The sequence below is a fragment of the Cryobacterium psychrophilum genome, assembly GCF_004365915.1.
GTDB lineage: Bacteria > Actinomycetota > Actinomycetes > Actinomycetales > Microbacteriaceae > Cryobacterium > Cryobacterium psychrophilum.
On record NZ_SODI01000001.1, the window covers coordinates 512,908 to 570,335 of the forward strand.

The following is a 57,428-nucleotide window of genomic DNA, read 5'->3' on the forward strand; positions in this document are numbered from 1 at the left end:
AACCCATGACTTCTTGATGGCGGCCAGGCGTTTCTTGTCACTCTTCGACAGCGGAATGATCTGGGTAATAAGGTCGAAAGCCTGACCGATCACGGCGGGCAGATCGTCGATAGCAACTGTGGAGGCTCGGTCGAGAATCTCGGCGGCGACCGTGGGGTCGACGCCATCCTGTTTGAGTAGCGCAAGGATCTCGCGGGCATCCTTTTGGCCTTTCTCCGAGAAGTGTCGGTCGAGCAGTGCCGCCATCTTTGTTGCAATGTGCGCTTCCAGTCGCAGGAGTGTCCATTTTTCGAAGGACAGCTCGTCGGGGTATTCCGCGAGCACCTCGACCTTCAGTCGTAGTTTGCCTCCGAGTTGAGATTCGTACGGGAGGTAGATGTCGAGGTGGACATTGTCGATCGTCGCACGGAGCTTCTTGCCCTGGTGGTTGTTACTAGTTGAGATGTCGGTCATCAGCTGCTCAAGCTTGTGTCGGCTCTCTTGCGAGGTGATGAGGTCGATGTCGAGACTGATTTCCCCTCCGACACGAACGAATGTTGCCCAGCCCCCGATGAGAATCGAGGGTTCGAGATCATGGCCCAGCCGATCGACCAGCGCACGGATGACTCCGTCCTTGTCCTCGTAGAGATTAGGCACTGGTTCGCTGCTCCCAATCCGCGGCCGGGAACAAGGTCGTTTTCAGCGCGCGAGTGAACTCGGCGGCTTGCCATCCTGGGCTTGCCCAGAGGTCGGCGTAGGTCTGAGCGAGACTGGCGTAACCGGACCGCCATTTCCGTGCCGCGTCCTGATCCTCGGTGAGGATGATGACCTCATCGCCCGCCGGAAAGTCCACCTGCGACACAGTGCGTGTGGTGTAGATGATTCGTCGGCCGAGATCGGCAACAGTATTGCGGCCACCGAGGTAGTGCACGGCGGCGGTACTGCCACTGAGGGCGTAGTCGGCTTCGCCGTCATCGAGAAACGTCTGGGCGGCGGGCAGCGTTGTAGAGACCACAGTGTCGGCGCGCAGGTTACGGTGGGCAGCGAAGGCATCGAGGAGCTTCTCCGGCGCGACGACAGTGTAGCCGCGACGGGAATTCGCGCGGACGGCACCGATATCGAGGAGTCGTCCCAGCGCCTGATGAGTAGTGGACGGTGCGACCGACGCCGCTTTGGCGATATCGCCAATGCTGTTCCAGTCACGCTGTCCCCCCAGTGCGGCGTCGGCCAAAGTGCGCCAGACTATCTCCACGTTCTTCATACTGCCATCTTCGCATATTTCATAAAAACATGGAAAACTGCTTCCGTATTTATATGAAAATAAGCAGGGGCGCCCCTGCCCACATTTCACCCGTCCCTGTGAGCGCTTGACTTTCAGATTGGGCTTCATCTCAACAAAGGTTCCTTTGACGAAGAGTGCTGCCAGCACCCCATAACCTTGAATTGTCATTTTCAGTGTCAATCGCCAAGAACACATCTGAATGCGACGGGTCGAATTCGCGACAAGGTGATGTTGAGCGACCTGCCTTAACTTCCTCTCCGATCAGTTCGCCCGTTTCCACGGGATCGTCGTTCCCGGGACCTTTCGCGACAGCCTCTACATCCTTGACGGACTCCTCGAGCAGCAAACCGCGGTCTGCAACCCACCGAGCTCATGACCGACACCGCCGGCTACTCCGGCAACACTGCCGAGAAGGCCAGGAAGATCAACTCGGCGCCCTCGGACTCGTCGTCAACGCCATAGTCCTCTGGAACACCCGTTACATCGACGCCGCAGTGAACCAACTCCGTGCCGAGGACCACCCCGTCAACGACACCGACGTCGCCCGACTCTCACCCCTGATCCGCGACCACATCAATCTCCTTGGCCGCTACCGCTGCAGCACCAGCGACCTCTCGAAAGAAGGCCTCCGACCCTTCCGAAACCCGAACAGCCCAAATAGTCAGGCCCCGAGCCAGGACCCTTAGCGCACGTTTCCGCTCCATTACTGCTCAGACCCCTGCTAAGCACGTTAAGCGTGTCTCGGACACTGTGCCGTGTGCTGCAGCGCTACGCCGCTTTCAATAGCGCCGCGAGTTCCTCCAAAGCATCTTCTCCCGTCGTGTCTCGAACCAGCAGCGGCAGTTCGATCAGCGGCACTGTATCGAGGTGCTCGCGGAGCATTTGCAGACAGGCGTCTTCGCCTTTCCTGCGTTCGGCGAGGAAAGAGCCGGCATCGGCAGGAGATCGGCGGTTGACAACAATGGACGCGACGTCGATCCCCAAACCGCGCAATTGTCTGACAATGTCAAGGGATTCGGCGACGGGCATCTTTTCAGCGAGAGTCACGATCACGAAGCCCGTGGTGGTGCCATCGGTGATCCTCTGCCGCATGCGGGCGAATCGGTCACGACGGGCGATCAACGTGCGCCTCAGTTCTGAGTCGGCAGCCGCCTCTTGGTCTTCACCGCCGACAATTCCACGGGCGGCCGCGGCGAATCGGTCCGATCTGGAGCGGCTGGCGAGCAGTGATTCCGTCCACCCCGTCAACATCTTCGGCAGGGTGAGCAGGTGCAGCGTGTGGCCTGATGGCGCAGTGTCGAAGAGGACGAGGTCATATGCGTCGAGACCATGGTCGATGAGTTCGGCGATCCGTTCGAGGACGGCTGACTCGTGGCTGCCCGGTGCTGTCTTCGCGAGCTCGAGATGCTGCTTCGCCGAGCGGTGCAGCCGCTCGGGAAGGAGCTTCATCATCGTGGCGCTGACAGCCGTGAAATGACGCTCGATGGTGGTGTGCGGGTCGATCTCAACGGCATCCACATATCCAATGGATGCGGTGAAAACTCGCGCGGCAGAATCGGACAACGTCATGTCCCAGATATGGCCGAGGTTGTGTGCCGGATCCGTGGAAACGAGCAGCACTCGTCCGCCGTTCCGGGCGCGAGCAAGAGCCAAGGCCGATGCCACGGACGTTTTACCTACTCCGCCCTTGCCTCCGACGAAGAGCACTCTCCGCTCGCCAGCGAGTGTCAGCAGCATCCGATATGGTCCAATGGTGAGCGGGGGATTCCGATGCGGCGATGCCAGGCGTGGAAGTTGTCCCAGACGGCGGGCAGGAGTTCGGCTGTGTAATATGCGGCCGGGTCGGGCACGCCGAGAGCTTCGCCCAAGACCGCGATCATGAACAGGTCATCTTCGTCCTGCTTCTCCCGTTTGAACATCTGACGGTACGGCCCCACGTAGAACTCGTGCAGGCCCGCCTGAAAAGCTGACCAGCGCCGGAAGAACTCCTTCCGGCGCGGGTCAGTCGGTAACGGTCCCATTCGGTTAGACATCTTCGCTCACCGCGGTCAGTTCCGCGTCCGCGTCTGCGTTCGCGCCCGCGTCTTCGTCTGCGTCTGCGTCTGCGTCTTCCGGCGGTAAGTTCCTGGCGTTGCGCATGGCGATGATTGCTTCGACGGCGACCCACACGCTGGTCACGATGATGATGACGTCAAGCGTGAAGAGCACCCAATCCGGGTCGCTCGGGTCAGTGAAACTGGAAAGCTGTTCGAGCGCCGCCCAGAATGCCATGACGAAAACGATCACGAGCGGAATCATCGCTGTGATGGGGTTGCGCCCCTTGCGGATCAGTATGACCGCGATGATTGATAGGCTCAGCGATGCCATCAGCTGGTTGGTGGTTCCGAACAGCGGCCAGATGCGTAGACCGCCCTCGCCTCCGAGTCCCTGTGAGAACGTCAGGCCGAGGCCGAGTGCCAAGACGATGAGGGTCGCGGGGATCTTGCCGATCTTGAGCTTGAAGGCCTCGGCGGCTTCCTGGACCACAAAGCGCAGCAGCCGCATTCCGGTATCCATCGTGGTGGCGGCAAACAGCACAGCCATCGTCGCCAGTACCGTCGCGCTCAGCGATGCCGGCAGGCCGATGCCGTTCTGCATCAGGTTCGCCCCGCCTTGGACGAAGGCATTGACCCCACCGGCGCCGAACGAGCTGTAGATTTCGTTCCACTCGGCAGCCGACTTGAATCCACCGATGACGGCGAGGATCGTTCCCAGGGAGAGCAGTCCCTCACCGACAGCGCCGAAGTACCCGACGAAACGAGCATCCGTTTCCTTGTCAAGTTGCTTCGAGGTGGTGCCGGAGGCCACCATGCCATGGAATCCCGAGATGGCACCACACGCAATGGTCACGAACAGCAGGGGAATCATGCTTGGCGTGCCCTCGGGAACGTTCATGTTGATGGCGGGGGCGACGATATCCGGTGGTGTTGCGGAGAACAGCGTGGCCAGCAGGACGGACCCAAACAGCATGATCAAGCCGACGAAAAGCTGCACCCCATTGATGTAATCACGTGGCTGGAGCAGGACCCACACCGGCAGCAGCGAAGCGATCGCTCCATAGGCGAACAGGGCGACAATCCAGAATGTGGCCGGAGACATGCCCAGTGTTGATTCGGGGAGCACCACCGGAATCTGGTCGCCGACCACGATGAGCGCGTAGAGCACTACGACGCCGACGACGGTGACGGGCAGCAGGTGCCAGCGAAGCCGGTACACGGCCACACCCACCAGAAGGGCGACGACAATCGCGCCCCACACGGGGATGACCGCTCCCGGTGTGCTGATCAGGAGGTTCTTGATGACGACGGCGAATGCCGCGATCACCATGAGCAGGACAAGGAAAATCACGACCAGGAAAAGGTTGGCCCCGCGCTTACCGATGTACCGAGCGGACAGGGCACCGATGGAACGTCCCTTGTTGCGCGTCGAGGCCCACAACGTTCCCAAATCGTGCATCCCGGCGAAGAATACGGTACCGAGAGTGACCCAGAGCAGGGCTGGAAGCCAGCCCCAGATCACGGCAATGGCAGGACCAACGATGGGGGCAGCACCGGCAACGGAGGTGAAATGGTGGCCCCACAGAATGAACTTGTTCGTGGGCATGTAGTCCACGCCATCCTTGAGCTCGTGCGCCGGGGTCACGAAAGCCTCGTTGAGCTTGTAGACCCTGCGCGCGAGGTACTTCGAGTAGACAAAATAGCCCGCGGCCATGACGCCCAGGCCAATGATCATGAGAATCAAGGAACCCATAAAGTTTCCCCCCTCCTTGTTAAGCCGCGCGAGTGAAACGGCACGACATTGTGCTGGTGAACAGAGTGACGCCAGTATTAACATCCAATACTACGCATCAGGTCTTGTAAGGAATGACTTCATTGCCCTGCGCTTCGGGGATGGTGCCACTGGTTGAGCGTTTAGCAAAACCGTGCCGATAACCGAACGGATGCCGCCCTCGCAAGCGCGCAAGCGGAATCCGGTGATCAGTAACCAGGTTCGAGAACTTGTCGCCGTTAAGTTCTGCCAGCACTGATACGCCGTTCAGTGCAAATTCATCGTCCAAGAACCTCTGAATCGTTGTGAGGCGTTGCAGTCCATCGATGACTTCGTAAACTCCGTCGTCCTCGGCGAAATAGCAGACGGGGATCGGCACGTTGAGCAGCAGCGACTCGACGAGGCGGGAGGCTTTGCCGCTGTCCCAGACGTACTTTCGCTGGTATGCGATATTGAGACTGATCCTGCCGGTCCGAATGTCCTCACGGATTGAACGGACGCCGAGGTCGTAAGGCTGTGTAACCAACTTGCGCTCGTCAGGGGCGATTGAAAGTGGCTCCGCCTGTTCGGTATCATCGCTGTCGTCGGGACCGTCGAGGGGATTACGGAGATCAGTACTGTCCTCGTCTTGCAGGGCAGACGTATCGTTGTGCGTTGTCATGGTTTCCTTCTTGGAGACGATTCCGACTGTACCGCCCGTGATGGGTAAGCGGTCCCGTGGGTAAATAGGCATAAACCGCCTCGTCGCTGGCGGGGCCGAGGTCGAGCTGGAGCGTCAACGTTCTGCCCAGGTCAGCGTCGAGTTCCACGGGAGGGAAGTAGCGCGGTGACGTGGTGCACGTGCTCGACGACGCTCGCCGACGTGAGATCCTGCTCGCTCGCTGCTTCTCGGTAGCGGGTCGGTTATCGCCCAGCTCGTCCCGAGCGGTCACGCCACCACTGACTCCGCTGCGATGCCCGTTTAGCCCGCGCGGGATTCTATTTGATCGAAGCAACACCCACTTCTTAGGTGGTTTGAAATGCTTCATCGTTCTTCGTCAGCAGCAGGTGTCCGGTTTCTCGCCTCGAGGCCTGGGAAGCGGAGGTCGATCATGTCCAGGAACGGCATCATCTGAGGGTTGATGCCGACGAAGAAGCCGTGTTCTGGGTGTCCTTTGATGCGGGGCGCGGCGTCAACGTCGGATCGAAATCGGCTGGAGTCTCCAAATCGACGGCGTATCGGTGGATCGTCAAGCGCTTTGATCTCCTTCGATTTGCCGGCCACACCGTGCGGCATTGCCAAACCACGTTGCGCCTCACCGAAGCGCGGGCGAGGACCTTCGAAGAACGCCGATTGACGCAGCTGCGCCACGACGCGACTGCAGCCAGATTGGTTCTTTGTCGGCAGGCGACCCCTGCCGGCCTAGCTCAACGCAGACGCTCGAGGCTTCGTCTTTCCAGTCAGCTTCGCGCCATCGGGTCGCAGTTCTCCGGATGGGAAACGTGACGGTAGAGGGTTTGTCGGGTTACCCCGAGTTCTTTGCAGAGGTCGCCAACGTGGGTTTCTTTCTGGTCCATGGCGGCCATGGCCAGGCGAACTTTGGCCGCCGTCATCTTGTACGGGCGACCGCCGTTTCTCCCTCGGGCGCGCGCCGCGGCGAGGCCGGCGATAGTGCGCTCGGATATAAGCGCCCGCTCGAACTCGGCCAGGGCAGCGAAAATCCCGAAGACAAGCTTCCCGGATGCAGTCGTGGTGTCGAGCGCGGTGCCCTCGCCGGTGAGTACCTTGAGACCGATGCCGCGGTCGGTGAGGTCATGGACCGTGTTGACCAGGTGGCGTAGATCACGACCGAGTCGGTCGAGTTTCCACACAAGAAGGGTGTCCCCCTTCCGGAGCGCTTTCAGTCAGGCCGCCAGCTGCGGGCGGTCGTCCTTCTTGCCGGAGGCGTGGTCCTCGTAGAGGTTGTCTGGGTCGACGCCGGCGACCAGGAGCGCGTCCCTCTGTAGATCGGTGCTCTGCGACCCGTCGGCCTTCGACACCCGCATGTATCCGAGAAGCATCCTCGACCCCTGTCATTTCTACGTTCGATTACGTGACAACCAAATCATAACCTCGCCGTCATGCAGACAAGTCACTTCTCCTGTGGCTTTCGGATTTATGTTGCGGGGTTCTTACTGACTTATATGTCGGTTGAGGTCACCCCGATGACGAGGGTGGCTACGCACCGCGTGAACGCAATTGCGCGCACCCGTTCGTCCGATGTGTGAAATTCCGTAAGCGAGGGGAAGACGTGCCAGCCACATGCGCGCGGCAAAACGATGATTGATGAACTCGCTGCCGTTGTCCGAATCGATGGCGACCTGGCAGGGGGAATAGTTCGTGCGAATATGCCACCGTGGAGCGGAGCCGTTGCCAGCGCCATGGAAAGGGCTGGGGTCGCGTGCGTCGTTGATGCCGCGGAGAGCGTGGCGAACCCTATGGTGCAATCTGCGGCCAGAGTGCATCCTGCTGGGCACATGTCGTCGCAGTTCGGGTCAATCGGTCCGTCATGATGATCAGGGGACGCCATCGTCCCGGAAGACTGCGGAAGCTCCAGCAAGTGTTCCGCCGTCGCGGTGACCGTCAACTCCGAACGGTGAGCAGCGCCCGCCGGAGGAAGTATTGCGGCGTAAGCACTCGCTATCCCGCTCAGCGCGACGAGGAACACGAGCGCGGGAACTAGCAGGCGAGTACCTACGGACGGGCGACGGGCGACGGGCGAACCTAGTTGCTCTCATGCAGACCCCTCTCGCTCGAGTCGGAGTTCCACGACTGTCGTGTCCTGAGTGTAAATGGCGATCACTCGCAATCCACTGAGAACTATACCCTATGGGGGTATGCCGTGGGAGTGTCGGTGCCACTACAGCATTCAAAACGGAAGAATTGGGATGCACTCTACGACGAAATTCTCGACGTGAAGGCGTTCGCTGGACGTCCTCGACATCCCGCGCCGAGACGATGTTGATACGCCAGGTTGATACGCCAGCTCGGCGTTCTCAACGTGGACTCGGATGTTCTTATTCCGACGGTAAGCCCGGACTAGTCCTGCTGGAGGGCCGTCGTACGAATTAGTGCCGAAGACGGAATCGACACTGTGAACCCAGTGAAACCCGGGGTCGGGGACACCTTGCTCCGGCGAGTCCCCTGGACATGTTTGGTTCGCCCGGACGCAAGTACGGCACGCCCGCGTGGGTGAAATCGCGTCCTGAGGGCTTACGGCCCTGTTTGTCGATTACGAGCGGCGATAGCCTTTCAAGAAAATGGAGGTGTGACCATGTACGGATGGGGCGGCGACAGCTGGGGAATGACCGGCTGGATCATAATGGCAGTGTTGATGGTCTTGTTCTGGGGCGGCGTGATCACCGTCATCATCGTGGTTCTGCTGCGGCGCCCGCACTCCGATCAAGGAACGAACGCGGTGCGCCCCTCGCACCATCAGGCGGAGGTCATTCTGCACGAGCGTTTCGCCCGCGGAGAGATCGATGAAACCGAATACCTCACCCGTCGCACCGCTCTTCGCCGACCGGAATGACGACCGCTCGAAAGTGGTCGACCGGGGTGTGGGTGATCGTCGGGATTCTGGCCACGGTGTTGCTCACCGGGTTGTCCCTGGTGACGGTCGGCCTCCTGGGCGGCGGGTTCACAGCTGGCGGGCCCGGATCGCGGTCCGGGGACTGCGCGGTGCCGAACCTCTCGGGAACGGTCGTGAACGTCACCACGACGGACATGGGCGGGCCCATGATGGGCGGAGGCCACGGTCCATGGCCCGGTGCCTCCATGCGATTGCGCGCCGACCGGGCCACTGTTGAACACGGGACGGTGTCGTTCCTCGTGACGAACAGGGGCAACATCACTCACGAGATGGTTGTTCTGCCCCTTCCCGACTCTCACATTGTGGGCACACGAGCAATCGCTGGCGACCAACAGATCGACGAAGCGGGCAACCTGGGCGAGGCATCCAACACCTGCGGTGACGGCGGGGGCGAGGGAATCCTGCCCGGAACCTCAGGCTGGATGACCGTCACCCTGAAGCCGGGCCAGTACGAGTTGGTCTGCAACCTCCCCGGTCACTACGCCGCCGGAATGTACACACAACTCACCGTCACCTGACCATCAACAGGCCCCCGTGATAGGCGAAGGATGGCTTCTGGCATCCCCCTTACGTGTCATCCGGAGCCGGATTGCGTGCGCACGACGATATCGCCCCGCATGACCGAAGGGCGTCCGACTTCAGTTGCCCGTGTGGGTGCAACAGCAGTTGGGATGCTCATGCCCCATAAAACACCTGACGATTGCACTCCCGACGGGGAGAACAGCGGCTAACCCACCGTCACCAGATCCCGGGGTTCGCCCGCCGTGACGATGCTGACGGGCACTGGCACGCTCAGCCCGCGGAAGCCTCGGAGTCTCAGGCTGTTGCTCACCATGAAGACTGACGATAGTCCCATCGCCGCGCCGGCGATGAGCGGGTTGAGCAGTCCGAACATGGCCAGCGGGATTGCGGCGACGTTGTAGGCAAAGGCCCAGAACAGGTTGACCTTGATGGTGGCCAGGGTGCGCCGAGATAGACGGATCGCGTCGGCTGCGGCGATGAGGTCGCTGCGCACGAGCGTGAGGTCGCTGCGCACGAGCGTGAGGTCGCTGGCCTCAATGGCGCCGTCCGTTCCCGTTCCCATCGCGATGCCGAGGTCGGCCGTGGTGAGTGCGACCGCGTCGTTGACGCCGTCGCCGGCCAACGCGACGGGCGCGGCGAGGGTGAGGGCCAGCCATTGCCAGTTCGTGAACTTCGGCGCCGGAATCATCGACATCAGTGCGGCGGGCGTCGCGAGCACCGTGGAGATGAGCAGCCTGCGGCGCAGGCTGTCAACCTCCGCATCCGCCGGGGCGTCGGGCGAGGCATCCGGCTCAATCGGGGTCGGGAACTCCGCCCCGTATCCGGTCGCCTCGATCGTCGCAATCGCGTCGTCGACCGTGGTGCCCTCAGGCACGAAGACGGCGGCCTTGTCGGTCGCGTAATTTACCGAGGCTTCGACGCCCGGCATGCGGTTGAGTTTTTTCTCGATCCGAGCGGCACAGGACGCGCACGTCATCCCGCTGACGACAAGCTCGACCTGTTGTCCACTCATCGGGACTGGGCAACCAAGTCGTAGCCGGCCTCGTCGATCGCGGCGGCAACCGCGTCGCGGTCCAATTCGCCGATGCTCAAGACTGTCACCTGGGAGACGCCACCGGAGACGAGCTCGACCTCAACGTTGGTCGCGCCCTTAAGCTGACTCAGCTCCTCCGTCACGCTCTTCACGCAGTGACTGCAGGTCATTCCCGACACCGACCAGGTGCTCGTGATCATGGCCCCGTCCGCACTGCCGGATGACGTTGCGGCTGCGTTCTCATGCCTGGAGGTTCCGCACGCACAGGAGGCAGCGCCCGCTGTCTCGTGGGTGTGGGTTCCGCACGCGCAGGAGGCGACGGTCAGGCCGAGGTCATTCCGGTTTGTTGTGCACATAAGCTGCAGTCCTTTCGATCAGCGGTACCCCCTAGGGGTACCTGAACCCGCTATACTTCCCATACCTCCCTGGGGTATAATGTTCCCATGAATGAATCCACCGAAACGGAGACTGCGCCCCATCAGCACGGGTACATCTCCAACAAAGATGGTTACCGAAAGCGCCTGCGCCGTATCGAGGGACAGGCCAGAGGCCTGCAGGGCATGGTGACGGACGAGAAGTACTGCATCGACATCCTGACCCAGATCTCGGCGATGACCAACGCCCTCCAGTCCGTCGCACTGGGCCTTCTCGACGATCACCTCAACCACTGCGTCGTCGACGCTGCCGCAGCCGGCGGCGAAGAGGCAGACCTCAAGATGCGGGAGGCCTCGGCCGCCATCGCCAGGTTGGTGCGTTCGTAACTGTACTGAGTATCGAGTGGCCTCGACTTTTAGAGGGCGAGGCGAGGGCTATGTCATCGATCAGGATGATCTGGTGGCACTTCACTCTCGAGAACTGATTCGGGGTGCCCGCGATCGGTTGAGGGAAGCGGCCTTCTTCCTGCTGCTGCTGGCACTTCTTTCCTTCGTTGATCGCTCCCCTCATCGGTGGTGGCGTCACCATCCGGTCGCCATGACCATCGGCGCAATCGTCGCCTTGGCCCTCATCGCGCTGACCATCCTGATGTTGGTCATGCCGGCTCAGCAGCACGTGTGACCGAGGCGCCGCTCGGTCGCGGTCGCGGCACTTCGCCGCTGCGCCGCGCGCATATCTCGTTGTGGATCTTGTCGGGATTACGATTCTGGCCGCCGCGATCCCAATTTCCCGGCCGATACTCTGTTTGGTGGGCACGGCTCAGCGCTTGGCTGAGAGGCGCCGGTTCCGGTTGTTGTCAGTCCACAACGAACGCGCCGTGTACTCTAGGGGGGTATGCGCTGCGGCGTATTTTCAGGAGTTACAGGGAGCACGAGCGAAGGGCGCGATAACCATGAGCGCAGTTCGTGGTCCCGCTCGCATCTCGCGCCTACTGACGCTGCGACGGATTTTCGTCGTTCTCATGGCCATCGGCGCCGTTCTTGTCGGGCTGTTGTCCTTTCACTCGATGATGGTTTCCCAAAACGGATCGCCTGCTAGGTCTGCTGCTGTGTCCAACGCCCAGACGCACGTCGATAGCGTGACGGTGGTCGGCGCCGTTGCAGTGGCTTCCTCCGCTTTGGTCGCCGCAGCTGTTCCGGTACCTCAATGCGATCAAAGCTCTGTGACGGGGTGCGTGGGGGTGGCGCTAGCGTGCTTGGTCTTCGCAGTGGTGGCCGCGATGACCCTTCTTCTGTGGTCTCCGTTGCTTTTGCACCGCTTTCTGGATCGTGGCCGACGCCTGATCCGACAGGTAGTGGAAGTCAGAAATCACGTGTACCTGCCGTCGCTGACCGTTCTTTCCATTAGTCGCACCTAGACCGAAAGATCCCCCGCGGCACGCCCGCCTGGCGCCAGCTTCGTGGCGCCCTGTCATCAAGATGCGTACCGACGAGATCTCGGTCATGACAGACCTGCTCGCTTCCCTCTGGCCTGAAGGTCTGTGAATCGGCGCGCTCCCTCCACCCTCGTGCAGGAATAAGCACTTCCCAGCGGGCAACGACGTGTTGCCAGCACCAGCCACACCATTCGGCAATTTCATATTGAAGGAACACTCGTGAACAATTCCCTTACTCGCCGCACCTTTCTGGGCGCGACCCTGGCCACAGCCACCACGGCGGCTCTCGCCGCCTGCGCCACCCCATCGCCCTCACGGGGCGTCACCCGGATCTTGGCAACGGATCCGATGGTGGGTCGGTTTGAGGACCGTCGCACGGCTTCGGGCAGAATCACTACTCAACAGCTCACCGCAGGAGCCTTCGACACCACCGTGTCCGGAATGGCGCTGGCGACCTGGGGCTACAACAACGCGCTCAACGGGCCCGTCATCCGCGCACGCACCGGTGACCTGCTCGATGTGGCGGTGACGAACAACCTTAACGAGGCGACGAGCATTCACTGGCACGGCCTGGCTCTACGAAACAACGCCGACGGCGTACCCGGTGTCACCCAGAAGGCCATCGCCGCTGGAGCCGATTCCAGCTACAAATTCCGGCTTACCCACCCTGGAACCTACTGGTACCACTCCCATGTTGACATGCAACGCGAACGAGCGCTCTCGGGTGCGCTGGTGATTGAGGACCCGAACGAGGCACTGAGCTACGACCAGGAATGGGTCATCGTCCTTGATGATTGGCTGGACGGTATCAGTGGCAGGCCCGAAGGGGTGCTGGCCAGGCTCGCTGGCGGCATGGACATGTCCGGCATGAACATGAGCGAGTCGCCCATGCTCATGGGTTCCTCCAGCGCATATCTGGGCGGGGATGCCGGCGACGTAAGAATGCCCGCCCACCTCTTCAACGGCAAGACAGCGACTGAACCGGAAATTTTCCCGAGCAAGCCGGGGAACCGGATCCGTTTGCGGATTATCAATGCTTCCGGGGACACCGCTTACCGTGTCGGGGTGCCCGGACGGAAAATCGCCCTCACCCATGCCGACGGCTTCCCGGTGAAACATGTCGATGTCGACGCCGTCGTCCTCGGGATGGGCGAACGAATCGATGCCATCCTCACGGTCACTGACGCGTTCACACCGCTGATGGCACTTCCGGAAGGAAAAGACGGATCGGCGTGGGGACTGATCAATGCAGGCGGCGCTGGCGCAGCTCCGCAGGCGTCCAGTCTTCCCTCCAGCCTGGACGGGGTCGTCACGGATGGTGGACGACTCAAGGCCGACGAAAGCGTGATTCTGAACGCCCAGTCCCCCGACCGGATTCACACAATGCGCCTCACCGGGTCTATGGACAACTACAGCTGGGGAATCAACGGCAATATGTTCAATCCGGACCGACCATTTGCGGACGCCTTTGATATCGCTGTGAATGAACGGGTTCAGGTGAAGATCATCAATGACACGTCGATGTGGCACCCGATGCACCTGCACGGACACTCCTTTCAAATCAGCGGTAACGGCGCGCGCAAGGACACCGTCATCGTGAGGCCGAAAGAAACCGTGACCTTCGAATTCGACGCGGACAACCCCGGGCAATGGCTCACCCACTGCCACAACGCCTACCACGCAGCGAAGGGAATGATGGGCGTATTCTCGTACGTCCGATAGCGGCTGACGCCGATGGGTAACGATGCCCTTGCGCGTCGCCGTGGGGTGCCAACCCTGCGCTTTACGCCATCGCGGAGAAGCGAGGCCGAGAAACAGTCGGCCTGCGCCTGTTGGCTCTAGATAGTCAGCGACATCTCATTACCCACTCACACAGAGTGTGTACTCTAGGGGGGTATACGTTGCGGCGGATACTGACGCGTGACGCGGAACCGGAGGTGGCACAATCATGACTGGACTAGGTGCCATCGCCGACGATTCTCCGCTGCACGTGCTGCGGTCGATTCTCGTCGCCTCACTCGCCGTCGGCGCCATCCTGGTCGGCCTGCTCGTTGGTCACTCCGTCGCGGGTTCACAGGAGGTCCTGCCTGCAGCGTCTTCGGGGTCGATTGCTCGCTCGTACGCCGGCAATGGTTCTCTGAGCATCACTGACGCGTCCTCGGCTGAACAGTCGGGCGTGTCTGCAAGCGCCCTTGCGACACTGGGCTGTGATCTGGCCTGCACAGCCGGATGCGTCATTTTGGCAACGGCTTGTCTGGTCCTTTTCGTTCTCGCGACACTCGTGTTCCTCGCCCGGTATCCGGATGTCTTCTACCGGCTTGTGGACAGAGGCCGACGCATGATCCAGCAGATCCCTGAATCCAAGAACCACATCTACCTGCCGTCGCTTTCCGATCTTTCCATCTGTCGCACCTAGGCCGAACCACTACGCGGCATGACCGTGCTGGCGTCACTCAGATGACGCCTCGGTTCACGAGGGCCAGGCGACGACTGGGGGAAGTGTGCCCCGAAAACGTACCGCTCTGGTGATCACCGCCACCGGTCCCGAGGCCGTCACGCAACACGCGGCATGCATGGCGTGAATCGCGCACCCCAACACTCCCGTCAGGCACGCGTAAAGAACATGTCCCACCGTGCGCACACTCTCCCAGCGCAACAATCATCTCGACCGTCGATAGGGAAATGACAGACGCCCCACTGGCAAGCCATCGTTCGCCCTCCCGCAAAGGAGGTCGACGGCTTGCCAGTGCAGGGTTCGGCCTCCTCCCCTTGGCACTGATTCTGAGGGACTGTGCGACGAACTCGCACGCGGTTACCGGCCGCGTTCTCTTGCCAGATCCCGGGCCCAAGCATCCTCGACACGCACATCCGCGCCGCCCGTGATGAGGAGGCGCCCGGATGACCGAGTGTCTGGCTACATCTCCATCGTCAGCACAGATCAATCAAGAAAGTAGAACCCGCTCGTGACAATCTTCGCCAGTATCCCCAGCCCAGGCATCAGTTATTTCGACCTCGGCCCGCTCCGCATACATTTCTACGCGCTGTTTATCCTCGCCGGCATTGTCGTCGCTGTCTGGCTCACGTCTCGGCGCCTCACCCGGCGCGGCGGCCAACCCGAACTTGTGCTTGATATCGCGCTGTGGACCGTGCCGCTGGGTATTGTGGGCGGCCGCCTGTACCACGTAGTCACCCATCCGACCAATTACTTCTATCCCGGCGCGGACCTCTGGAAGACCCTCTACGTGTGGGAGGGCGGACTAGCCATCTTCGGCGCGGTTCTCTTCGGCGCGGTAGGCGCCTACATCGCCTGCCATCGAGCCGGGTTGCGCTTCTTATCCTTCGCCGACGCTTTGGCACCGGGAATGCTGATCGCTCAGGCACTAGGGAGGCTCGGCAACTATTTCAACCAAGAGCTCTTCGGCGCACCGACCACCCTCCCGTGGGGCCTGCAAATCGAGGCAACTAATCCTGCCTTCCCAATGGGACTTCCGACCGAGACTCTTTTCCAGCCACTGTTCCTGTACGAGATGCTGTGGAACCTCTTCGGCGTCCTCGTCATCCTGCTGGCCGAGCGTCAGTTCAATCTGCGTTGGGGGAAGACCATCGGCCTGTACCTGATCTGGTACGGCATCGGCCGAACCTGGCTGGAAGCTCTTCGGTTGGATCCGACCGAGTTCCTTCTCGCCGGTCTGAAAATCAACATGGTCACCGCCATGACCGTCGCCCTGATCGGGCTCCTTCTGATCATCGTGCAATGGCGTCGCCACCCGGAACCAGAAACGTCCCCCTATTTGCCTGGTCACAGCTTGTCGCCGGCAACGGCGGTCGCCACCAAGTCATCCGCCGCCACCCGACGATCGTCGACCTCGCACGGCGACCGCCAATGAGGAAACGCCCTCAAGCCCGCGCGCGGCGCAGTCAGGTCCGGGAAGGCGTCGTGTCGCGACCGGTAGACCACATCGACCCACCTCCCGCCCCTCAATAGACCAGGCCGTTCTCGCACTCCCGTGCGGACCGCGAGGGTGGGCACGTTGGCCGTATTCCCACTCCCGCCTGTAAACCACCCACCTCTCAATCGATTGGAAACGCAAGATGAAGAAATCACAAGAGACGCCCGAGGCAAACGCCAAGCCAGCACTGTCACCGCAGGATGAGGCCCACCGGAAGTACCGTCGCGGCCGCATTTACGTCAGAACCGGCCAGGTGCTCATGATCGTCGGCGCGCTCGTCGCAATCGTTCACTGGCTCGCCCATATCGAAGCCTTCGGGCCCACGCAACCGGAGCTCTGGCTCGACGCCGCTGCCGGCTACCCCATGGGCGCCATGCTTCTGATCAGTGGTGCCATCATCGCGGGGCAAAAACCGAAATGAGCGTGGACAACTTCTGATTCAACGCCGTCTGTGCCGTCGTTCCCACCATTAGGGTGGGGCTGATCTTCTGGTTAATCATGCACGCTTTTCGCCACGAACGAAGGGCCCCCGCGAAGATCGAGACGGAAATGCGAGCAAAGATCGACCTCCGTAGACTGTCGCGCTCCGACGGGTGAAGCCTTTGCAAACATCGGTCTCACCGGTCAACTGCTGACCGCCGTCCCGATCACCCGCGCTGCTGGGACTGACCAACTGGCTCGGCCTGGGTAGCCCGTACCTGCTCGTCGGCCTGGGGCTGAACTGGAAGGCGGGTGTAATCTCCTTCTTCAACGTCACATTTGTGCGATCAACATCTTTGGGGGCACCAGGCCCATCGTGATCGGCCCCCTCATGGTTGTCGGCCTCTGTTCGACATGGATCTATTCACGGCAAGCACTCCTCGGCACCCTCCCCCTTTGACACCGGCATCACCTCAACCCACGAGAATGGCCACCCCTGTCAGGCTCGCAGAAACGACCACAACTCAGAGCAGTGTGTCGACGCAGGATCTGGTACGTTCAGCGGCTCTGGACCAAGGTAGCTGGAGCCTTCGTGCCGTGAACCCCCAGCGCGGCGGCGACGCTGGCTTCGGGACTGAGATCGAGCCGGCGGAGCAACTGCGCGTTCAGCGCCACCACAACCGTCGAAGCTGACATCAGAAGTGCGCCAACTGCCACCGGGAGCACGAAACCGATGGGGGCCAAGACCCCCGCCGCCAGCGGAACGGAAATGAGGTTGTACCCGGCAGCCCACCACAGGTTCTGCTTCATCTTTCGGTAGCTGGCCCGCGAGAGTTCAATGACCGAAAGCACCGAGCGTGGGTCGTCGCTAGCCAGGATGACGCCGGCCGAGGCAATGGCAACATCGGTACCGGCGCCGATGGCGATCCCGACGTTCGCTTGCGCCAAAGCCGGAGCGTCATTGATACCGTCACCGACCATGGCGACCTTGCGACCCTCGCCCTGCAGCTCGGCGACCTTGGCTGACTTGTCTTCCGGGTGCACGCCGGCGAAAACCCGGTCGATTCCCAACTCCGCCGCGACAGAGTGAGCGACGGCTTCGGCATCGCCGGTGATCATGACCACTTGAATTCCTCGGGCGTGCAAGGCATCCACCGCTTGACGGGATTCCTCACGAACCTCATCCTCCAAACGAAGGGCTCCGATCACCTCGCCGTCGGCGAGTACGTGCAGGATGATGGCGCCTTCATCGGCCCATCCCTTCGTCACACTGAGCGGCTGGGCATCGTGGCTCCGGAGCAGGCTCGGCCCGCCGACGCTTACCCGCTGACCGCCAACCTGAGCTTCGACGCCGATCGCCGCAGATGCCTGAAAGCCGGTTGCGCGGGGCACGTCGTAGCCGCGGGATTTTGCGCCCGCCACGATGGCTTTGGCCAGCGGATGCTCACTGTCTGACTCAACAGCAGCGGCCAGGGCAAGAACGCCAGCTTCCGTCTGGCCAGCCACGACCGATATTCCCGACACTGCCGGTTCGCCCTTGGTCAACGTCCCTGTCTTATCGAAGAGCACTGTATCCACCAGACGCATGCTTTCCAAGGCCAAACGATCCTTGATCAACACGCCGCCCTTGGCCGCCCGCTCTGTTGAGATGGATACGACAAGAGGAATGGCCAGGCCCAAGGCGTGGGGGCACGCGATCACCAGGACGGTGATCGTGCGAATGACCGCGTCGTCGCGGTTCGCGAGAAGGCTCCAGGCAATCGCGGTGAGCACAGCAGCTCCCAGTGCAAACCAGAAAAGCCAGCCGGCGGCGGTATTGGCAACCCCCTGAGCCTTGGATGTCGAGTTTTGCGCCTCGCTGACCAGGCGCTGGATGCCGGCCAATGCGGTCTCGTCGCCGACGGCAGTCACCCGAACGCGCAATGCGGTGTCGGTGGCAACGGTTCCAGCGACGACTCGGGAGCCCGGACCGCGGCTTACCGGTTTCGATTCCCCGGTGATCATCGATTCGTCGACATCGGCGGTCCCCTCCGTGACTTCGCCGTCGGCGGGGACCCGACCACCCGGTCGCACAACCACGAGGTCGCCGACAGTGAGCTCGGACGGTGACACTACGACGACCTCGTCACCGTCGAGCCGTTCCGCCTCATCGGGCAGAAGCGCGGCCAGAGATTCGAGCGCGGTCGAGGTCTGAGCCAGCGATCTCATCTCGATCCAGTGGCCCAGCAGCATGATCACGATCAACAGCGCCAGCTCCCACCAGAAGTCCAGCTCCTGGTCGAGAAACCCCAGGCTCGCGCCCCAGGAGGCAACGAACGCCACAGTAATTGCCAGCGCGATGAGAAGCATCATTCCGGGCTTGCGGCCTTTTAGCTCTCCAACTGCGCCGCTTAGGAAGGGGCGCCCGCCCCAGACGTACATGACCGTACCGAGAACAGGCGAAATCCACGCAACCCAGGAAACGGCTGGAAGCGGGTAGCCGAGAATGTTCGCGAACATGCCGCTGAATCCGACAACCGGTGCTCCGATTAGAAACATCACCCAGAACAACCGCCGGAAGATGGCGACGTGATCGCCGTGGCCCGCATGGCCGCCGTGATCGCCCTCGCCGTGGCCCGATGCCGCCGGGTTCATCCTCGAATGGTCGCTCATCGACTTGTCACTCTGGTCATCGTTGTCGGCAGTAGGCGATGGCCGAAAATTCTGGTGCTCGTGATGGTCACTCATAACGAGCAGATTATACCCCCATAGGGTATGAGTCAAGTATCCGCGTTGACTGAGAAGAAACCTCCGCGGAGCTATATACGTTGCCTCAGTTGAAAACCTCCGCTTCGGCGTGGGTTGTTAACTTTGCGATGGATGTGGGATGCGCCCGTTTCTATGGAGCTGACGATGACGCAGCGGCAGGCTGTGACGAAGAAGAAGGCACTCGCGTATCGGGGCGCTGTCCGTGCGGGCAAGTCCCGGATCCTTGATGAGCTGGTGGAGTTGACGGGGTGGCATCGCGACTATGCCAGGGCGGCGTTGCGGGGTGCTTTGACGTTGAAGGTTGTGAAGCTGCGCCGTGATGGAGAGCTGGACGTCACGGACGCTGAGGCGGCGTTGCTGATGCGGATGAGCGCGGCGACGATCGATCGTCGACTGGCACCGGAACGCGTCAAGATGATGTCGCGGGGCCGGTCCCATACCAAGTCCGGGACGTTATTGAAGTCACAGATTCCGATCCGCACGTGGGCGGAGTGGGACGACGCGGTCCCCGGGTTTGTGGAGATCGACCTCGTCGGGAATGAGGGTGGGAACGCGTCGGGAGAATTCTGTTTCACCCTGACGGTGACTGCCATCGCGACGGGGTGGACCGTGAATCGCTCCGTGCAGAACAAGGCAGAGAAATGGGTATTCGAGGCACTGCAGCACGTGATGGGAGTGTTCCCGTTTCCCATCATCGGCATTGATTCGGACAACGGAAGCGAGTTCATCAACCACCACTTGTTTGACTACTGCACGGCGAATGAAATCACTTTCACGAGGTCGCGGGCCAACCACAGCAATGATGGCGCTCACGTCGAGCAAAAGAACTGGACTCACGTGCGCGAATTGGTCGGTTACCTCCGCTACGACACCGCCACTGAACTGGCCAAGCTCAACGAGATTTGGGACCTCGACCGGGTGTTCACGAACTACCTCCTGCCCCAGCAGAAGCACGTGTTCAAGCAGCGCAACGGCGCGAAGGTGACCAAGAAGTACGACACCGCGGCCACCCCGCACCAGAGGGCGACCGCTCGCGACGACATGCGCAAACGACCGATCATCCGGATGAATGCGGAGTTCAAACGCATCAAGCCTGCGGCCTTGTCCCGTCACATCCTCGCGCTGACCGGCGAGCTCGAAACCCTTGCCCTGGCCAAGAAACCCGCCGCAGTGAAACCCACTGTGAACCGGGCCTTCAACCAGTGACCTCCGCGGAGGTTCTCAGTTGAGGCAATGAATCACCTTCCCGGAGGTATTGACATGAGGCAATGGGGTATCGGGGTCTAACTTCACGGGAAGGTGAAGAGATCTAATGATCGAACAGGAGGCAAAATGAGCTGAAGCGGCACGACTGGCAGCAATTGAGGTGCGGGTCGTTCACACGCCGTTCGTCCTGGCGCGGACAGCCAAGATCTGCGCGATAACGATTGATGCCGCGACCGCTGCCGCAACGATGACGGTGAAAAGATCATTCTGAACCTTGAGGACGGTGAAGGGGACCAGGATCGCCAGATCGAGCACGATGGTAAGTGCTGGAACCCACACTTTTGCTTGGATTTTTGAACGCAGGTGGCGAATGACGGCCCACTGTACGGAGATGTCCATAGCCAGGTAGAGAAATGCCCCCATCGAGGCAATCTGGCTGAGATCGAGAAAAGCGGTGGCGAGAATGGCGAGACCTGCGGTGATGATCATCGGCTGGTGCGATATTCTCTTGGGCAGCGATGGCGCCTGCCGGATGCCCTGGAGCATGGCGTAGAGGCGAGACACCGAATAGAGACTGGCGAGCAGACCCGACAAGGTCGCGACGACAGCGATCGCAACGGTGATACCGACTCCCCATGACCCGAAGAGGGGTTCGGCCGCTTGTACGAGCGCGTAGTCGCGGGCCTTGACGACGCCTTCGGCGCCGATGCTCGACTCCACAGACACCGTGATCAGCAAATACAGCATCGCGCAAATGAGCAGCGAGATGACGATCGAACGTGCGAGGTTCTTCTTCGGGTCGCGGATGTCATCGCCCTGATTGGTGATCGTGGTGAAGCCCTTATAGGCGAGGACGCAGAGCGTTGTACCTGCCAGAAGTCCCGCGATACCGAGGGAGTCACCAGAAGACTTCGAGAAGAATCCGTCGCCGGATAGCCCGGCGCCGATCAGACCGGCAATCGCGAGTAGGGCGATGCCGAGGATCTTCAGCACCGCAGTAGTGGTCGCTGAGCGTTCGACGAGCTTATTGCTGACGAGGTTCACGACCGCAGCGGCGACGATCGCAGCGACACCCAGCACGGGCACGAGAATCGCGGAGCCCTGAAGGCCGAAGGGGCGCAACAGGTACGTGCCAAACGTACGAGCCAGGAGACTCTCCGCGACCACCATAGACACATACATAAAAAGCGAGAATGACCCGGCGACCACACCGGGACCGTAGGCATCCTTCAGCAGCATCGCGATACCGCCCGAAGACGGGTTCACACTCGAGTATCGAACATACGAATAAGAGCTGACTCCAGAGACAATCGCGCCGAGGAGGAAGGCGAGCGGAAACCAATCTCCGGCAAATTCGGCAACTTGACCGACGAGCGCGAAAATCCCCGCGCCGATCATCACCCCGGTTCCGAGGGAGATCGATCCGGTCATCATCTTCTGGGGCGCGATCGCCGTGATCGGATGGGCGTTGCTCTACTGGCCCTCGATGCCCGCAGGCTTTACCTATAGCTCTGGACCGGTCCCGGGAGGTGGGGGCTTTTCGGATGGCCTCTATCTGTCGATGGTCACTATCTCCACTCTCGGTTTTGGCGACATTGTCCCGGCCTCCGCTTGGTTGCGTGTCATCACGCCGCTCGAGGCATTGTTCGGTTTCGCACTCCTCACCGCCGCAGTGTCCTGGATACTACAGATCTATCCGGCGTTGACCCGCCGCAGGGTTCTGGCGATCCGGTTGTCGGTGCTGCGTCGCGCTGATGTCGCCAGGACAGTGCACGACCCCCGCTCCGCCATGCTACCGAGGCTGTTGGATGAGCTGTCTATCGCCATCACCCAAGCCGGGGTCGACCTCCGCGAATATTCGGAGACGTATTACTTTCGAGATGCCGACCCCGATTCTTCGCTCGCCGCAACGCTTCCGTACGCGGTGGAACTGGGACGGATTGGTACCATCGCGCCGGCGGTCGACGTGCGACTAGCGGCAACAATCTTGAATTGTGCGCTCGAGGAGTTTGCGAAAGTTCTGCGGGAACGGTTCCGGCACACCGGTCACAGCACGCCGGAGGTTCTCGCCGCCTATGCGTCCGACCACGGGCATCCACCCGCATAGCCCTTAGCCAGCAGTCCTCCGCCCGCCCGGACACGATCGTGATCCGATCTCCTCGCCGAGGACGGCAGCAAAACGGTGGGTGCGCTGCCATCGCGTCGACATCGACAATCTGTTGCACGATCATTATTCACTTTCGTCGACGTAGGCGTCATGTGCCCACGCTCCCGGTCCGCGTATTTTCGGGAACCGTGGTGAAGTCCTGGCGGACCCCGAGGGCGTCGTTGGTGCGACGGATGGATTCTGCGGCATTGGTGACGGTTCCGGCCAACGCCCGGATGGCGTCGATGTTTTCGGGTATGACGACCGCTTGATTATCGACCGTGTAGGTGTAGAACAATTCGTTGCCTTGGACGGTGAGAATGTCTTCCCAGAGCGCGACTTCATACATGTCCCCGCGTGGCCGGCCCAAGTCGCGCATAAGCTCGATGGTGCTATTGAGCGCCACGATGCCGTCTGCTCTGCGGACCAGGGCGATTCGCGACTCAGCCCGCAGCGCATCGAGTACTTCCTCCCGGTCTGCGGTCCGGGACAGCTCCACAGTCCAGTAGTGCATGTGGTTTTGAGTGTGCGATCCCTTAGCGGCCATGGTGACAACGTCCAAGCTCGAATCCACGCTCTGTGCGTCCGGCCCCTGATGACTGGGAATGCGGCCTTCAGGAACGATGGTGTTCATGATGCCGGAGTGATCCGATTCCCATGGGTCTGTGGCACGACGAATAAGAACCCCGCGCGCCTTAGCGAGTAGCCCCGCGTCCTTGAGCGCTGTCAGGGTTCGAACGGTGGCGGTGGTATTGCAGGAGACCACCCGGGTGGTCTCCCGACCGAGGGCGGTGGCGTAGTTGGCGTGGGCGACGAAGGAGTGGCCGGTGAGTTCGTGTTTTTCACCGCCCTGAAAGATAGCTTTGACCCCGTGTTCGCGGTAACGCTCCAAATTGCCGGCACCAATCTTGGCTGGCGTGCAGTCCACGACGACATCTACTTTGTCCAGCAGTTGATGCAGCCCACCGGCCACCGGCAGCCCGGCAGCATCCATCTGCGCTGAGCCCTCCGTCGTGGAGGCATAGACGGAAATGCCCAGCGTTACGGCGGTTTTGATGCGGTAGTCCGAAATTACGTCGCTGACACCGACCAGTTCCATGTCCTGCTGGACCCTGACCGCGTCCGCGACGCGTTTGCCGATGACCCCGTAACCGTTAACGGCGACACGTATTTTTTTCGGCATGTTCGTTCCTTTCGGTGGTGGTTTACAAGAGATGCGCGTCTGGTGACGTACAGGCGGTGGTGGACAAGATCCAAGCGCACGTATTGGGTGTTCGCGTAGTGTCGCTCACGGCGTCGTCCCCACGATTGATGTGCCGCCGCTGACGGGAGAACTGTGCAGTGTGCGGGCAGGTGCAGACTGCAGGGGCACATCCCAGAACTGTCCGGGTTGCAGAGTTTTCCTCGTGCCCTCAACACACACGCTGATGGGGCCAGCCGAGCAGGGGTGCAGACGCAAACTGACCCGGTCGTGGGTCAAAGAGATGCTCACCGGTTGGCCCCGATAGCTGAGTTGAAAGGTTGCGCCGGTCAGCGCGGCGGGTAGGACCGGGTGTATCCAGAGAGTGTCCTGCCGGGTTTCCACGCCGGCGTAGCAGCGGATCACCATGTCGGCGGTCCCGGCCATGGCCCCGAGGTGGATCCCTTCACGGGTGGTCCCCCCCTGGGTGTCGGCTAAGTCCGCCTCCAGCGCCTGTTCGAACAGCGCCCAGGACTGTCGCCGGTCGGTCCGGGCCAACACCCAGCTGTGTGTGAGCCGGCTCAGGGTCGAGCCGTGGCTGGTGCGGGCCAGGTAGTATCCCACCGTCGTCGGAATGAGGTCCGGTGACAGTGTGTACCCGAGGCGGGCGAAGATGTCGCGTAGTTCCTCGGCGGAAAACAGGTAGAACAGCATCAGGACGTCTGCCTGTTTGGAGAGCTTGTACCGGTTGGTGGTGTCGCCTTCGGCCTGCAGGATCAGGTCCAACCGGCCAATGTTCCCGTACCGGGTCCGGTAAGCGTCCCAGTCGAATTCCTCCAGCTGTTCGTAGCCTTCGAACTGGCTGATAACGCCGTCGGCGTGGAACGATATCCGCAGCCGCTGGCTAATGCGCTCCCAGCGGGCAGCTTCCTCCGGTTCCAGGCCAAGCCGGCGCCGGAGCGGATCGCAGTCGTGGCCCACCAGTAGCTGCACCGTCTCCGCGGCACGGGACAGGACCCACGCGGCCAGGACGTTGGTGTACGCGTTGTTGCGCACCCCCTTCCCCACGGCGTCAGGGTAGCCGTCGTGGTATTCGTCCGGGCCCATCACCCCGCTGATGTCGTAGCGGTCATCGGTCGGATCGTGGACGGCCATGGAGGTGAACAGTCGTGCCACTTCCACAAGGATCTCGGCCCCGTAGTCGACGAGGAAGCCGGTGTCGGCGGTGGCCTGGTAGTACTGCCAGACGCTGTAGGCCACGGCCAGGCCGACATGGCGTTGCCGACGGGAGTTGTCTGGCATCCACATTTGATTGCGCGGGTTGAACAGTTCGTCGGGGGTTTCCTCGCGACCGTCGCTGCCTGACTGCCAGGGGAACATCGCTCCGGCCAGGCCTTCGGCGCGGGCTGCGGCCCGGGCTGCGTCGAGGCGGCGGTACCGGTAGAGCAGCGACGCCCGTGTCAATTCAGGCCGGCGCAGGGTCAGAACCGGGTAGACGAACAGCTCATCCCAGAAAACATGTCCGCGGTACCCTTCTCCGTGCAGGCCCCGGGCCGGCAGTCCCGCATCCAAGTCCGGGCTGGCGAACGCGACGGTCTGCAGCACGTGGAAAATATGCAGGTTCAGGGCCAGCGATTGCCTGCTCCCCGCCTGCAGCCGGATGCCGAACCTGGCCCAGAGTTCCCCCCATGCCCGCTCGTGGGCGGCCAGCAGGACCGCGAACCCCGGGGCCCGGTCGATCCTGTGTCCAGCATCCAGACCAGCGGTCGAGACGGCGCGATCCTTGGAGGTCGCCACCGCGGCGGTCTTCTCGATTCTCACCGGTATCCCGCATGCCAGGCGCAGGGTGATCTCGTGTCCAGCGCGGGCCTTCTCCCTAATCAGCCGGAGGCCGGTGACGTCGCCGCCGGTATGCGTGCGGATAGCGGTGGCAATCCTGATCCCGGACTGGCTGGTATCCGCCTCGTAGATCACCGTGTCACCGTCCGGTACCGTGATGTCGGACGGAACGAGGTGCTCGTGGGCCAGAGCAGAATCTGCTGCCACGTTGCTGTTGGACACAGCGCCATTAACCGCCGATTCGACGATCACCTCACCGGACCAGTCCTCAGCCTCGATGGTCACTTCCACGGCGGCCAGGTGCGGTTCGGCCAGGGACTGGAACTGCCGAGAGGTAACCCGGGTGCTCCGGCCGGCGCTGTCACGGTAGGAGTTGGTGCGGGTCAGCACCCCGCGGCGCAGGTCCAGGTCCTGGTGGTGGCTGAGCATCTCGGCTGTACCGGCCCGCAGAACGGGCCCGTCCGCCGCCCGCACGGTCAGGAAGGCCCAGTCGGGGGCGTTGACCAGGTCCTCGGTTTCGACGGTGCGTCCGTCGAGGTCGGTGCTGAGCCGGTTGTAGATTCCTGCCAGGTAGGTCCCCGGGTAGTGCACGCCGTCCGCGGTGCTGCCGGGCACACTTCCGCGGGTGGCCCAGTACCCGTTGCCCAGGGTGCACAGCGCCTCCCGGGTTCCTTCCTGAACCGGGTCGAATTGGTCATAGACCAGGTTCCAGGCCTCCGGTGTGCCGGCCTTCGCGCCTCCGCACCAGGACGCACCTGCGTCCCCGGTAGGCCCCAGGAGCTTTGGCCGCAGGCCGGCCAGGTCCCGGACCACCACGTCCGCGCCGGCTGCGGCGAGCCGGGCCCCGGTGTCGGTTCGGTCCACGCCCACGACCAGGCCGAACCTGCCGCTGGCGGCGGCCCTGACGCCTGCGGCAGCGTCCTCGATCACGGCGGCGTCGGCTGGTGCCACCTGGAGTCGGCGGGCCGCCTCCCAGAACATGGCTGGATCCGGTTTGCCCGGCAGTGCGAGCCGGACCGCGTCCGTCCCGTCGACCCGGACCGGGAACAAGTCTGCGATCCCGGCAGCGTCAAGGATTGCGGCACTGTTGCGGCTGGAGGTCACGAGTGCAACGGGCACCTGCACCGCGGCCAGAGCCTGCAGCAATTCCACCGCATCCGCAAACACCTTCACCCCGCCACCGGCCAGCTCCGTGGCGAGGATACCCTGCTTGCGGGTGGCCAGCCCATGGACTGTGAGTTGCTCCGGCCCGTCCCCCGCGCTGCCCTCAGGCAGGGTAATTCCGCGCGAGGCCAGGAACGTTCTCACCCCGTCCTCCCGAGGCCGCCCGTCAACGAAGGCGCGGTAGTCCCGCTCCGCGTCAAAGGGCGACAGCGCGTCGTTGATCCGGGGCAGGGTCTGATCGAAGAGCGCCTTCCACGCCGCAGCATGCACCCCGGCGGTGTCGGTGACCACTCCGTCCATGTCGAAGATGACCGCAGCAAAACCGGAGGCCGTGCCGCCGTCAGCGTGCCCGGGTGCTGGCCACAAGTGATCCAGACGCATCAAATATCCTCAGCCGCCGCCGTCACGGCATTGTAGCAGGCGGCCCAGCTCAAGTTCTGGCGCATTTTCCCCATTCCGATGCCGATGCCGATGCGCAAGGCGATGGGCACATTCAGGAGGTTCGAGCGCATCAGGACCACGTCGGCGGACTGTGTTTGCCAAGGGTACTCGCATTCCGGCACCCAGCCAGTGATTTCGGCCACCTCACCCGAGGTCTTCGTTCAGTCCTATCACTGCTGGGCGATGAGGACCAGTAGTTCAAGCCGCGGCGACCTGCCGGTAGAGCAGGTCGCTGCACCAGCCCGGTGAGGCGAGGGGGAGGTCGTGACCGCCGCGGTGGGTGCGCGCGGTGACGCTCGCAAATTCCGTGGCTAGCTCGCGGGCACGTCCGGGGACCGGCACCGGGTCTATCTTTCCATCTACGAGTAGCACCGATACCCCCCGGCCGGATAGGGCGGCGATCGCTCCAATCCAAGTGTCGGCCGCGACGATAGCCTCGAAGCTCTGAATGTAGGAGAACCAGGTGTGCTTGACGCCGTCCCTGGCGATGGCCACCGGCATCGCCGGGTTAAGCGCGACGGCGAGCACGGCGGCGGCGGAGCGGTGCCGGCACATCCACGCGCACATCGCGTGGGCGCGTGGGCCGGTCGACAGCAACGCCTCGAACCAGCCCATATGGCGCACCCGCTCGTCCGCTTCAGCCCGGTTTCGGTATAGGGGGGCGTCGAACGCGACGACCGTGCGGATGTCGCCCTCGCTTGCCGCTGCCCATTGGATCGCGAGCGACGCGCCCATCGAGTGACCGGCCACATGCAGTGGGCGCCCGTCCAAGCCGAGCGCGCCGAGGGCGCCGGTGATGGCGGCGAGGTGCTCCTCGAGGCCGAATGAGTCGCTGCTGACGCCGGCATCCATCGAGGCGCCAAAGCCTAGGGGGTCGATCACGACCACCGTCGCGACCTCGCCCAACCGGTCATAGGCCGCTCCGAAGAAGGCCTGGCTCGCCCCGATGCCCGGCAGCAGGGCGAGCACCGGGTGGCCATGGCCAAACACGCGAACGCCGAGACGCCCGGCGTGCCCCGGCGCCCCGGCGCCACGCCGCCACCGGCGCACTCGACCCGAATGGAAGTGCCGGGCGGGCCAGAAGGATGCCGCGACCAGTGCGACCCCAATTGTGGCCGCACTGATTCGTCGATTGCCCATGCCGCCCACTCTAAGCGCCGACCCGCCGGTATGGGTCGGGTCGGAACCGGCCGTCTAATACGAACTATACCCTAAGGGGGTATGAAGTAGTTTTAGACGTGACAGGCTGCTGGGTTAGCTCGCGCCGTACCTTTCCCTGCCGAGCTGCGAGGCCCCGCGCTCATACAGGCCCAGGCGGACCGCGGCCCGACTATTTCAGAAAACACCACCCAGCCCCGTCGTCGGTGGATTGACGCTCAGTGAACCGGACGTGCTGGACGTGTGGCGCGGTGGTACGTCGCGACCACGGCCAGGCCGAGCGAAACGAGCCATCCCAACCCGACTAGGAGCGGAACGACTTCATCGAAACTTCGGGTAAACGTCTGGTCGATGAGCACTTGCGATCCGCCGTAACCGGGCAGCAGACGAGACCACGCGGTCGGTTCGGGTTGCAACATCGGATTCTGAACAATGCCGATATCGAGGAAAGCAAGCATGAAGACGACAAACACCCCGCCGACGGAACCGAAAATCGGCCCGAGAAGTGCCCCGATGAATCCGTACGTCAGGGCGATGAGCACGTTGGCGCTGGCAAATCCCGCCCACTGGACGGGACTAAAGATCAGCGCGCTGGTGGCCAGAGCCACCCCCGTCACGACGAGCACGAAAACGGTAAGGATTCCCAGTCTGGAGGACAAGAGAGCGCTGGTCCGCATTCCAGCGAGAGCCGCCCTCCGGTCGCCATTCCGGCTCTGAAGCACTCCGAATAGGCCGATGAGCGCCGCTAGCGACGCGATCGCGACGGGCACCATGGTCGCACCGTACGGATCGATGAGTGAGAGCCTGCGGGTGATGTTCTCGCCGTTCTCATGCAGCACGATTGAGATGGGTTGGTCCGGAGTCACCACGTAGACGCCGAGGATGAACACCACCGGCACAACGACGAGGAGCGCCCAGAGGGCGGCATTGCGTCGGTTGTCCCGCCAGGCGGCCCGCAGAGCGGCTGCGGTTTGGGAACGGCGTGATCCCGCTCTGGGCGAACGCCCGAGTCCGGCGGCGGTGCGGGTCCGGGCGATGATGAGGGCACAGGCTGCGCCAACCGCGGAGGCAGTCCAGATCAGTGCCCAGCCCAGTTCACCGACGGGTCCGCTGTGGCCCGACGGCAGGTCGATCATCCACAGCGTGACGTAGTGGGTCGGCAGAAGGCGGGTCGCAACGTTGTCGCCGGCGCTCATCGCCGGGCCGAAGAACACGTCGACGATCCAAACAAACAAGACGATGACGCTGCCGTTGAGCGGATTTCGTACGAGCACCCCGACCACGGCGCCTATGGCGATGTAAATGGCAGCAAACATGAGGGTCCCGGCGAAGGCGCGCCAGAAGTCGGCCACCCCGGTGCGGGCGACGAGGGCGAGCAAGGCCGTTGCGGCGGCCAACACGGCAAGGCATCCGCCAGTGACCAGACGGGCGAGGGCCAGCCGTGCCGCGGGCAGGCCAGCGATGACCACTCGTCGATCGGTGCCGCGTGTCGTTGCCGTTTGGAAGTACATGGCGACACCGGCCATGAATCCGGCGGCCCAGCCCGCGGTCGCTAACTCGATCGCTGGCCCCTCCGGGCCGCCGAGTAATTTCGCAAACGACGCCAGCTCCCCGCTCACGGCGAGGACGAATACCGTGGGCACAACGATGAGCAGAAGCAGGTTGACGGGATTGCGTGCGTAGTCGTTCAGAAAGCGTTGGACAAACACCAAGGTGGTCATCGCACGACAACCTTGCCGTCCTGGATGTCGAGGATCCGGTCAAAACGGTTCTCATCGACGACAAAATGGCTGATGATCATTACCGTCCGTCCGGCTGCGCGACGCTCGGCGACGAGAACCCAAAATCGTTGGTAGGTATCCCAATCGAAGCCAGATGAGGGCTCGTCGAGGAGGAGCACATCGGGGTCTGCGAGCAGAGCGAGACCGAGGTTGAGCTTTGCCAGTGTTCCACCGGACAACTGATCGGCACGAGTGCGCGCGTATCGCTTGAAGCCGAACTCGTTGTAGATCGACTCTCGTGACGCTGCCATTTCTTGTTCGGTCATGCCGTAGGCCCGACCGAACAGGTCGAAATGTTCGTCACAGCTCAAGCGGTCGTAGACGAGTGGCGTCTGCGGGCAGTAGCCCAGCCGTCCGCTACGGGAAATCATTCCTTGGTCGGCGCGTATCTCACCGACCAAGATTTTCATCAGGGTCGACTTGCCGGAGCCATTCTCACCGGTAAGGCCGACCACTTCGCCGGGATGCAGGGCGAGATCGACACCGGAGAGGATCTGGCGGGTCCGACCGAACGGCCAGAGGCCGCGTCGATACGACTTCGCAATGCCGGAAGCTTGGAGCTACCGGATCCTGAGCCCGCCTGCCGTTCTGCGCGCTCCCGCCGTGCTGTACATGTTCGCCGTGGCTGCGGGCCATTTTCACGCTCTTCTTCCTGCATAGTATTCGATCCCCCGGACACGACCAAAAAGAACGATAGGCACCTGGATGGCCGACATTGCAGCCCAGTCCGGGTACGAACCAGACAGCTCTGTGCGATTGGACATGACTCATTATCCCAATATGCGCGCTTCGGCTGCGGATGCTGTGGATCACTGCCGCCCTGGGTGCCTGTTCCATCACTATCCGGTGCGCGGCGTGACGCTGCACTGTTTTCGTTCGCGGCTTTGCGGGCCGTGCTCGGGGGTGCCGCGCCGGCTGTCGTCGCGTTCTAGCAGAGTCAACCGCTGCCACGCTCGACTACCGATCCCCCAACGAAGTCCACTATGGTGATCAGCATCCAGCTTTGGCAGCGTAAAATATTCACTAATTCCGCGGTCTGAATCCCCGTGGTAGCCCACATCGCGCTCAAGCCGATGTGGCCTGGCCGGATAAATGTGATCGGTGAATGTACGCCAGGCGGTGGATGTGACGACACCGTGTCGGGGATAAAGGTAGATGATCCGGCTGGCTGGCGCAGTGGGGGGCCACATTAGTTCTGCTTGTCTTGCGCGACATCTTCCACACCGTGGGCCATCCCGAGGGACAGGGACGCATTAGCAATCTCGTGCTGCGCACTGCATGGCGACTCTCCCTGCGGCGGGAGGCGGCGGTGCCGACCCCGATGCGTCCTCGCCGCAACGCTTCCGTACGCGGTGGACCTACGGGCGGATTGGCAGCAAAGCGCCAACGGTCGACATGCGACTATCGGCAAAAATCCTGAACTGTGCGCTCGAGCAGTTTGCGAAATGTCTGCGGCACCAGTCTTGGCTGGCGTGCAGTCGACGACGATACCAACAGTGTCAAGCAGTTCTTGCCGCCGGCGCGGCTGAATGTCGGAAAAATAGCCGGTAGATCCACGACCCAAGACACCAATGGGTGGTGGTGAGCATGAAGCCTCCGAGAGCGACCGCCCCTCCCAAGACGATTGCCACCGTTGGTAACCCAAAATAAAAGGACACGGCTGAGCCCGTCAGCAGCACGGTGGAGAGAAGGTACGAAAACCGGCGTGGTGTCGGTGTGGGCGGAAGCGCCGGTCGATGAAATAAGTGCCGGATGCCCAAATTATAAATTAGGTCAAGAATCATTCCGCGAGGAAAGAGCGCCCCACTGAGCGGGACGATAGCCCCAATCCCCAGAAAAGCGGGCGACTGCAAAGTTAGTCCAACAACGATGAGTACGGTGCCCACTCCCGGCGCGAACCGTAATGGCCCCGCGTAGCAGGACTTGGCGTCCTCATCAAGATTTCCAAATCCTTGCTTGTCTAGGTTGGTCCTCGTAAATTCATTGAGCATTTTGGTTTCCTCATTATTCATTTCTGGTTTTCTTACTGTGCGTGGGAAAGTCGGTGGATTTGGCATGGGTCGGTGCTGTGCCTCATGGCCGGCACGGTGCGGCGGAATCTATTCGTCCCATGCCAGATCACGTCACCTTGCCTGGTCCGTCGATGCCTCCGGAGCAGGGCGCGCCCGGTTCCGGCGCGGAAGACGCGTTTCGGTATTTGGCCATGAAGGCCGCCAGGCGCGAATCATCCGGAGCGCTGAGATTCAGTTGTGCGCCCCAGGCGGACACGACGATCGGCGAAGAAAGGCCCGGGAACGGCGACAAAACCGCATAGGTGGCGGGGATACCTTTCTGCAGGGTAGAAAGCTGGTCCCCAGTCACGACGGCGTCGTCGTAGGTTACCCACGCTGCGCCGTGTTCGAGTGAGTGCACGGCATTCTCATTGGAGACTGCCTCGGAGTAGACGCCGCAATTGAGGAGTGCGGCTGAGTGGTCACCGCCCACGGGAGGCAGCGGCGTGTATTTCACCGTGCCGGCGACGTGCGTCGAAGTCTGATTTGCAAAGAGTTGCACCCCATTCACGTCAGCGCCAGGCTTTAGATTCGTTGAGGTTCCGTTGGTGGTTACGACGAGAATTACCATGAGGACTATTGCTGCAGCGCCAGACCAGGCGATCGTGATTGCGATCGCCCGGTTTCGGCGGGCCTTGGATTGTTCGCGTTTTAGTGTTGCAACCTTGACTGCGCGGCGGGCCGTACGGCGCTCCGTCAGTGATGGTTCAGTGGGTCTGGAATCTTGGGTCATGATCTTTGTCTCTCGGGTTAGGGGCTACTCGCTCCAACCGGCAGTGCTGCACAGCGAAACTGGAGTACCCCAAACCGGTCAGGTTAGTGTGGCGTCGCTGTGGGCGTAGCCCGTCGAGTCGGTTCAGCAATTGGAGAGCGCCGGCGCTGGTTCTGGCTGCGGTGAGACAGAATCGGCGCGAAATCAGATTCGGATGGACAGCGCCGTAAGCAACGGCGGGCTGGCTAGCGGCAGAATGCAGCCCCTCTCTCGCCCGAGTCGGACTTCTTCGACTGGCGTGTCGTGAGTGTAGTAATTGGTGAACACCCACCCTTCATTATACCCAATGGGGGTATGCCTCGGGTTCGGCGCTCCGGACGCGAGTGCGCTCTGCACGGTTGGTCCGTCAACGCTGAGGACTAAGCCTGAATCCACCGGTCGGCCTCTGATCGGATCCTGATTTCGGTTCGGCGATCTTTTGGAGTTTCGGGCGTGGGTGTGGTCCGGGTCTCGCGGCCCGGGTGTTCCACTGGTGCTCCTGTTGATGCCGTTATCGGCTGGTTGGTCAGGTGGGGACGGGGTGTCTCGGCCGGAAGTTCTGGTTGAACAGGACCGTCCAGGGTTTCTCCCAGGGCCAGTGTTCGGGCAGGTGCAGGGTGATGCGCCGCGCGGAGGTCGAGATTCTGGCGGGGACGCTGACAAGTTTCCGGCGGATCGTTGCGGTGGTCGATCGGGCGAGACCGTTGCCCGCGATCGTCGCGGCGGCGCGGGTCAAGTTAAACGCCATGACAGCCATGACCAGCCAGGCAGCATTGGCCGTGAACACGCCCTCGGAGTTTTCACTGCCAATGCGGCGTGGCTCGTGTTAACGTGCGTCGCCTTTAACCTCACCCGCGCCGTCGGGACCTTGGCCAGCCCCACCTTTGGCAAAGCGACCACGCCCACCATCCGCCGCAAACTGATCAACATCCCCGCGAGGATCTCCACCTCCGCGCGTCGCATCAAGCTGCACTTGCCCACAGATTGGCCATGGGAAACCGGCTGGAACGCCCTGTTCACCGCCGCCTGCCGACCACCGGGAACAGCCACCACATAGCCACCCAGCCCCAACGGGCGCAACCAGGAACTCCAGTGGAACACCGCACGCAGAGAGGCGCACACGTCAAACGCGCCCGCCAGCCAAAATCCCCCTCAAAACGAAATTGAGACTACGTCACCTGCAGACCGGTGGATTGAGGATTAGGGCTGGGCTACCAACTCGTAGCCGGCTTCGTCGATCGCAGCGGCGACCACGTCACGGTCCAGCTCGCGCACGCTTGAAACTGTCACCCGAGAGAGCCCGCCGGAGACCAAGGCGACCTCCACATTGGTCGCGCCTTCGATCTGGTTCAGCTCCTCTGTCACGCTCTTCACGCAGTGCTCGCAAGTCATTCCAGACACCGCCCAGGTGCTCGTGATCCTGCCCGCGTCGGCACTGTCGGATGACGTTGCGGCTGCTTTCTCGTGCGTGGGGGTTCCGCACCCGCACGAGGATTCACTCACTGTCTCCTCTGCGTGGGTTCCGCACGCGCAGGAGGCGTCGGTCAGGCCGAGTTCGTTCTGGTTCATTGTGCACATAAGCTGCAGTCCTTTCGATTACGAGTACCCCCGAGGGGTATGAAAACCCACTGTACCCCAATACCTCCACGGGGTATACCGTTCTCCTGAATGAATCCATCGAAACGGAGACCGCGCCCCATCATCACGGGTATATTTCCGACAAGGGTGACTACCTAAAGCGCCTGCGCCGCATCGAGGTGCAGGCCCTCGGCGAGCAAAGCATGGGGACGGACGAGAAATACTCCATTGACATCCTCACCCGAACCTCGGCTGGCCATCCGCACATCGCCCCGCACACGTAGTCGGCACGCCTCGGGACTTTAGCCTCTGTTGGCGTTTCACGTTCCGAAGTAGTCTCGGTAGAAGTTCAGACGGCACCCGCCCGAGCGAACGAAACGGAATCCCCATGAGAACATCGCATCGACTGTTGGGCTCCCCTCGGCGCTCAGCCCACGTTCACAACCGCACGTTGGCCGCTCGGACTGGCCGCCTTCTGGTCACCAGCCTGCTCTTGTCACTTTTTGCCGTGTTCGCTGTGGGGCAGCCCGCAAAGGCACATGGAGGCCAATCGGCAGACGAGGGCTATGTCATGGTTCAACAGGCATTGACCTATCTGGTCAATGAGCCCGGCCAGAGCGGCACGACCGAAGCCCTGATGAAGATAGACGCAGTCCTCACGGCGGAAGATCAGGACGGCGTCGATGTGGCCACGGTGACAGAGGCGAAAGCGGCGCTGCAGGCGGGAGATGCCGCAGCTGCTCGCGTTCTGCTGCAGGATTCCATCACGGAAGCAGTGAACGCACTTCAGCGCGCCGTCGCCCAACAAACCGGCACAAAAATCGTGCTGGAACCATTTCCGTCACGAGGTCCACTCACAGTCACCGAATGGATGATTCTCGCGCTGTCAGCACTGGTCCTAGCCGTCGGCTTTGTGCTCGCGGTCAGGTTCCGACCCAGCGAAGGCCTGAGGGAGCTGGGACGCGACATCTCCGGTGCCAAGGGAATGCGCCACGAAGGGGGAGAAAAATAATGTCCACCAAAATCGACAACGGCCAACCGTCATCTGCCGCCGCCGAAACCCGCTCGTGGGGTCGAAAGATGTGGGATGTTATCGACGAACGCATGGGCATTTCGGCTCTCGCCTATCCGGTCCCGGAACACGCCAACCGTCTCGCCTGGACCCTTGGCGGGATCACCGCGGTGAGTTTCGTCCTGCTCATTGGGACAGGAATCGTTCTGTCCCAGTTCTATGCGCCGAGACCCGAAATCGCCAACCAGTCGGTGCGAGCGATCGAGTCAACTGACTGGGGCAGGCTGTTTCGCGGTGTCCATTTCTGGGCCGCACAAGCCATGTATGTCGCAGCTGTGCTGCACTTGGTGCGAGTGTTTCTCTCTGGTTCCTATAAGAAGCCGCGCGAGGGGAACTGGCTCGTCGGAGTCGCGATGTTCGGACTTCTGACCTTTGCCATCTTTACCGGCACCATACTCAAATGGGATCAAGAGTCTTATGAGGCGTTGGGTCACAACCTCGAAATCGGCAACCTCCTGGGCGGGTTGGGATTTTGGTTTTCCCCCACGTTCTCCGACCAGGTTTCGATTCTTCTGCGCCTCTACGGCGCCCATGTGGTCATCCTTCCCGGTCTCATCCTCGTACTCGTCATCCTGCACTTCCTGCTGGTCAAGCGGCACCACATGTCACCCCACCCCGCACTGCCGGTCGGCAAGTCGCATGAGCAAGCGGCAGCAGCAGAGCCCACTCAGCCCTTCACGCGACACATCCGCCGCTTGGTGGCATTCGGAATCGCGTTGACCGGAATTCTCGGAATCCTCGCAGTTCTTCTCCCAGCACCCATCGGTTCCACCGCGGTAGCGGGGATCGAAGTGACCAAGCCGCTCTGGATGTTCTGGTGGCCCTTCACTCTCGAGAACTGGTTCGGGCTGCCCGCGATCGGTTGGGGGGAAGCGGTCTTCTTCCTGCTGCTGGTAATTCTTCCCTTCGTTGATCGCTCCCCTCATCGGTGGTGGCGTCACCGTCCGGTCGCCATGACCATCGGCGCAATCGTCGCCTTGGCCCTCATCGCGCTGACCATCCTGATGTTGGTCATGCCGGCTCAGCAGCACCTGTGACCGAGCAGCCGCGCAAGCACGGAAGCGGTACCTCGCCACTGCGACGCGCGCATGCCTCGTTGTGGATCCTTATCGGGATTGCGATACTGGCCGCTGGCGGCCTCACCTCAACCGTGATGGCGCCCCCCAGCCCGATAGTAGGCTTCGGCTTCGGTGTCAGCGCGTTGCTGCTGGCTGCCTCCCTCGTTCTCGCCGGACGCGTGACCATCGCCCTGGAACGAGCCCGCCGGAACAGTCGTCCGGTCATCCCCGACAACGATTCCCTCCCCATCCTCCGCAAACTGCTTCGTATAGCTCCCGGCGCCTCACAAAAGAAGAAATAGGCTGAGAGCCGGGGCTCAGCTCGGAGCACAGCAGCTCAGTACGCCATGTAGTCGATCGATGGACGAGCGGGGTGCGAACTGAGTTTCAGCACTCCCCCAAGCACTCCCCCAAACACTCCCCCGAGCATCCTGTGGCCGCAACTGATCGTGGCCACTTCATTCCTGTATGACCGGTCCGCAAGGCAATTCCGCGACGGTGCCTGAAGGCCCGCCTGGGACACTGGCAACGTTGGTCGTTGCGTTCGGTGCCTTCGGAACCCCGGTCCCAGCAGAACGGCGAGGCCCCGTCGTCAGAGCGCTCGACGGAGCTTGGCTATATCAACAGAATTTAAAAGCCTGACAGTCAGTGGAGCGCGAGCTGTGTAACGACGACGAGCGCGCTTCCGAGGATCGCGAAGGAAAGAGCAGTCATCGCCACTTTAGCGCGGGTGCTGGGCTGGGCTGCTGGCGGTCCCGCGGGCGTGGCCCCTATCGTTGGGCGCCCGCGTTCTTGGGAGGCGGGCGCCGTGCGAACCGTGAGCATCCCATGCTTCATGTTGTTGGCGACGAGCCACTAGTTGATGGGGTACGCGAACGCGAAGCCCACGATCAGTGCCATCGACATGATGAACCAGAACTCCGATCGCGCCGGGTCGTCGCCCCCCGCGACCTGCCGCATCGAGAATCGAGTCGTGAGCAGCATCCCGGTCATCAGCAGGTTCATCGACAACAAATCGGGCAGAAACGTCATCCGCAGCGACTTGGAGTATGACGCGCCTGCCATGTAGCGCATGGCAAACGCTTAGAAGTACACCCAGCCGAACCCGTACTCGAGGAAAAAGTCGGGCCAGAAGTTCAGGGCCAGCCCCGCACCGATGGCCGCGCCTACGATGATCCCGATCCCGTCGCCCGCGGCGCAGTGCATCGTTGACCCCATCACCTGGCGCCATCGAACCGAGACATACTCCTCGTGGATTCCGGGTAGCGGTTCGCGGCAGCCAAGCACGTAGAGGAACGCCCCGATCGGGCCGGTAAAGGCCGCGAGGATGACGAAGGCCCACTTGATGACCGTAGCCGCGGGCGTCCGCCAGACGTCGATTGCGACGAACAGAAAAGACGGCACCGTGAGAATCCACCACAAGAGCATGATGCCGCTAAACATTATCGCAGTCTACGGCGACGCTGGCACGGCGGCATACGAGCGGGAGCAGACCCGTGGAACGCCGCGGCCCATGCAGTCCGCAGACGGTGTGCGGAGCGCGGGGGAACTGGAAGACATCGACCACCTCGGAGGCCGAGCACCACCCCGCTGCAATGATCTGGCACTACCGTGACTCCACGACTGGATGACCCTCGATCTCGCGACGGTCAGGCCGACATCCTGACGTACGTTCTCCGTCGGCTCCTGGGCGCCTGAATATGCGCGCCTATTCGATAAGTTTGCCGACGACAGTTTCCTCGCCGCTGGGGATCAACCGAGCAATATCGGCCGGGGTGTCCGGTACCTTCTCCTGGCTCAGCCCGCCGGTCAGGGACCACACCATGTTCACCTTCAAAGCCGGATCGAGGTGCGGGTAATCGGAGCGTTTTTGTCACGGCTCGGTTTGGCGGTTTTAGCTGATTCCGATGACGAGAGTGGAGCGTGCTGCCTCTATGACGTCGTCCGTGATGGTACTGAGTTCGTTGATTTTCATGACCCGAGGGGCGCCGATGAGAATCAGGGGTGCGGCTCAGGACCTCGGTCGCAGGCTGTCGAGCGTGAGGCGGACGAGTCGATTCACGGCTGCCCTCGACGGCGACTCCGCGGCCGCTGTGAGAGCGTGGAGACAGTAGCTTGCGAGTTCCTCTGGTGCCATGTCGTCTCGGATAGCCCCGGACGCGACGGCGCGACGCACTACGTCCTGAATGAATATATCTTGTCGTTGCCCGACACCGTCGCGGTGCATGATCGCGGCCATGGCCGAATTGTGGTGCTGGTAGGTCATCAGGGCGTGAACGTGGAGCACTGCCTCCAGCTGATGGCCCGCATCGCCTCCTGCCTGCGTGACTGCGGCGAGGTGTTCGAGGTCGGTTGCCGGCGCACCACGCTGGGTGAAGGTGTTTGGAATCATCGCCGTCGCCCTGGTTCTGTTGTTTGTCATCAGTCACCTGGCCGGTGGCGGCATGGGCGGCCACACGCCGTGATGAACATGACCCCCGCCTCCGCACGGTCGCGCTCACCGCGCATGTCTTTTCCTCAGCCGGCTGGTTCGGCGCGGTCGCCGCCTTCCTGGCTCTCGCCGTCGCCGGTCTGATCAGCCCGGATGCTCAGGTCGGGCGAGCGACGCTCGCCCACGGGCTCTCGTGCTCTCTGGGGTCCGATCATGCACGTCAGTGCTGATCGTGCCCGAATGGATCGGCGCGGAGCCTGAGCGCGACCCACAGTCCGCATCGGCGGCAGATGAAGACGGTATCGCTGAGTGCGTGCAGTCGCCGGCGTGGATAGGCGCGACCGCAGCAGGAGAAGGAGACTGCTACGGCGTTATCCATGAGCCGTGAGCGCTTCCTCGATTTGTTGCTGGGTCGGAGACCCGGCCATGCCGTTCGGTGTGAAATAAATTCGCCAGGCGAGATCGTTGGTTCGTCCCTCGGAAGGGAATAAATCAACACCGTCAACGAGGATCGTCGGGGATCCGGCGAAGGGGAGACTCTCAGCCTCCTCGGTGGAATCGATCAGTCGGGCATCAATTGTGGGGCTCGCGGTCACCACAATATCGACCGCGAGTTGCAGGCGGTGAAGGGATTCTTCCCAATTAGGGCAATCTGCGATGTGGAGTAGTTCTATCTTCACGATGGATCTCCTTCCCATTCTGAGGACCACTCCGTTCGAATAGGGTCAGCTGGAACCGTGCCTGAGCGCGACCCTATCGCTACCGCGCTGACGTGTTGTCTAACAGCTTTTTTCCACCCTATTTTGTGGCTCTCCTGACATAACCGTGGGTTAAACACGGCCGGGGAGAACGGGCCGATTCCCGCCGAGACTGAGCATGGCGAGGGCGATGAGGGCGTCCGGGGATTCGAAACCAAACGCGATGCGGGTGATGAGTCGGATCTTGGTGTTCATGGATTCGATGCGGCCGTTGGAGAGTCCGTGCTCGATGGAGGCGAGGATCGCAGGCCGGTGTTTGACGATGCTGCGTTGGAGTTTCACGAAGGCGGGGATGCGGCAGCGGCGGGCCCAACTGACCCATTTATCGAGAGCTTCGGTTGCTTCGTCGAGGGGGAGCTGGAAGATCACCCGGAGGCCTTCTTCGAGGTAGTAGGCCCGGCCGAGGGTGGGGTCGGTCAAGCGAGCTTGACCTGCTGCTTCTCCGTGAGGTTTTCCGGGTTCTTCCAAAGTTCGTAACGCGAGTTCTTGAGACCTGCCGCTTGAGCACTATCGGGACGCGGCGGCGCATCGGAAGCGGGGCGTCCACGGCCTCGGCTGCTTTCGTTGCGGCGGGCGGCTTTGCGGGCATCGTTCCAGGCGGTTCGGCGGACTTCGTCGAGCGCGTCCATGGCCCATTTCACTACATGAAACGGGTCCGCGCACCGCACTGCGTTGGGGCACTTCTGGGCGACGACAGTAGCGATCCAGGCCGCTCCGTCCGCGGAAACGTGGGTGATGAGGGCGGATCGTTCCGGCCCGAGCTCGTCGAAGAACCTAGCCAGGGTGGCTTTGTCTTGGCCCGGTTTGGCCCAGACGAGGCGGCCGCTGTCGTGGTCGACGACGACGGTCAAGTATTTGTGGCCGCGCTTGTAGGAGATCTCGTCGATGCCGATCCGGGTCAGGTCGGCGAACTGATCGTGGAGCTTGTCCGTGTCCGCCCAGACTCGGGTGATGATCGCTCCGACCGTGCGCCACCCGATGCGCATCAACACGGTGATGGCGGTCTTGGACGCTTGGGTGGCCAGCCAGGCGACCTGGGCGACCAGGACCCCGGATTCGACGTCGAGTTCCACGTCTTCCACGACCGTTTTCTCGACACCAAGCAGAGTTCGCCATAAGGTTGGTTTTCGCACGCCGTTTTCCTGTCTTAAAGTTTCTGTTCCTTCAACAGTCAGAAACCTAAGCGGAAAGCGGCGTGTGGCCGTTAAGGCGCTCCCAAAGACCCACGGTTATGCCACAAGAGCCTGATAACTTGTCCTTAACAGTGCGCGGTAACGAGGAGGACGGATGTCGGCATACGTCAGCGTCGCAGTGATCCTCGGAATGGCACTGGCTGGAATCGGCCTGCTCTACCTCGTCGCTCGGGCAACGTCGGTGTGCCCGGAGCCGCTTACGACCACACCCTATCTGTCTGGGTGGATGCCGAAGGAGCACGCGCTCTCCCGCTTCCACGCTCGCTGGTATCCGCTCACCATCATCTTCCTCGCCTTCGACGTGGAGATGTTGTTCATGTACCCCTGGGCCGTCGTCGTAGCGAGCGAGGGTCCCACCGCGATCATCGAGATGTTCGTCTTCCTCGGGCTGCTCATGGTGGGCGTCGTCTGGGCTTGGCGAGAAGGCTCACTGAGATGGGTGTGACTTCTCTGCTCGCCCGGTGGGCTTCCACGAGCGTGCATGTTCTCATCGTGGAGGTGCCGGGCTGGGACGAATCAAGGATGCTGCTCGAGGCCGAGCTCGACCGGCGTGGCTGGAGAGTCGCGCTCTCGCCGGCCGACGCGGACCTGCTCGCCGTCTGCGGGATGCCGGGGGAAGAACTCCGAGCGGTATCTGATCTTCTGTGGGATCAGTTGCCCGGACCGCGATCTCGTCTGAGCGTGACTTCCTCGGTCGCGTTGTCGGCACTGCTCGATGCCGCCGGGGCGCATCTCGTCGATGATTTCCGGCAGCGCGAGGACGCCCGGGCGAGGTCTCGCCCCGTTGCTGCCGAGGATCCGAGACCGGATGCCGGCGAGCACGAGGGCATGTCGCACGAGGACACGAACCACGGGGGCATGGACCATGGAGACATGGACATGGACATGGACATGGACATGGACATGGACATGCCGACGCCCGGCGGCATCCCCCTGGCCGGCGGAGGCGACGACCGCGACGGACTCGAGATGGACGTCCTCAACGTTCCGCTCGGCCCGGTTCTGCCCCACTGGCCGGCCGGCCTCGTGGTGGATTGCGTGTTGCAGGGCGACGTGATCGTGAGCGCTGCGGCCCGATTGCTCGAGGCGGCGTCGGCACCGAAGAGAGCGCCGACGAACACGGTGACGGATGTTCCGGGCGGGCGCCGGAGCATCATCCGACTCTGCGATGACGCCTCGAACCTGCTCGCCCTCGCCGGCTGGCAGACCGCCGCGCAGAACGCACGCCGGTTGCGCGATGACGCACTTCGGAGAGCGGACATCACCGATCACGCCGCGGCCCTTGATCGGCTGCGCCGACGAGTCGAGCGCTCCTTGCTGCTGCGGTGGTCGCTCAAAGGGATCACGCTCGGAGGGATCGGCGTGGGCGCAGGCGAACGCGCGGACACGGGTACCGCGACTCCGCCTGACCAGGCGGCCGTCGTCATCCGTCATCGCCTGATCGGCTGGCTGCGGGAGGCCGCGGTCCTGGCCGGGACGTCCTCTGGTGCGCAATCGCCCATAGCGGGCGACTCCGACCGGGCACGCCAGGCGCGGGACGCGTTCGCCGCCCTGCCGGAGCTGCTTCGCGGAGCGGATCTTGGAACGGCTCGCCTGCTCATTGCCGGCCTCGGTCTCGACACCGCCGCACTCGCCCAAACGCACGAGCGCACCCATGACTGAGCCCATCGTGCAGGTCAGCCCGGCGTGGGCGGTTCTGGCGCCGCTCGCCCTCCTGCTGTTCGCGCTCGCGGGAGCCAGCCTGAACGGTGCTCTCATCGCTCGGTCGGTCGGTCGCCCGTTCCGTTCCGGAGCGAGCGCCCCGCTCGCCGAGGTGGCCCGGCTGCTGCGACAGCGTCGACAGGTCACCGTCGCGGCCGATGTGCTGCTGTGGCGGATCGGTGCCGGCGGTCTCGTGGTCGTCGCCATTCTGAAGATCCTGGTCATCCCGCTCGGGCCGTGGACCCTCGCCGACCTCGACGTCGGCGTCGTCTGGTTCAACACGATGGACGTCATGATCTGGGCGCTGTTCTGGCTCATCGGCTGGGGCGCGAACAGCGCGCACGCGCTCATCGGGGGCTACCGTTTTCTGTCGCTCGCCGTCTCCTATGAGCTGCCGCTGATGTTCGCGCTGATCACGCCAGCGGTCGCCGCGCGCAGCCTCCGGGTCGGCGACGTGGTCGCGGCCCAGCACGACCTGTGGTTCGTGATCTGGATGCCGGTCGCCTTCGTCATCTTCTGCGGCAGCGTTATCGCCTTCTCGAGTTGGGGTCCGTTCGCGACGGGGGCCGGGCGGGACATCGCGGGCGGTTTCCTCGCCGACGTCTCGGGCGTGGACCGGCTGCTGCTCCTCACCGGCCGCTACGCGGTGCTCACCGCGGGTGCCGCGTTCGCCGTGCCGCTCTTCCTCGGCGGCGGAGACGGCGCGCTGTTGCCCGACTGGCTCTGGACGATCGTCAAGACGGCGCTCGTGCTCGCGGTCTTCGTCGCGATCCGTCACCGGGCGCCGACGATCCGCCCCGACCGGTTCGCCGAGGTGGCCTGGATCATCGTGTTGCCAGCGGCGCTGCTGCAGGTGCTTGTCGTCGCGATCATCGTCGTGGGGAGCTGAGAACAATGATCGACATCCTGTTCTGGGCGCTCGCGGTCGTGTCCGTGGCATCCGGCGCCGCCGTCTTCGTGGTCAACTCGATGGCGCGGGCGACCTACGCGCTCGCGGTCTCGTTCATCGCCGTCGGCATCATGCTCGTGATGGTCGGTCTCGAGTACATCGGCATCATCACGATCCTCATGATGGTGATGGAGATGGCGATCATGGCCGTCTACATGGTGATGTATATGGGCATGAATCCGGCCCTCATGCCGATGGATATGACGCACAACAAACGCTGGTCGGCGGTTCTGGCGGGGGGAACCTTTGTGCTGCTGGCCGCGGGAGCCCTTCTCATCCCGTGGCCCGCCCGCGTCGGTGCCCCCGCAGTTGACCTCACCGCCTCGCTCGGCGAGGCGCTCATGGGGCCCAAGATGCTTGCGATGCTTACCATTAGCCCCGTGCTGTTCGCCACGATCATCGCCGGGCTCGTGATCGCCAACCCGCGCGGGCGGTACGACCGCTGGGGCGACAACCTGAAGCGCGACACGCCCGACGATCCGATGCGGGGAGGGCTGGGCCGATGACACTCCAGGCCGTTCTTCTCGTCGCCGCCGCACTGTTCTGCGTCGGCCTCTTTGGTGCGCTGTCCCAACAGGTGGTCGTGATGGTCATGATGGGGCTGGAACTCATGTTGAACGGAGTCATCCTCGCGGCCGGCGCCTTTTGGTGGTTTCTCGCTCCCGCCCCGGACGGCCAAGTGCTGCTGCTCATCGTGATCGCCGCGATGACGGTCGAGATGGCGATGGGCTTCGCCGTCGCCACTCTGCTGCACCGTTCCCGCGGATCAGACATGACCGACTCGGCGACGGACCTCTCCGGATGAGCGGGCTCTCCCTCGCCCTCGTGGTACTGCTGCCCGCGGCATCCGGCATCTCCCTCTGCCTCGCCGGGCCACGTGCACGTGCCGCGGCGATCCCAGTCTCACTCACGACCGCGACCGTCACGGCTGCGCTCTCCGTGGTCGTTGCCGTCACTCGCCCCGCACTCGAGATCCCTTTCATCGCCGGCGCGCCGGTCGGGCTCGCGATCGACGGGCTCTCCGCTTTCGTGCTTCCCTTCGTCGCGATTATCACCCTGCTCGTGCTGATCTTCGCGGCCGCTGAGGGAACGGAGTCGCCTGAACGCTTTCACGGCCTCATGCTCATTTTCGCCGCCGCCGTCGCGATGACCGTCACCGCGACGACACTCCCAGCGCTTTTGTTCGCGTGGGAGATCATGGGGGCCATGTCCTGGGCACTGATCGGCTTCCAGTGGCGGGATGACCGACGCGTACAGGCGGGGCTCGTCGCCTTCACGATGACGAGGGCTGGCGATCTCGGCCTGTACCTCGCCGCGGGCGCCGCCGTGATCGGCGGCGCGGGTCTTGGGCTCGCCGATCTGTCCGCCGCGTCCTCGCCCTGGCGAGACGTCATCGCGGCCGGCCTCATCATCGCCGCCCTCGGCAAGGCCGCGCAACTACCGTTCAGTTCCTGGCTGTCACGCGCGATGCAGGGTCCGAGCACGGTCAGTGCCCTATTGCACTCGGCCGCGATGGTGGCGATGGGCGGCTACTTACTGCTCCGCGTGGCGCCGCTGCTTCAGACGACGAGTTGGGCGGGCCTGACCGTGGCGTGGATCGGAGCGCTCACCGCACTCTTGCTCGGAGCGGTTGCGGTGGCGCAACGCGACCTCAAGCAGCTACTCGCGGCATCGACCGCGGCCCAGATGGGTTTCGTCGTGCTCGCCGCAGGGGTCGGATCGATCGCGGGCGGTGCGGGCTATCTCGTTGCACACGCATCCACCAAGGCGCTGTTGTTTCTCGTCGCCGGCGCCTGGCTCGCCGCGCTCGGCACAAAAGCGCTGTTCGCCCTTCGTGGTGCCGCGCGCCGCTGGCCGCTCGTCGGCGCCCTGTTCTCCGTGGGGTTACTCTCCCTCGCCGGTATCGCGCCGCTGTCGCTCTGGGCGCTCAAAGACGAACTGCTCGCCGTCGCCCTGGAGACGAGCCCCGTGCTCTACACCGTCGGCCTCACCGCGGCGGCACTCTCCGCAATCTACTCCGGCAAGGTGCTCTTCATCGTCTGGGGAAGAGCGGATGCCGCGACCGAAGCGGGGTACGACGCCGAACAGCCCGGCACGCGGCACATCGGTCGGTGGGAACGCATCCCGCTCATCGTGCTCGCGGCCGGCGCGGCACTGCTCGGAATCCTGGCGTTGCCCCCGGTGAGCGAGCCGCTGAAGGCGATGCTGGGAGAGACCGGCACCGCGGCGCCGGGCATGTTCGAGCTCGCCGGTTCGGCCGCGCTCGCGCTCGCTATGCTCGCCCTCGTCGCATTCGGACTCCGACGAGGTCTGCCGCAACCAGCCTGGGCGGCGAACTGGCTGGGTCTCGAGAAGGCCATCCATCTCCTCGTCGTGCGTCCGACGCTCGCACTCAGCGAGTTGCTCGCGAGATTCGACGATGGCATCCTCGACCGCAACCTGCATCGGCTGGCGCGCGCCGGCGCTGGCGGCGCACGTCGGCTCGGGTGGTTCGACGACGCCCGGCTCGACGCCACTGTCGAGGCGACGGCGCGAGCGGGCACACTCGCGGGCTCGCGCGCGGCGCGCGCCGACATCCGGGGCATCGATGGTGCCGTCGAGGGCCTCGCCCGCCAGCTGGGACGCCTCGGCACGCTGGCGAGGCGCCCCCAGACCGGCCGGATCCACCAGTACTACGCCCAGATCGCGATCGCCTTGGCGGCCGTCTTCGTCCTGATCCTTCTCGTGAGGTAACCCATGCTCAGCCTTGTTGTTTTCCTCCCCGTGCTCGCCGCGATCGTGCTCGCGGCCATGCCTCGCATCGCGGATGCCGCTGCCCGCTGGATCTGGCTTGTCGTCACGCTCCTCGACCTCGCCCTCGTGGTCGGCCTGTGGCTGGCCTACCGAGATCCCGGTGCGGGAAGCCTGGCCTTCGAGGAGCAGCTGCCGTGGATCCCGAACGTCGGCAGCAGCTATCACCTCGGCCTCGACGGCCTGTCGCTGCCGCTGGTCGCGCTCACCGCGCTCATCTTCGTCGTCTGCGCCGTCTTCGCGCTCCGCGACACTGACCGGCCCCGCTCGCAGGCTGCCCTCTTCCTCTTCCTCCAGACGTCGAGCCTCGGTGTCTTCGCGGCGCAGGACCTCATCCTCTTCTTCGTCTTTTTTGACCTCTCGATCGTCGGCATGTACTTCGTGATCGCCGGTTGGGGGCACGGCCGAGCGTCCCGATCGGCGCTGAAGTTCTTCCTCTACACTTTCCTTGGCTCGCTCGTGCTGCTCGTCGGGTTCATCGGCCTCTACCTGGGTTCGGCTGCGAAAACCTTCGACATGGCCCTGCTCGCGGCATCCCCTCCCTTCGCAGACGACCCGGTCATCGGCGGTCTCGTGCTCGCCGCCGTCTTCATCGGACTCGCGATCAAGACGCCAACTTTCCCGTTCCATACCTGGCTGCCGCCCGCCCACACGGATGCTCCGGCGATCGGTTCGGTCGTGCTGGCGAGCATCATGCTCAAGATGGGCACCTACGGTTTCGTGCGCATTGCCATGCCCATGCTGCCGGACGCCTGGCGAGACTGGGCGTGGCTCATCGTCGTGATCGGCATCATCTCTGTGCTCTACGGAGCACTCGTCGCGCTCGCCCAGACCGACGTCAAACGGATGATCGCCTACACCTCGGTCAATCACATGGGCTATGTGATTGTCGCGGTCGGCGCAGCGGGCGTCGTCAGCGACAGCGCAGCTCAGGCGAGGGAGGTCGCGATCACCGGCGCCGTCGTGCAAATGGTCAGCCACGGGCTGATCACCGGCGCCCTCTTTCTCCTCGCGGGGGTGCTCTATGACCGCAAGGGCAGCTACGACATCAACTCCTACGGCGGACTCGCGGCTCCGGCGCCTCGCTACGCCGCCTTCTTCGGCGTCGCTGCGTTCGCCTCCCTGGGGCTGCCCGGTTTCAGCGGTTTCATCGCCGAGTTCCAGATCTTCGCGGGCAGCATCGGACCCGTTCCCTGGACCGTGCTCGCCCTCCCGGGCATCTTGATCACGGCCGCGCTGTTCCTGCGAGCCCTGCAGCGAATACTCACGGGCGAGACACGGGGACTGTCTCGTGGGTTCCGCGACCTCGACCGAAGGGAGATCCTGGCGATCGCGCCGCTGCTGCTGCTGGCCGTGGTCATCGGGGTCGTGCCGCGTTTTCTGCTGAATGTCATCGAGCCCGCGGCATCCGTCGTCGTCGACCTCGTCAGCCGGTAGCGCCTCCGTGAACATGCAACAAGATACCCTGGCGCTACTGCCGGAGATCCTCGTGCTCGCGGGCGCCGTGATCGTGCTGCTGGCAGGGTCTTTCCTTCCCCGCGATCGGCAGGTGGTGACGCGATACCTCGCAATCGCCACCCTGCTGCTGGCAGCCGCGGCGGCAACGATCGGCATGACCTCCCCCGCAATGACGATCTTCGAGGGCGGCTTCGCGGTGGACGTCGCAACCGGGGCCGCGCGGATCCTCGTCCCGCTCGCCACGATCTTCGTACTCGTGCTGGGCGCCCCGGAACTCGGCCGGAGCGCCCGGGAGAGCGAGACGTACTCGCTCATGATGCTCGCCGCGCTCGGTGCGATCGCGATGGCGGGAGCCAACGATCTTCTGGTGCTCGCCGCAGGCTATCTGCTCGCGAGCATCCCGCTCTATGCCCTGGTCGGAATGAGCAGGTCGCCCGGCGCGGCCGAGGCCGCCCTCAAGACCTACCTGATCGGCGCGCTCATGGGCATCGCGCTGCTGCTCGGCGTCACGATCCTGTATGGGATCGGCGGGAGCACCTCCTATTCCGAACTCCGGTCAACGCTCAGCGGTGCGCCGCCCGCGGCGGTCCTCGCCGGAATCCTTGGGGTCGTAGCCGGGCTCATGTTCAAGGCGGGCGGGGTGCCCGGCCACTTCTGGGTGCCCGACGCGACGCAGGCATCCGGTACCGCGGTCGCGGCCTTCCTCACGACGATTCCCAAGGTGGGTGCGCTCGTCGCCGCGTATCGCTTCTTCGAGCTGCTTCCCGGCGGGTCTGATCCAGGCGCTGTCGACGGGCCCCTGCTCGTCGCCATCCTCGCCACGGCGAGCATGACCCTCGGCAATCTGGCGGCCTTCTGGCAGACCGACGTTCGGCGGCTTCTGGGTTGGTCCACGGTGAGTCAGGTGGGCTATCTACTACTGCCCGTCGCCGTTGCGGGCAATGCAAATCTTGCCCTGCCCTCTCTGCTGCTCTACCTCGCCGGCTACACGGCGTCGAACATCACCGCCTTCGCGGTCGTCGCCGCACTGCCCACGCGCCGCAGGATCGAGGACTACCGCGGGGCCGCGACAGCGCACCCGTGGCTCGCTGGAGCTCTCGTCGTGAGCCTGCTCGGACTCGTCGGCACCCCGCCGACCGCGGTGTTCGTCGGCAAGCTCACCACCTTCACCGCGGCGTGGGACGGCGGCCTCGCCTGGCTCGTCGTCGTGGCAGCGATCAACACCGTCGCGAGCCTGTTCTACTACCTCCGCTGGCTCGCACCGATGTTCGCGCGAGGCAAGGCGGATGTTGCCGCATCTGCGCCCGCGCAGCCATCTGCTTCTCGGGCCGCTATCGTTGGCGCCATTGCAGTGCTCATCATCGGAATCGCCGCCGGTCCCGTGCTCACCGCGTTCGGTACGCCGCTCGCCGGATGACCACAATAGTCACGCACCTTGTGACGTCAGCGATCACAGCATCAGGAAGCCGGACCGATCCTCCACTAATCTCGTGCGGGCAGGGCCATTGAGGGCGTCTGCTGATCGCCGATCCGCCGCTGAGGTCCGTGACGATTTGTGCTGGCGCACCGAGCTGCCACGACAATCCCCCAACGAAGACCTTATTACCTTCGAATCATCTGACGGGTTTATCACCGTCAGATGATTCGATGGCCCTAGTCCCGTCAAGCGATCACGCTCTAGCCCTGCTCGCGCTCGGGCTCGGCGCCGGCCTTCCCACCCGCGAGATCCTCGAAGTGCGCACCGGCGACATCAGCTTCGACACCACCACCAGCGGAACCCCGACAGCTTCGGTCGTCGTCTGGCGCGGTCTCCCTCGAGTGGTTCCAGTGCTACCCGACTGGGTTCGCACCCTGCGGTCGGTGCACGACCAGCTCGGAGAGGACGCGTGGATGTTCTGCCCCGGCCGGACCGGCACCGGGGCCGGCTCCGGCCAGGTCACCAACTTCCTCACCCGGTCCCGCACCACTCTCGACGTTCGCCCGGCGCGGATGCGCGCGACTTGGCTCGTGCGTCACCTCGCCGGGGGAACCCCGGCCGATCAGCTGCTGCGCATCGCCGGGCTCAAGCACTACGCAGCCCTCGACAAACTCATCCAAATCCTGCCGGAACACCCTCCGGCAAAAGATTTCTGAAAATCTTTTAAGTCCTCCTGACCAAGATATATGACATGGCGACCATCACCGTAAGGCGTGATTCGGTCGCACATTGGCGGCATCGCGAGAATACGCCGCACACGTACTGGACGTGGAAAACAACCGACTCATTAACATTGACCCCGCCGACCCCCAGACCGTCGATGCGCTGCGCGCGCTCGACCCGGAACTGCCCGACCGGCTGTGGAGCGTCATCACCGGGTACAGCCCGAACCGCACGAACTCCGACTGGGCGCGGGTGCGCCCTTTCGTCATCGAATGTGTCCTCCGGATGAAACCCCGCAGCTTCTCCAACGCGCGCCGGCTCATGACGATGACCGCGTTGTATGTGAGCTGGGCGTGGGCGGTCACCGGATGCGAACTCAGCGGGAAGCGGGTGTTTTTCGACAACCTCGTGCATCGTTACCTCGCCACCAAGCTCAAGAAGCACTCCGCCATCTATCGCTTCGACACCGCGCGCCAGCTGTCCGCGATTAGCGAGACCCTCACCGGGGAATCGACGACTCGCCTGCGCACTCCATACCAGAGCCCCCGGGTGGCGCCTCACTCCCCCGGCGAGGTGGCGGCCCTCTACTCCTGGGCGAACACGCTCTCCACACCGTTGAAGCGGCAGAACGCGCGAGCACTCCTCGGCCTCGCCGGCGGCGCCGGCCTCACCGCCCAGGAGCTCATGGAAGTTCAGGTCGAGGACATCGAGTTCGACACTGGACGCGTGTTCGTCAACGTCCACGGCGACCGCGCCCGCCGGGTGCCTGTCCGCGCCAACTGGGCGCGAACACTGACCAAGAGCGTCGGCGACCGCACCAGCGGGAACATGGTCAGCGGATACCGACTCGAGGAGTACCCGCCCAACGCCCTGCAACGATTCCTCTCCGACAACCCTTGCAGCCCGCGTCCCTCCGCGGCTCGTCTGCACTCCGGATGGGTCGTCACCCCGCTCGACGCTGGCCTGCCCCTCCAGATCCTGCTGGAGGTCACCGGGTTCACCTCTGTGCACTCGTTCCGGCACTATCTGAAGTACACCCGCAAGCACCGCTTCGACGACTACATCGGTCGCGTCATCGGCGAAGAGGTGGCCTGACCATGGCCATCGACATTGATTGCCTCGATGACACCGACAAGTACGGCGGGTTCAGCCAGAAGGAAGTCGACTCCCGCGGGCGGCTCGACCTGAAGTTCGTGGATGCTCAGGTGCGAGCGGCGTCCACCCGTGTGAAGAGCTCCGGCGTGCTGAGTCTCCTCGCCAGGTGGCACGAGGAGGACAATCCGATGCCCGGCGCCGGGGGGCGTCCGCGCATCATCGATGATCACGCCATCCTGGTCGGGCTGATGCTCTTGGCACAGGAACATTCCCCGCTTTTCATGCGCAACTTATCCTTGCTCTTCCAGTTCCGCCTCACCCCGGAATCAAGAACTCTGCTTGGCCTGCCCACACCCGGGGAGGAGCGGTCGGACGTGCGCAAGGAAAGCCAGCGGTGGGAGAAGAACACCAACAATGCCTACCACCGGTTCGCCGCGCTTATGGACCCCTATCCGATGAAGCGGTACTGGTCGCTCACCTTCACACAGGTTCAGGAGGTGCTCGACGCTCACGACGAGCAGCGAGCGGTGCACATGAAGAAGCGCCTCGACACCTTCACGAACGCCCTCCTGCTGATGACTTTCAACGAGCAGCCACGGCGGATTCGCCGCGCCTCGAAGAAAATCGATCTATCCCTCGACCAGACCTTTATCGCACCGGCAAACAAGAAGGGGTATTCCAAGAAGACGCTGGCGGAGAGGGTTCAGGCCGAGGCCGCGGGGTTCGAGTTCAGCCCACGATCGGGCCCGGTCGACCCCTTCGCCGGCTTCTACGCTAAGAACGACGATGACGCCCGGCACGACTACGTACCGGGGAACCCGGGACATGACGAGCCCCGGCAAGGACTCCCGCGCCAAGAACATCGAACTCGTCTGGGGCTACACGGTCAATACATCGGTCCGCGTTGATTCCGAGAAACCCAGAAGCAGCCGATTTCCGAAACTCGCAATCGCTGCCACCCTCAGCCTTCCAAACGTCGGGGTGTCGGAAGAAGCCGTCAGTGTTCTGAGATTCGCTCTGGACACCGAGTTGGAACCCGGCATCGTCTCCGCGGACAAACAGTACTTCGCGAACGCGACCGTCGAGCGCCTGCACCAGCCTGTAGCAGACCTCGGCTACCTCCCATCTACCGAGTACCGGACCGACAAACATGGGGTGCAAGGAGGCAAGGCCGGCGCCCTCTACATCGAAGGCGACGTGTACTGCCCGGGAACACCCGAGCACGTTCAAGACACCACTAAGGACTTCATTGCCGGGGAGATCGACAACGTCACCTTCCAGCAGCGCATCGGAGAACGCAGAGCGTTCGTATTGCGCAACAAGGAGAAGCCCGACGCCAAAGGCCGCACACCGAAGATGTGCCCGGCTCTGGGAAACAGCCCCACCGTGACCTGCCCGATCCGGGAACTCTCCAAAAAGGCCGCCGACAAACCGCGGCCAGAAGTGGAACCCGAAGACGCGCCCGACTTTCCCGACGAGATCTGCCGGCAGCACTCCGTGACCTTCAACGAAAGCGACAACCTCCGGCAGAAGCAGGCCTTCACCTACCAGAGCAAGGAATGGGAAGAATTCCACACCCACGCCCGCCAGTCGATCGAGTCCCTCCACGAGAGATTCAAAGACCCCGGCACCGAACAGATGGAACTCTCCGGACGCCGCCGCGTGCGCGGCTTCGCCGCCGCCCAACTCTTCATCACCATCCTGCTGGTCAACTACAACCTGCGAAAAATCGTCTCGTTCCTGTGGGAAGAAGAGCACGGCTCCCCCGCGCCCGAGAACCCGATCATGCGACGCAGAGATCGCATCTGGGACAACCCCTACACGAAGACGCTCGCTCGCGAGTCCGCCATCGAGCTCCAACGCCTCGGCAGACTCATCAGTCCGCTGCGGACCTAAACCGGCACCGGCGACCCCGACACCGCCCGAGAGGGCACCCCCCACCGCACAGCGAACAATCCGACGCGCCCCGAAACGGGCGCCATCGTCATTTAACGATCAATGTCGCCGAAAATCGCACCGACCAGGGCCCTCCAGCCCTGAACCACCGCCGAAACCACGAAACGCTCCTGAGTTTCCTCAGGAGCGTTTCGTTTTTCGGCTGTTCTTTCAACAGTACTTAGAACAGCCCTTGCGGTGGGCTGATCGCGAAACCCGCGAGGGCGCGGATCGTAAGTGACTGCGGAACTTGTTTTCCTCCGCTGTCCTTCCTCTTTTTCTCCATCTGGTCCACGGGCTGATCTGTGACGTCCTCGAATCGGATGGAACCGGGCATCGGTCTCATTGTTCACATTCGCGTGAAATCGTCCCGATGCTCGTGCACAATGACAGTGTGGACGCACACCATCTGGACGCCGATATTGATGCCGTTGAGCAACGCATAGCGTCTCTCGAAACGGACTTGGCAGAGTCACGTCGCGTTCTGCACGGTCTACTCGCGAGCCGGGCAGCACACCCGATCGAGTCCGGGCGGCCGGACACAACCCAGCCGATTGCTGGTTCTGACCCGGGGCAATCGGTGCAGGCCAGGGTCCGACGCGAGTCATCTGCCGCCGACAAAATTGCACTCTTTCGATCGCTTTTCGTGGGAAGAGCAGATGTCTACGCGACCCGGTGGACGAGTAGCAAGACCGGAAAGAGTGGTTGGAGCCCCGCAGTACGCGGCGGCTACTACACCGACGGTGTCACAACCGCCGATCTTCTCCCGCTGTCCGATGAGGTTATCGAAAGACATCTGGTGGGCAGCCGCAGCGACGCGGAGGGCCTTCACGCCGGCCTCTACCCGATGCTGAACGACGACACCTGCAGGTTGTTGGTGTGCGACTTTGACGACGGAACGTGGAAGGCCGATGCCGCCGCATATGCACAGGCGTGCGCTCGCCATGGGGTGTGCGCGGCCACTGAGATCTCCCGTTCTGGCGAGGGCGCCCACGTCTGGATCTTCTTTGCCCAGGCCGTATCGGCCCACAATGCTCGGAATCTGGGGCTGGCGCTGCTCCGGGAGGCCATTTCGTTCCGTAGTGGCATGAGCCTCAGCAGTTACGACCGCTTGTTTCCGTCTCAAGACCTCTTGCCTCACCGTGCCCCCGGGAGAATGCGGCTGGGAAACCTAATTGCCCTTCCGCTGCAGGGCTCATGCCGGCGGCGTGGAACAACGGTCTTCGTCGATCCCGTAACGTGGATGCCATTCGAGGACCAATTCGGATTTCTCTCCAGCGTTGTGCCGCTCGATGCCGAGTCGATGGCCACGGCTATCAGCGCTCTCCGGCCCATGCGCACCGGCCCAGTCGACACCAAGGCGCGTCCGCGCAAGACATCAGGGAGTGCGGACCCCTTTTCCGACCGCAGTGCAACCCTGAACACATCGGGTCCCGCCACCGTCCTGGTCACGGTCAACTCAGTGGTCTCGATTCCCACTCTTGGCTTGCCGTCAGGACTCGTCGCAGATCTCAAACACTCGGCTTCGCTGACCAACCCCGAGTTTTATCGCAGGCAGGCCCAACGATTCAGCACCTTCGGCACGCCGCGATTCGTGTACTGCTTTGAACACGACGAATCGACGCTTCGTCTCCCCCGCGGTCTTCTCGATTCCGTCATACAGCTGATGGCGGCAGCCGGGATCAAGATCGACGTCGCCTGGGACATCCCCGCCTCGGAGCCCATTGACCTCGTATTTCGAGGCGAGTTGACGGCCGCCCAAAGCGAAGCCGTGACCGTTATGAACCGGTATGACACCGGCGTCCTGGTTGCACCACCGGGGTCGGGGAAGACGGTCATCGCTTGTGCCCTCATCGCTGAGCGCGGCCTGCCCACGGCGGTCATCGTCAATCGCGCAGAACTCGTCGACCAGTGGCGCGAGCGTCTCGGCCAGTTCCTTGACATCGATCCCCGCCAGATCGGGCAGCTAGGCAACGGCCGGCGCAAACGCACCCACGTCATCGACATTGTCATGCTCCAGAGCATTGCCCACCGTGCGGCGGATCCGACGATCCTGAACCGCTACGGGTTGATCGTCGTCGATGAATGCCACTCCCTGGGCGCGGCGGCGACCGAGGCTGCCGTGCGACAGGTGGCAGTAAGACAGTGGATCGGCCTGACTGCGACACCGTACCGTGCCGACCAAATGGATGACATCATCACGATGCAATGCGGTCCCATTCGACACACGATCGACGATCCTGCGCTCTTCGAACGAGAACTGGTTGTGCACGAGACCGCATTCAGGACCAGCGAACAGGACGCGAACAGCCCCGAAATTCAGGCCATCTACACCGAGCTCGTGGGTGACGGCGAGCGGAACCAGCGCATCGCGGCCGACGTCCTCGCCGCGTATCGAGCGGGTCGGAACTGCCTCGTTCTTTCCACCCGAATTGAACACGTTGCTCGGCTCGCGGAGCTCTTGGGAACGGATGCAGCAACGGTCTTCGTCTTGCACGGAAAGCTGACCCCGAACGAACGGCGCCGGATCCGAACCGAAATGACGGACCGCGACCCCTGTGATCCGTTCATTCTCGTGGCGATTGACAAGATCGCCGGAGAAGGGTTTGACCTTCCCAGCCTCGACACCCTCTTCCTCGCCGTTTCGATGGCCTTCAAAGGCCGAATCGTTCAGCAAATCGGCCGCATCTCCCGCGCCTCCCGTCCGGCAACAACGAGGCCCGGCCCCGCCACATCACAGGTGCACGACTACTGGGACGCCCAGGTCCCGGTGTTTGACCGGATGTTCCGCAAACGCCAGCGCGTCATGGCGAAGCTCGGCTTTACGACGCCGGCTGAGTCGTGACGCTAGGTACCCGGAACAGGCATCGCAACAAGCGCCCTGATGAGCGCAGTCAGCCGATCCGCGGGGACGCCCGAGGTGACGACAATGAGGCTCTGGCGCGCCGAGTCTGCCAGGGCATGCAGTATTCGTGCAGCGTCGAGTCGCGTCCCCGATACGGGAGCAGTGCCAATCTTCCAGCCACCGATCTCGTCGGCCGGATACTCGAACGCGATCGACAGCAGATTGTAGAGATCCGTAATGTCTTTGGGGGCGTGGCGGGACTGGGCGGCGTAGGCCTTGAAGATGAGGGCGAGCTCGACCGGGGGCACGCGGACCACGAAATCACGGTGAGATCCGCTCGTCAGCAAGACACCCACGTCGAAGACGATCGGATCGACAGAAAAGGCGAGCCTCAGGCCCGGCGCCGCGTCGAAGCCACGGTCTCGATCCGACGCCTGATCATTTGAGCCAGCCGGCCAGAACCGTTCGCCGGATTCTCTCGACGGCGTCGGCCGCGTCGGGACCCCCCGTGCGCTGCACGTCCCACGCCACGAGGACCGGGTCGGTCGTCCAGACCGGTGCCGTGGAAGACCAGGCCCGGGCGGTCGACCAGATCGTGGGGTCAGCCGGGACCACGTAGTCAAGGGTGGCGTTCTCCCGCGTGGTTTCGGAGAAACCCAGCCGGGCCAGGTCAAGCCCTGTCCGCGCGTAGACGACCGCGCGGCTGCCCACTCGCCACGGAGCGATCGTGTCAGCGGCCGGGTCCCCCGACACGAGGCCGTCCACCGCGGCGGAAGCGTCGCGAACCGCTTTCGCCTGTCGCACTATGGGGTCCAGGCCCAGCCAGTAACTGGTTATGCCCTGCGGCCCCGGGTACTCCGCCAGGAATTGTGACCACAGTGTCTCGGGTCGCAGGGCGCGCCAACCGCCCTCGTCGCGAACCACGGCAGTGTCGAGCGTGCGGAGGCTGTTGGAGATCGTCACCTGGGACACACCGCACTCGGCTGCGAGGTCCATCTGGGTTCGCGGTCGCGGCGTCCGGAGGAGCACCCGGAGCAAGGCATACCGACCCCACGCGACCCGTCCCTGTGTCGGCGCGGCACCTTGCCGGGCGGCAAGCACCCCTGGCAGCTCTTCCTCCATCCTCTTCCCCCGAAGAATGACAACTCGATCCTGCACGGAGACGACCGCAATCGTCGGGTCTGCCACTGCTCTATCGGCCAGCGCTGCGGTCGCCTTCGGCACCACGTAGAGCAGGATGCCGGGGTGCGCGTCCCGCGCGCGGTTCGAGTCGACATCGCGCCGAATGTCCCACCGGGAGGGGGGTGAGCGGCGCACGTGCACGCGCGCGATCGTGCGCCGACCGTCCAAACCAAGGGTCACGGTGTCCGCATCACGGACAATGACGTTCACACCGAGCGCGCTGAGAAGGTCGATGCCCTCCGAGGCAGTCACCGTTCTCGTGGCCATGAGTTACCTTCTATAAGGTGAAGTCAGATAAGACTCTATAACTTATAGCCCATATCTGCACTACATCTTATATATTGCTCTCGGCCGCACTGCGGCC

Annotated in this window: 50 protein-coding genes and 11 pseudogenes (1 of these 61 running past the window's edge); 31 read left to right on the forward strand and 30 right to left on the reverse strand. The window is 63.0% G+C overall.

Going from position 1 to position 57,428, the window contains the following annotated elements; all coding sequences use genetic code 11:
* Positions 1–636: the 5' portion of a hypothetical protein gene (locus EDD25_RS02425; RefSeq protein ID WP_134171877.1), read on the reverse strand. It extends 54 nt beyond the left edge of the window; the window shows 636 of its 690 coding nt (coding positions 1–636); the start codon lies at positions 634–636; the stop codon falls past the left edge of the window.
* Positions 629–1,429 (reverse strand): hypothetical protein, encoded by an 801-nt coding sequence (locus tag EDD25_RS02430; RefSeq protein ID WP_134171878.1) that lies wholly within the window; start codon positions 1,427–1,429, stop codon positions 629–631. Before EDD25_RS02430 ends, EDD25_RS02425 begins: the two co-directional genes overlap by 8 nt.
* Before the next feature lie 82 nt (positions 1,430–1,511).
* On the opposite strand from EDD25_RS02430, the pseudogene EDD25_RS18315 reads away from it, so the two are divergent.
* A pseudogene (locus EDD25_RS18315) lies at positions 1,512–1,637 on the forward strand (hypothetical protein); the annotation flags it as partial.
* 16 nt (positions 1,638–1,653) lie between these two features.
* Positions 1,654–1,947: pseudogene (locus tag EDD25_RS02440) on the forward strand (Tn3 family transposase); the annotation flags it as partial.
* An 82-nt stretch (positions 1,948–2,029) separates the two neighbouring features.
* Here the strand turns inward: EDD25_RS02440 and EDD25_RS02445 are convergent.
* The 6 genes and pseudogenes from EDD25_RS02445 to EDD25_RS02470 all read right to left on the reverse strand — a co-directional run bounded on the left by EDD25_RS02445 (position 2,030) and on the right by EDD25_RS02470 (position 7,108).
* Positions 2,030–2,998, reverse strand: a complete 969-nt coding sequence (locus tag EDD25_RS02445) for an ArsA family ATPase (protein ID WP_134171879.1) — start codon at positions 2,996–2,998, stop codon at positions 2,030–2,032.
* Positions 2,989–3,294 carry a cory-CC-star protein gene (locus tag EDD25_RS02450; RefSeq protein ID WP_241986299.1) on the reverse strand — a complete coding sequence of 102 codons (306 nt, stop codon included), beginning with the start codon at positions 3,292–3,294 and terminating at the stop codon, positions 2,989–2,991. The genes EDD25_RS02445 and EDD25_RS02450 overlap by 10 nt, the downstream gene beginning before the upstream one ends.
* Positions 3,287–5,050 (reverse strand): carbon starvation CstA family protein, encoded by a 1,764-nt coding sequence (locus tag EDD25_RS02455; RefSeq protein ID WP_134171880.1) that lies wholly within the window; start codon positions 5,048–5,050, stop codon positions 3,287–3,289. The genes EDD25_RS02450 and EDD25_RS02455 overlap by 8 nt, the downstream gene beginning before the upstream one ends.
* 97 nt (positions 5,051–5,147) lie before the next feature.
* Positions 5,148–5,729: a DUF262 domain-containing protein gene (locus tag EDD25_RS02460; protein ID WP_166671175.1), complete on the reverse strand. Its 582-nt coding sequence runs from the start codon at positions 5,727–5,729 to the stop codon at positions 5,148–5,150.
* 363 nt (positions 5,730–6,092) lie between these two features.
* Positions 6,093–6,419: a hypothetical protein gene (locus EDD25_RS02465; protein WP_134171882.1), complete on the reverse strand. Its 327-nt coding sequence runs from the start codon at positions 6,417–6,419 to the stop codon at positions 6,093–6,095.
* A gap of 51 nt (positions 6,420–6,470) precedes the next feature.
* Positions 6,471–7,108, reverse strand: a pseudogene (locus tag EDD25_RS02470) (recombinase family protein).
* 1,037 nt (positions 7,109–8,145) lie between these two features.
* Between EDD25_RS02470 and EDD25_RS17690 the strand changes: the two are divergent.
* The 3 genes and pseudogenes from EDD25_RS17690 to EDD25_RS02485 all read left to right on the forward strand — a co-directional run.
* Positions 8,146–8,283, forward strand: a pseudogene (locus EDD25_RS17690) (RNA-binding protein); the annotation flags it as partial.
* 78 nt (positions 8,284–8,361) lie between these two features.
* Positions 8,362–8,619, forward strand: coding sequence for an SHOCT domain-containing protein (locus EDD25_RS02480; RefSeq protein ID WP_134175061.1), 258 nt, complete (start codon positions 8,362–8,364; stop codon positions 8,617–8,619).
* Positions 8,616–9,197, forward strand: a complete 582-nt coding sequence (locus tag EDD25_RS02485; protein WP_134171883.1) for a sulfocyanin-like copper-binding protein — start codon at positions 8,616–8,618, stop codon at positions 9,195–9,197. Before EDD25_RS02480 ends, EDD25_RS02485 begins: the two co-directional genes overlap by 4 nt.
* Positions 9,198–9,406: 209 nt before the next feature.
* Here the strand turns inward: EDD25_RS02485 and EDD25_RS17875 are convergent.
* From EDD25_RS17875 to EDD25_RS02495, 3 genes and pseudogenes are all read right to left on the reverse strand, one after another.
* Positions 9,407–9,829: pseudogene (locus EDD25_RS17875) on the reverse strand (heavy metal translocating P-type ATPase); the annotation flags it as partial.
* A 201-nt stretch (positions 9,830–10,030) separates the two neighbouring features.
* Positions 10,031–10,213: pseudogene (locus EDD25_RS18125) on the reverse strand (cation transporter); the annotation flags it as partial.
* Entirely contained in the window at positions 10,210–10,434 is a 225-nt protein-coding gene (locus EDD25_RS02495; protein ID WP_134171885.1) for a heavy-metal-associated domain-containing protein, read from the reverse strand. The pseudogene EDD25_RS18125 and the gene EDD25_RS02495, both read right to left, overlap by 4 nt.
* A gap of 243 nt (positions 10,435–10,677) precedes the next feature.
* Here EDD25_RS02495 and EDD25_RS02500 point away from each other — a divergent pair, with 243 nt between their 5' ends.
* The 7 genes from EDD25_RS02500 (at position 10,678) to EDD25_RS02530 (ending at position 16,415) form a co-directional block, all read left to right on the forward strand.
* Positions 10,678–10,995 (forward strand): metal-sensitive transcriptional regulator, encoded by a 318-nt coding sequence (locus EDD25_RS02500; RefSeq protein ID WP_134171886.1) that lies wholly within the window; start codon positions 10,678–10,680, stop codon positions 10,993–10,995.
* A 73-nt stretch (positions 10,996–11,068) separates the two neighbouring features.
* Positions 11,069–11,290: a hypothetical protein gene (locus EDD25_RS02505; protein WP_134171887.1), complete on the forward strand. Its 222-nt coding sequence runs from the start codon at positions 11,069–11,071 to the stop codon at positions 11,288–11,290.
* A gap of 271 nt (positions 11,291–11,561) precedes the next feature.
* Complete coding sequence (locus tag EDD25_RS02510) at positions 11,562–12,026, forward strand: hypothetical protein (protein WP_134171888.1); 465 nt, start codon at positions 11,562–11,564, stop codon at positions 12,024–12,026.
* A gap of 237 nt (positions 12,027–12,263) precedes the next feature.
* Positions 12,264–13,766, forward strand: coding sequence for a multicopper oxidase family protein (locus EDD25_RS02515; protein WP_241986300.1), 1,503 nt, complete (start codon positions 12,264–12,266; stop codon positions 13,764–13,766).
* Between the two features lie 226 nt (positions 13,767–13,992).
* Positions 13,993–14,460 carry a hypothetical protein gene (locus EDD25_RS02520; protein ID WP_134171890.1) on the forward strand — a complete coding sequence of 156 codons (468 nt, stop codon included), beginning with the start codon at positions 13,993–13,995 and terminating at the stop codon, positions 14,458–14,460.
* 547 nt (positions 14,461–15,007) lie between these two features.
* Complete coding sequence (lgt, locus tag EDD25_RS02525; RefSeq protein WP_241986301.1) at positions 15,008–15,931, forward strand: prolipoprotein diacylglyceryl transferase; 924 nt, start codon at positions 15,008–15,010, stop codon at positions 15,929–15,931.
* A 205-nt stretch (positions 15,932–16,136) separates the two neighbouring features.
* Complete coding sequence (locus tag EDD25_RS02530; protein ID WP_134171891.1) at positions 16,137–16,415, forward strand: hypothetical protein; 279 nt, start codon at positions 16,137–16,139, stop codon at positions 16,413–16,415.
* 557 nt (positions 16,416–16,972) lie between these two features.
* Here the strand turns inward: EDD25_RS02530 and EDD25_RS02535 are convergent.
* The gene (locus EDD25_RS02535; RefSeq protein WP_134171892.1) at positions 16,973–19,141 is read right to left on the reverse strand and encodes a heavy metal translocating P-type ATPase; all 2,169 of its coding nucleotides are present in this window, start codon (positions 19,139–19,141) and stop codon (positions 16,973–16,975) included.
* Positions 19,142–19,306: 165 nt separating this feature from the next.
* Here EDD25_RS02535 and EDD25_RS02540 point away from each other — a divergent pair, with 165 nt between their 5' ends.
* On the forward strand, positions 19,307–20,368 hold the full coding sequence (locus tag EDD25_RS02540; RefSeq protein WP_134171893.1) for a DDE-type integrase/transposase/recombinase: 1,062 nt from the start codon (positions 19,307–19,309) through the stop codon (positions 20,366–20,368).
* A 171-nt stretch (positions 20,369–20,539) separates the two neighbouring features.
* On the opposite strand, the gene EDD25_RS02545 is transcribed toward EDD25_RS02540, so the two are convergent.
* Positions 20,540–21,802, reverse strand: a complete 1,263-nt coding sequence (locus EDD25_RS02545) for an APC family permease (protein WP_134171894.1) — start codon at positions 21,800–21,802, stop codon at positions 20,540–20,542.
* Between the two features lie 52 nt (positions 21,803–21,854).
* Here EDD25_RS02545 and EDD25_RS02550 point away from each other — a divergent pair, with 52 nt between their 5' ends.
* Positions 21,855–22,475, forward strand: coding sequence for a potassium channel family protein (locus tag EDD25_RS02550; RefSeq protein ID WP_134171895.1), 621 nt, complete (start codon positions 21,855–21,857; stop codon positions 22,473–22,475).
* A 148-nt stretch (positions 22,476–22,623) separates the two neighbouring features.
* Here EDD25_RS02550 and EDD25_RS02555 read toward each other — a convergent pair whose 3' ends face one another.
* The 9 genes and pseudogenes from EDD25_RS02555 to EDD25_RS02595 form a co-directional block, all read right to left on the reverse strand.
* Positions 22,624–23,697 carry a type II glyceraldehyde-3-phosphate dehydrogenase gene (locus EDD25_RS02555; protein ID WP_134171896.1) on the reverse strand — a complete coding sequence of 358 codons (1,074 nt, stop codon included), beginning with the start codon at positions 23,695–23,697 and terminating at the stop codon, positions 22,624–22,626.
* 105 nt (positions 23,698–23,802) lie between these two features.
* Entirely contained in the window at positions 23,803–27,078 is a 3,276-nt protein-coding gene (locus tag EDD25_RS02560) for a beta-phosphoglucomutase family hydrolase (protein ID WP_134171897.1), read from the reverse strand.
* The gene (locus EDD25_RS02565; protein WP_134171898.1) at positions 27,078–27,281 is read right to left on the reverse strand and encodes a hypothetical protein; all 204 of its coding nucleotides are present in this window, start codon (positions 27,279–27,281) and stop codon (positions 27,078–27,080) included. Before EDD25_RS02565 ends, EDD25_RS02560 begins: the two co-directional genes overlap by 1 nt.
* A gap of 55 nt (positions 27,282–27,336) precedes the next feature.
* The gene (locus EDD25_RS02570) at positions 27,337–28,278 is read right to left on the reverse strand and encodes an alpha/beta fold hydrolase (RefSeq protein ID WP_134171899.1); all 942 of its coding nucleotides are present in this window, start codon (positions 28,276–28,278) and stop codon (positions 27,337–27,339) included.
* A 236-nt stretch (positions 28,279–28,514) separates the two neighbouring features.
* Positions 28,515–30,017, reverse strand: a complete 1,503-nt coding sequence (locus EDD25_RS02575) for an ABC transporter permease (protein WP_134171900.1) — start codon at positions 30,015–30,017, stop codon at positions 28,515–28,517.
* Positions 30,014–30,622, reverse strand: a complete 609-nt coding sequence (locus tag EDD25_RS02580) for an ATP-binding cassette domain-containing protein (RefSeq protein WP_134171901.1) — start codon at positions 30,620–30,622, stop codon at positions 30,014–30,016. The genes EDD25_RS02575 and EDD25_RS02580 overlap by 4 nt, the downstream gene beginning before the upstream one ends.
* A 954-nt stretch (positions 30,623–31,576) precedes the next feature.
* A complete protein-coding gene (locus tag EDD25_RS02585) occupies positions 31,577–32,089 on the reverse strand; it encodes a DUF4395 domain-containing protein (protein WP_166671177.1) in 513 nt (170 codons plus the stop codon).
* Positions 32,090–32,195: 106 nt separating this feature from the next.
* Positions 32,196–32,861, reverse strand: a complete 666-nt coding sequence (locus EDD25_RS02590) for a DUF3105 domain-containing protein (protein WP_134171903.1) — start codon at positions 32,859–32,861, stop codon at positions 32,196–32,198.
* A gap of 544 nt (positions 32,862–33,405) precedes the next feature.
* Positions 33,406–33,669 (reverse strand): annotated as a pseudogene (locus EDD25_RS02595) (transposase); the annotation flags it as partial.
* A gap of 9 nt (positions 33,670–33,678) precedes the next feature.
* On the opposite strand from EDD25_RS02595, the pseudogene EDD25_RS02600 reads away from it, so the two are divergent.
* Positions 33,679–33,936 (forward strand): annotated as a pseudogene (locus EDD25_RS02600) (transposase); the annotation flags it as partial.
* Between the two features lie 143 nt (positions 33,937–34,079).
* Here the strand turns inward: EDD25_RS02600 and EDD25_RS02605 are convergent.
* Positions 34,080–34,448: a heavy-metal-associated domain-containing protein gene (locus tag EDD25_RS02605; RefSeq protein WP_241986303.1), complete on the reverse strand. Its 369-nt coding sequence runs from the start codon at positions 34,446–34,448 to the stop codon at positions 34,080–34,082.
* A 460-nt stretch (positions 34,449–34,908) separates the two neighbouring features.
* On the opposite strand from EDD25_RS02605, the gene EDD25_RS02615 reads away from it, so the two are divergent.
* The 3 genes from EDD25_RS02615 to EDD25_RS02625 are packed head-to-tail and all read left to right on the forward strand — an operon-like array spanning position 34,909 to position 36,889.
* Positions 34,909–35,469 (forward strand): hypothetical protein, encoded by a 561-nt coding sequence (locus EDD25_RS02615; protein ID WP_134171905.1) that lies wholly within the window; start codon positions 34,909–34,911, stop codon positions 35,467–35,469.
* The gene (locus EDD25_RS02620) at positions 35,469–36,566 is read left to right on the forward strand and encodes a cytochrome b (RefSeq protein WP_241986304.1); all 1,098 of its coding nucleotides are present in this window, start codon (positions 35,469–35,471) and stop codon (positions 36,564–36,566) included. The genes EDD25_RS02615 and EDD25_RS02620 overlap by 1 nt, the downstream gene beginning before the upstream one ends.
* Positions 36,563–36,889 (forward strand): hypothetical protein, encoded by a 327-nt coding sequence (locus EDD25_RS02625; RefSeq protein ID WP_134171906.1) that lies wholly within the window; start codon positions 36,563–36,565, stop codon positions 36,887–36,889. The genes EDD25_RS02620 and EDD25_RS02625 overlap by 4 nt, the downstream gene beginning before the upstream one ends.
* Before the next feature lie 553 nt (positions 36,890–37,442).
* Here the strand turns inward: EDD25_RS02625 and EDD25_RS18130 are convergent.
* From EDD25_RS18130 to EDD25_RS02660, 5 genes and pseudogenes are all read right to left on the reverse strand, one after another.
* Positions 37,443–38,030, reverse strand: a pseudogene (locus tag EDD25_RS18130) (DUF4396 domain-containing protein).
* 451 nt (positions 38,031–38,481) lie between these two features.
* Positions 38,482–38,568 (reverse strand): annotated as a pseudogene (locus EDD25_RS18320) (AAA family ATPase); the annotation flags it as partial.
* Between the two features lie 30 nt (positions 38,569–38,598).
* Positions 38,599–39,009, reverse strand: coding sequence for a glycoside hydrolase family protein (locus tag EDD25_RS02645; protein WP_134171909.1), 411 nt, complete (start codon positions 39,007–39,009; stop codon positions 38,599–38,601).
* 380 nt (positions 39,010–39,389) lie between these two features.
* Positions 39,390–39,698 carry a hypothetical protein gene (locus tag EDD25_RS02655; RefSeq protein ID WP_134171911.1) on the reverse strand — a complete coding sequence of 103 codons (309 nt, stop codon included), beginning with the start codon at positions 39,696–39,698 and terminating at the stop codon, positions 39,390–39,392.
* A gap of 150 nt (positions 39,699–39,848) precedes the next feature.
* Positions 39,849–40,909 (reverse strand): annotated as a pseudogene (locus tag EDD25_RS02660) (ISL3 family transposase).
* 154 nt (positions 40,910–41,063) lie between these two features.
* Here EDD25_RS02660 and EDD25_RS02665 point away from each other — a divergent pair.
* From EDD25_RS02665 to EDD25_RS02725, 13 genes are all read left to right on the forward strand, one after another.
* Positions 41,064–41,414 (forward strand): NADH-quinone oxidoreductase subunit A, encoded by a 351-nt coding sequence (locus tag EDD25_RS02665; RefSeq protein WP_198418837.1) that lies wholly within the window; start codon positions 41,064–41,066, stop codon positions 41,412–41,414.
* On the forward strand, positions 41,405–42,631 hold the full coding sequence (locus tag EDD25_RS02670) for a hypothetical protein (protein ID WP_134171912.1): 1,227 nt from the start codon (positions 41,405–41,407) through the stop codon (positions 42,629–42,631). The genes EDD25_RS02665 and EDD25_RS02670 overlap by 10 nt, the downstream gene beginning before the upstream one ends.
* Positions 42,624–43,559, forward strand: coding sequence for a complex I subunit 1 family protein (locus EDD25_RS02675; protein WP_134171913.1), 936 nt, complete (start codon positions 42,624–42,626; stop codon positions 43,557–43,559). Before EDD25_RS02670 ends, EDD25_RS02675 begins: the two co-directional genes overlap by 8 nt.
* Positions 43,560–43,564: 5 nt before the next feature.
* The gene (locus tag EDD25_RS02680) at positions 43,565–44,125 is read left to right on the forward strand and encodes an NADH-quinone oxidoreductase subunit J (RefSeq protein ID WP_134171914.1); all 561 of its coding nucleotides are present in this window, start codon (positions 43,565–43,567) and stop codon (positions 44,123–44,125) included.
* Positions 44,122–44,424 (forward strand): NADH-quinone oxidoreductase subunit NuoK, encoded by a 303-nt coding sequence (gene nuoK / locus EDD25_RS02685; RefSeq protein WP_134171915.1) that lies wholly within the window; start codon positions 44,122–44,124, stop codon positions 44,422–44,424. The genes EDD25_RS02680 and nuoK overlap by 4 nt, the downstream gene beginning before the upstream one ends.
* Positions 44,421–46,352: an NADH-quinone oxidoreductase subunit 5 family protein gene (locus EDD25_RS02690; RefSeq protein WP_134171916.1), complete on the forward strand. Its 1,932-nt coding sequence runs from the start codon at positions 44,421–44,423 to the stop codon at positions 46,350–46,352. Before nuoK ends, EDD25_RS02690 begins: the two co-directional genes overlap by 4 nt.
* 3 nt (positions 46,353–46,355) lie before the next feature.
* Complete coding sequence (locus tag EDD25_RS02695; RefSeq protein WP_134171917.1) at positions 46,356–47,846, forward strand: complex I subunit 4 family protein; 1,491 nt, start codon at positions 46,356–46,358, stop codon at positions 47,844–47,846.
* 13 nt (positions 47,847–47,859) lie between these two features.
* Positions 47,860–49,284 carry an NADH-quinone oxidoreductase subunit N gene (locus EDD25_RS02700; protein WP_134175071.1) on the forward strand — a complete coding sequence of 475 codons (1,425 nt, stop codon included), beginning with the start codon at positions 47,860–47,862 and terminating at the stop codon, positions 49,282–49,284.
* 230 nt (positions 49,285–49,514) lie between these two features.
* A complete protein-coding gene (locus EDD25_RS02705) occupies positions 49,515–50,000 on the forward strand; it encodes a hypothetical protein (RefSeq protein WP_134171918.1) in 486 nt (161 codons plus the stop codon).
* 112 nt (positions 50,001–50,112) lie between these two features.
* Positions 50,113–51,102, forward strand: coding sequence for a tyrosine-type recombinase/integrase (locus EDD25_RS02710; RefSeq protein WP_134171919.1), 990 nt, complete (start codon positions 50,113–50,115; stop codon positions 51,100–51,102).
* A 2-nt stretch (positions 51,103–51,104) separates the two neighbouring features.
* Positions 51,105–52,010: a hypothetical protein gene (locus EDD25_RS02715; RefSeq protein ID WP_134171920.1), complete on the forward strand. Its 906-nt coding sequence runs from the start codon at positions 51,105–51,107 to the stop codon at positions 52,008–52,010.
* The gene (locus EDD25_RS02720) at positions 51,928–52,998 is read left to right on the forward strand and encodes a hypothetical protein (protein WP_134171921.1); all 1,071 of its coding nucleotides are present in this window, start codon (positions 51,928–51,930) and stop codon (positions 52,996–52,998) included. The genes EDD25_RS02715 and EDD25_RS02720 overlap by 83 nt, the downstream gene beginning before the upstream one ends.
* Positions 52,999–53,431: 433 nt before the next feature.
* Entirely contained in the window at positions 53,432–55,882 is a 2,451-nt protein-coding gene (locus tag EDD25_RS02725; RefSeq protein WP_166671178.1) for a DEAD/DEAH box helicase, read from the forward strand.
* Between the two features lie 2 nt (positions 55,883–55,884).
* Here EDD25_RS02725 and EDD25_RS02730 read toward each other — a convergent pair whose 3' ends face one another.
* Positions 55,885–56,199 carry a hypothetical protein gene (locus EDD25_RS02730; RefSeq protein ID WP_134171923.1) on the reverse strand — a complete coding sequence of 105 codons (315 nt, stop codon included), beginning with the start codon at positions 56,197–56,199 and terminating at the stop codon, positions 55,885–55,887.
* A gap of 121 nt (positions 56,200–56,320) precedes the next feature.
* Positions 56,321–57,331 (reverse strand): hypothetical protein, encoded by a 1,011-nt coding sequence (locus EDD25_RS02735; RefSeq protein WP_134171924.1) that lies wholly within the window; start codon positions 57,329–57,331, stop codon positions 56,321–56,323.
* Positions 57,332–57,428 lie beyond the last annotated feature (97 nt).

Coding starts and splice junctions, on each gene's coding strand:
- EDD25_RS02430 (WP_134171878.1), bottom strand. CDS start 1,429: ATGACAATTCAAGGTTATGGGGTGCTGGCAGCACTCTTCGTCAAAGGA.
- EDD25_RS02445 (WP_134171879.1), bottom strand. CDS start 2,998: ATGCTGCTGACACTCGCTGGCGAGCGGAGAGTGCTCTTCGTCGGAGGC.
- EDD25_RS02450 (WP_241986299.1), bottom strand. CDS start 3,294: ATGTCTAACCGAATGGGACCGTTACCGACTGACCCGCGCCGGAAGGAG.
- EDD25_RS02455 (WP_134171880.1), bottom strand. CDS start 5,050: ATGGGTTCCTTGATTCTCATGATCATTGGCCTGGGCGTCATGGCCGCG.
- EDD25_RS02460 (WP_166671175.1), bottom strand. CDS start 5,729: ATGACAACGCACAACGATACGTCTGCCCTGCAAGACGAGGACAGTACT.
- EDD25_RS02480 (WP_134175061.1), top strand. CDS start 8,362: ATGTACGGATGGGGCGGCGACAGCTGGGGAATGACCGGCTGGATCATA.
- EDD25_RS02485 (WP_134171883.1), top strand. CDS start 8,616: ATGACGACCGCTCGAAAGTGGTCGACCGGGGTGTGGGTGATCGTCGGG.
- EDD25_RS02495 (WP_134171885.1), bottom strand. CDS start 10,434: ATGATCACGAGCACCTGGTCGGTGTCGGGAATGACCTGCAGTCACTGC.
- EDD25_RS02500 (WP_134171886.1), top strand. CDS start 10,678: ATGAATGAATCCACCGAAACGGAGACTGCGCCCCATCAGCACGGGTAC.
- EDD25_RS02510 (WP_134171888.1), top strand. CDS start 11,562: ATGAGCGCAGTTCGTGGTCCCGCTCGCATCTCGCGCCTACTGACGCTG.
- EDD25_RS02520 (WP_134171890.1), top strand. CDS start 13,993: ATGACTGGACTAGGTGCCATCGCCGACGATTCTCCGCTGCACGTGCTG.
- EDD25_RS02530 (WP_134171891.1), top strand. CDS start 16,137: ATGAAGAAATCACAAGAGACGCCCGAGGCAAACGCCAAGCCAGCACTG.
- EDD25_RS02535 (WP_134171892.1), bottom strand. CDS start 19,141: ATGAGTGACCATCACGAGCACCAGAATTTTCGGCCATCGCCTACTGCC.
- EDD25_RS02540 (WP_134171893.1), top strand. CDS start 19,307: ATGACGCAGCGGCAGGCTGTGACGAAGAAGAAGGCACTCGCGTATCGG.
- EDD25_RS02545 (WP_134171894.1), bottom strand. CDS start 21,802: ATGATGACCGGATCGATCTCCCTCGGAACCGGGGTGATGATCGGCGCG.
- EDD25_RS02550 (WP_134171895.1), top strand. CDS start 21,855: ATGCCCGCAGGCTTTACCTATAGCTCTGGACCGGTCCCGGGAGGTGGG.
- EDD25_RS02555 (WP_134171896.1), bottom strand. CDS start 23,697: ATGCCGAAAAAAATACGTGTCGCCGTTAACGGTTACGGGGTCATCGGC.
- EDD25_RS02560 (WP_134171897.1), bottom strand. CDS start 27,078: ATGCGTCTGGATCACTTGTGGCCAGCACCCGGGCACGCTGACGGCGGC.
- EDD25_RS02570 (WP_134171899.1), bottom strand. CDS start 28,278: ATGGGCAATCGACGAATCAGTGCGGCCACAATTGGGGTCGCACTGGTC.
- EDD25_RS02575 (WP_134171900.1), bottom strand. CDS start 30,017: ATGACCACCTTGGTGTTTGTCCAACGCTTTCTGAACGACTACGCACGC.
- EDD25_RS02585 (WP_166671177.1), bottom strand. CDS start 32,089: ATGAATAATGAGGAAACCAAAATGCTCAATGAATTTACGAGGACCAAC.
- EDD25_RS02590 (WP_134171903.1), bottom strand. CDS start 32,861: ATGACCCAAGATTCCAGACCCACTGAACCATCACTGACGGAGCGCCGT.
- EDD25_RS02605 (WP_241986303.1), bottom strand. CDS start 34,448: ATGAACCAGAACGAACTCGGCCTGACCGACGCCTCCTGCGCGTGCGGA.
- EDD25_RS02620 (WP_241986304.1), top strand. CDS start 35,469: ATGTCCACCAAAATCGACAACGGCCAACCGTCATCTGCCGCCGCCGAA.
- EDD25_RS02645 (WP_134171909.1), bottom strand. CDS start 39,009: ATGACAAACAACAGAACCAGGGCGACGGCGATGATTCCAAACACCTTC.
- EDD25_RS02665 (WP_198418837.1), top strand. CDS start 41,064: ATGTCGGCATACGTCAGCGTCGCAGTGATCCTCGGAATGGCACTGGCT.
- EDD25_RS02670 (WP_134171912.1), top strand. CDS start 41,405: ATGGGTGTGACTTCTCTGCTCGCCCGGTGGGCTTCCACGAGCGTGCAT.
- EDD25_RS02675 (WP_134171913.1), top strand. CDS start 42,624: ATGACTGAGCCCATCGTGCAGGTCAGCCCGGCGTGGGCGGTTCTGGCG.
- EDD25_RS02680 (WP_134171914.1), top strand. CDS start 43,565: ATGATCGACATCCTGTTCTGGGCGCTCGCGGTCGTGTCCGTGGCATCC.
- nuoK (WP_134171915.1), top strand. CDS start 44,122: ATGACACTCCAGGCCGTTCTTCTCGTCGCCGCCGCACTGTTCTGCGTC.
- EDD25_RS02690 (WP_134171916.1), top strand. CDS start 44,421: ATGAGCGGGCTCTCCCTCGCCCTCGTGGTACTGCTGCCCGCGGCATCC.
- EDD25_RS02695 (WP_134171917.1), top strand. CDS start 46,356: ATGCTCAGCCTTGTTGTTTTCCTCCCCGTGCTCGCCGCGATCGTGCTC.
- EDD25_RS02700 (WP_134175071.1), top strand. CDS start 47,860: ATGCAACAAGATACCCTGGCGCTACTGCCGGAGATCCTCGTGCTCGCG.
- EDD25_RS02705 (WP_134171918.1), top strand. CDS start 49,515: ATGGCCCTAGTCCCGTCAAGCGATCACGCTCTAGCCCTGCTCGCGCTC.
- EDD25_RS02715 (WP_134171920.1), top strand. CDS start 51,105: ATGGCCATCGACATTGATTGCCTCGATGACACCGACAAGTACGGCGGG.
- EDD25_RS02720 (WP_134171921.1), top strand. CDS start 51,928: ATGACGAGCCCCGGCAAGGACTCCCGCGCCAAGAACATCGAACTCGTC.
- EDD25_RS02735 (WP_134171924.1), bottom strand. CDS start 57,331: ATGGCCACGAGAACGGTGACTGCCTCGGAGGGCATCGACCTTCTCAGC.